Origin of the sequence: Pseudomonas graminis, from assembly GCF_013201545.1 — a bacterium.
GTDB lineage: Bacteria > Pseudomonadota > Gammaproteobacteria > Pseudomonadales > Pseudomonadaceae > Aquipseudomonas.
This window is the reverse complement of record NZ_CP053746.1, coordinates 1,155,001-1,211,846: the sequence shown is the minus strand read 5'-3', so window position 1 is coordinate 1,211,846 and position 56,846 is coordinate 1,155,001. Positions and strand designations below refer to the sequence as shown.

Below are 56,846 nucleotides of genomic sequence, written 5' to 3'. Positions count from 1 at the left end.
TTCTTCTTCCAGTGCGGTCAGCTTTTGCTGGCAACGCTGAATGTCGGCCTGAAGACGACCAATGGCTTCAGCGTATTTGCTTTTGCCTTTGGCCAGCCCATCGGTCCAGCTCTGGTCAACTTCGTTGCCCGGGAACTGGCGAAGGAAGTCGGCGCGCGGCATACGTGCATCACGAACACACAGCTGCATGATGGCACGCTCTTGTGCCCGCAGACGCTCAAGGGCACCGCGAACACGCTCAACCAGGCCTTCAAACTGTTTTGGAACCAGCTTGATCGGCATGAACAGCTCGGCCAGAGCCAGCAGTTCAGCGTTGGCCTGCTTGCTGCCACGACCGTGCTTTTTCAGCGCCTTGAGGGCAATGGCCATCTGGTCTGAAACGGCACCGAAGCGCTGGGCGGCGATGACTGGGTCCGGGCCGCTTTCGACCTCGTCCTCTTCATCGTCGGAAGCGTCTTCCTCTTCGTCGTCAGCACCTTCGACCTTCTCGGCCTTCGGATCGACTGGCGGCAGGACTTCGGCTGGCGGCGCTATGCCGTCGTCCGGGTCGATATAACCGCTCAGGACGTCGGACAGACGACCGCCTTCGGTGGTGACGCGGGTGTACTCGGAGAGAATGTGCTCAACCGTGCCAGGGAAGTGCGCGATGGCGCCCATCACTTCACGGATGCCTTCTTCGATACGCTTGGCGATTTCGATTTCGCCTTCACGTGTCAGAAGCTCGACGGTACCCATCTCACGCATGTACATGCGCACTGGGTCAGTCGTGCGACCGATGTCGGTCTCGACCGCAGCCAACGCAGCAGCGGCTTCTTCAGCGGCTGCCTCGTCGGTGTCGGCGTCGGCCAACATAAGGGCGTCCGCATCCGGAGCACTCTCGTGTACGGGGATCCCCATGTCGTTGATCATGCGGATGATGTCTTCCACCTGCTCTGGATCTGAAATATCCTCAGGCAGGTGGTCGTTGACCTCTGCGTAAGTCAGATACTTCTGCTCACGACCCAGGGTGATCAACTCTTTGATACGAGACTGCTGTTGCGCTTTTCCGGACATAACACCCTATCCACTGAAGGTCTTGGCGGGCAAAAAACAAGCCGGGGATTATACCCGAGCTATGACCTCACACGCCAGTTGAGGTCGGGGTTTGTGCAGGAACTTTGCGATTTAACAGGTTGAGCAGCTGAACTTTTTCTTCCGCGCTCAGACCTGACTGCCGTTCCTTCCTGATCAATTGCTCCAGATGTCGCTCGCGTTGGCGGGCAGACAAGCTAGTTATAGTGTCGAAAAACTGTTGTTCAAGGTTATCGGCCGAGATCAGCCATTCCTTTTCCGCCAGTTGACGCAACAATCGTCCTTGATCGGTGCCATGCCAGCGGGCAATCAACTGCATGGTGCGCAGCTTCGGGTTTTTCTGTGTGGCGTCGATAAGTGCCACCAGAAGCTGCGAATACACGTTTTCTTCATCGGCGAACGTACTGGCGTTGGCAACCTGCGCTGACAGTTCAGGGTGATGCAGCAAGGTTCTAAGTGCTGTCAGCGCCGGCGGCTCAACCGTCGCCGGTGTGCGTGGCCCACGAGGCTCAAAATCAGGACGCTTGCCGTTCTTGTCCCATTTCTTGCCTTTGTCCCACGGCTTCTTGTCCCATTTTTTCTGCTGACCGCCCGGCGCGTTCGGCGTCCATTCCTGCTGCACCTGGTAATCGGGCTGCTGATAATCACCGTAATCCGGCACGGCCTCGTAATCGAAGCCCGGATCGTAGCTGGGCTGAGCCTCCGCCGGAGCGGACTGCATCAACTGGTTGACCGCGGCGGTGTCCAGCCCGGTGATCTCTTTCAGTCGTCGGCGCATTAGCTCGCGCAAATTGGCGCCCGGCACCTTTTCGATCAGCGGCGCGGCCAGTGTCACCATGTGCGCCTTGCCTTCCAGGGAGCGCGGATCGGCCTCCTTGGTCAGTTGCTCGAAAAAATAGTCAGCCAGCGGTTGTGCGTGCTGGTTGATTCTCGCCTTGAACGCGTCAGTGCCTTCGGCGCGCACCAGGGTGTCGGGATCCTCCCCTTCGGGCAGGAACAGAAACCTCGCGCGCCGGCCGTCCTGCAAACCGGGAATCGTCGCTTCCAGTGCGCGCCAGGCAGCGTTTCGGCCAGCCTGATCACCGTCGAAGCAGAACAGAACGTTCGGCACCACACGAAACAGCCGTTTCAAATGCTCTTCGCTGGTCGCCGTACCCAGCGTCGCAACGGCATTGCGCAAGCCCTGTTGGGCCAGTGCAATGACATCCATGTAGCCTTCGACGACGATAATCTCGTCCAGGTTACGGTTAAATTTGCGAGCTTCGAATAAACCGTACAACTCCTGACCCTTATGAAACACCGGGGTTTCAGGAGAGTTCAGGTATTTGGGCTTGTCGTCGCCCAATACCCGCCCGCCAAATGCGATCACTCGGCCGCGACTGTCGCGAATGGGAAACATCACACGGTCGCGGAAGCGGTCGTAGCGTTTGCCGGTTTCGGCGTTTTCGATCAGCAAGCCGGCATCGATCATCGCCTTCTGCTGAAGGGTGTCGCTGCTAAGGTGCTTGTAGAGGTTGTCCCAGCCAGGAGGGGCGAAGCCCAGTCCGAAGTCGCGGGCAATCTCACCTGACAGGCCGCGGCCTTTCAGGTATTCCACCGCAGATTTTCGCGTTGGATGGCTCTTCAGCGCGGCCCGGTAAAAATCGGCGGCGGCTGTTAATAGGGGGTAGAGCGGCGAATCGGTAGGCTGTCGGGGCTTTTGCCCTTTGACGCCTTGTTCGCGTGGGACTTCCATCCCGGCCGCTTTGGCCAGGTCTTCGACGGCCTGGGGAAAATCCAGGTTGTCGTGGTCCATGATGAAGCCGAGGGCGTTACCACCCGCACCACAGCCGAAGCAGTAATAGAACTGTTTGTCCGGGCTGACGCTGAACGACGGTGTCTTCTCTTTATGGAAAGGACAACAGGCGCTGAAGTTCTTGCCGGTCTTTTTTAATTGAACGCGTGAGCTGACAACATCGACGATGTCGGTGCGGTTCAGGAGGTCGTCAATAAAACCTTGGGGAATCAGTCCGGCCATGGCGTTCTCATCATCAGGCGCCCCGCCAGAAAGATCGTGGCGAATCCAAACCGTAACGACGGTTGCTTGGTCAGTGTAGACGGGTCAACGCGGCCTGAATCAGGCTGGAAGAAATCGACGGGGTTTGTCTCGGTCGCATCTGCGGCGTCAACAGCCTCTGTCTTGTGTTGCTTGATCGGTGTTGCGTGAGGCTAGAACTGCAACTGCCGACAGCCCGGCTTTGAAGGCCGGGCAAGGCAGAAGCTTGCGTCAGACGTCTGTATTAATACAGACGAACGGCGCGGCGCTGTTCGCGCTGTACTTTCTTGGCGTGACGCTTAACAGCAGCTGCTGCTTTACGCTTACGCTCAGAAGTCGGCTTCTCGTAAAATTCGCGGCTACGAACTTCAGCCAGAACACCGGCTTTTTCGCAGGAGCGCTTGAAACGACGCAGAGCTACGTCGAAGGGTTCGTTCTCTTTAACTTTGACGGCTGGCATCCAGAGCTACCTTCATTCATTACCGGGGTCAACGCTTACTGCAACGCTTGCACTAAGTACGTCGGTTTTTAAGGGTTGCGGATGTTAACCCCTTGCTTCGCGGAATGCAAAGCCTCTGATCGAAAAGCACTGGTCGCAGGCATGAGCGGCGACTATTATGCGCGCCTTCGAATTCAGCCCCAACAAGGCGTACCCCATGCTAGTACTGGGAATGGAAACTTCCTGCGATGAGACCGGTGTCGCGCTGTACGACAGCGAACGCGGGCTGCTTGCCGACGCATTATTCAGCCAGATCGACCTGCACCGCGTCTATGGCGGAGTGGTCCCGGAGCTTGCCTCCCGTGACCACGTGAAACGCATGCTGCCCTTGATTCGTCAGGTGTTGGCCGAGGCAGACTGCGCCGTGACCGAGATCGATGCCATCGCTTATACCGCTGGCCCAGGACTGGTCGGAGCTCTGCTGGTGGGGGCCTCATGCGCACAGGCGTTGGCCTTTGCGTGGGACATCCCGGCTCTGGGTGTGCACCACATGGAAGGGCATTTGCTGGCCCCCATGCTGGAAGAAAATCCCCCTGAGTTTCCGTTCGTCGCTTTGTTGGTTTCCGGTGGCCATACGCAGCTTGTTCGCGTCGATGGCATTGGTCTCTACGAGTTGCTTGGCGAAACCCTGGACGACGCCGCCGGCGAAGCGTTCGACAAAACCGCGAAGATGATGGGCCTGAATTACCCGGGGGGGCCGGAGATTTCCCGTCTGGCGCAATCCGGTGTGGCCGGGCGCTTTGTCTTTCCGCGTCCGATGACGGACCGCCCCGGGCTGGATTTCAGCTTCAGCGGCTTGAAGACGTTCTCCTTGAACACCTGGCAGCAGTGCCAAAGTACCGGGGACGACAGCGAGCAAACCCGTTGCGACATCTCGCTGGCCTTCCAGCAGGCGGTGGTGGACACTTTGACCATCAAGTGCAAACGCGCGCTGAAGCAGACGGGGCTCAAGCGTCTGGTCATCGCCGGCGGCGTGAGCGCAAACAAGGCGTTACGTTTGTCGCTGGAACAGATGCTCGATGGCCTGGGCGGAAATGTTTATTACGCCCGGCCTGAGTTCTGCACCGACAACGGCGCGATGATCGCCTTTGCCGGCTGCCAGCGTTTGCAGGCAGGGCAGAGGGAAAGTCTGAGCATTACTGTGCAGGCGCGTTGGCCGATGGAGCAGTTGCCCGGTCTTTGATGGCAAATCGGTTCGAGCGCCTGGTTGGGGTTGTGGCAGGGCGTAGCTTCAGAAATGCCGTTCGCGCCCGGCAAACAGGTCGCGTAGATTGCCCCGATGGCGCCAGACGATGAGCAGCGTTAACACGCTCATCGGCAGTAACGCGTGGGGTTCCTGCCATGCGAGCAGCGGCAGCGTCAGCGGCGTGGCGATCAACGAAGCCAACGAGCTGGTGCGAGTGAGGTAGAACGTCAGCAGCCAGGCGCCGATGGCGAGCAGGGCAGCCGGCGGGTACAAGGCCAGCAACATGCCGGCGGCCGTGGCCACGCCTTTGCCGCCACGAAAACGGAAGTACAGCGGGAACAGATGCCCCAGCACTGCGCACAGTCCGATCCAGGCTTGCAGTCGTGGGTCGAGGTCCAATCCTCTGGCGATCAGCACCGGGATCATGCCTTTGCAGACGTCGCCGATCAGCGTCAGTACCGCGAGTTTCTTGCCGGCCAGGCGCAGCATATTGGTCGCGCCAGCGTTGCCCGAGCCACTGGCGCGCGGGTCCGGGCGACCGGTTATGCGGCTGATCAGGATGGCGAATGACAGTGAGCCGAGCAGGTAGGCGAGGACCGCCAGTAACCAAAACATGCTAACCATTCCGGGCGAGGTTGCCTTGATTCTAACGGCGCATCGCGCCCTTGTCGTGCAACGGAGAGACAGGCTTGGACAGAGTTTTCATTGAAGGTCTGGAGGTCGATACCGTCATCGGCGCCTACGACTGGGAACGTGGCATTCGCCAGTGCCTGCGCCTGGACCTAAGTTTTGCCTGGGACAATCGGCCTGCAGCTGCAGGCGACGACCTGAGCAAAGCGCTCGATTACGCCAGTGTGTCCGCACGGATTCAGGCATTCGCCAAAGCCTCTCAATTTCAGCTGGTCGAGACCTTTGCCGAGCGACTCGCCGAAGTTCTGATGAACGAGTTCAATATTCCCTGGCTGCACCTCAAATTGACCAAGCCGGGAGCCGTGCCAGCGGCGAAGGGCGTTGGGGTGGAGATCGAGCGCGGATGTCGCTGACACGGATTTTTTTGGGACTGGGCAGCAATGTCGAGCGGGAGCGCCATCTGTGCGCCGGCCTCGACGCTCTTGCCGACTTCCTCACCGACATGACCCTCTCGCCGGTGTTCGAAAGTCACCCGGTGGGGATCAAGAGCGGGCCGTTTTTCAACCTGGTGGTTTCGGCACTGACAGATCTGCCGCTGACCGAACTGGACCGCCGCCTCAAATTCATCGAAGCCGATAACGGTCGTTATGCTCCTGATCGCAAGGGGCTGCCGCTGGATATCGACGTCCTGCTGTATGGCGAACAGGTCGGCAACTTCGACGGCCTGATTCTGCCCCGCGCTGAAATCCTCAAAAATGCGTTCGTGCTGTGGCCGTTGTCGCTCATCGCGCCGCAGCGTCTGCACCCTGAGGCCGGTGTGGCGTTTGCCCAGCTGTGGGCTGAAGCGAAAATCGATCAGAAGCTCTGGCCGGTTGCCTTCGAATGGCGCGGCGAGCAGCTCACCCCGGCCATCCTGCTTCCTGCGGTCTAACAGGCGTCCGACATTCAGCTCGACGGCGCCGCGGCCAACTCAGCGGCTTAAAGCTGATACGACGCCTTGTACACCTTCAGCGTATCCAGCCGCTCTCGCTTGAGCGCTTCGCCTAATTGCTGGCCCTGAAAACCTTTCTCCAATAGTGGCTGAACCGCCACTTGCCGCGCCGCTTCGGCAGCACCGCGCAGATATTCGGCTTGCGGATAGGTGCGCTCCTCAAATCCTTTGCGGCCTCGGGCGTCCATTTCGCAGGCAGCGATGAATTCCTCGAAGCGTTGCGGGCGGCGATACACGTCAAAGCTCTGCAGCAGATCCAGCAATGTTGACGGCTTCAGCTCCAGCGCGCGATGGCCGTGGGTGTGATATTCGCCCACCAGCAGCGCCAGTTCCTGGCAGTCCCTCGGCACCTTGAAGCGCTGATTCATTGCCTTGATCGCCTTGAGTCCTTTGTGCTCGTGGGCGATGTGACGCGGCCATTCCTCTTGCGGCGTGAGTCCCTTGCCCAAGTCGTGCAGCAAGCAAGCCCAGCGCACGCTTAGCGGCTGGCGGTGCAGGGCGGACTGATGCAACACGCTGAGAACGTGCAAACCGGTGTCGATTTCAGGGTGATGGGCTTCCGGCTGAGGCACGCCAAACAGCGCGTCAACTTCCGGCATCAGCACCTTCAGGGCGCCGCATTCACGCAGGACCTCGATGAACACCTGCGGCTCTTTTTCCATCAGTGCCCGGGAGATTTCCTTCCAGCTGCGTTCCGGTGTCAGCGCTTCAAGTTCACCCGAGCTACTCAGCTGACGCATCAGTTCGAGGGTTTCCGGGGCGATGGTAAAACCGTCGGGGGCATAGCGCGCGGCGAAGCGGGCCACGCGCAAGACACGCAGAGGATCTTCGGCGAACGCGGGGGAAACGTGACGCAATACTCGGGCTTCCAGGTCCTGCTGGCCGTGGTAAGGATCGGTCAGTTGACCGTTCTTGTCCTCGGCAATTGCATTAATCGTCAGGTCTCGACGGATCAGATCCTGTTCAAGGGTGACATCCGGATGGGCGTGAAAAACAAAGCCGCCGTATCCTTTGCCGGTCTTGCGTTCTGTGCGAGCCAGCGCGTATTCCTCACCGGTCAGCGGATGCAAGAAAACGGGAAAATCTGTTCCCACTGGGCGATAGCCCTTGACCAGCATCTCTTCGGTCGACGCACCCACTACTACCCAGTCGATGTCAGTGACCGGTTTGCCAAGCAGGCGATCGCGTACTGCGCCGCCAACTTTATAAATCTGCATAAAAAAGCCTCCGTGAGGGCGACAGGATAAACCTTAAGTCGCGATCGCGGAGGCTGGAAACACTCAGGGTCTATAAGTGGACGACCGCCAGGTCCAGCCGGGAATATTCACTGTCAGCGTGTTCGCTTCTCGGTGGCACATGGTGGACTTTCATCACCTGGTCACCTTGCAGCGTTTCCAGATGGATATCAAAACCCCACAGCCGGTGCAGGTGCTTCAGCACTTCGTCCGTGGAATCGCCGAGGGGTTTACGGTCGTGCTGTTGATGACGCAGGGTCAGGGAGCGGTCGCCGCGACGGTCAATGCTGTAGATCTGTACGTTGGGTTCGCGGTTGCCGAGGTTGTATTGCGCGGCGAGGGTTTCACGAATCACCTTGTAGCCGGTTTCATCGTGGATGGCGGGCACGAGGAGATCATCCTTCTGATCATCGTCGAGGATGCTGAACAGCTTCAGGTCTCGGATCACCTTGGGCGACAGGTACTGCAGGATGAAGCTCTCGTCCTTGAAGCTGCTCATCGCAAATTTCACCGCCGTCAGCCAGTCAGTACCGGCCAGATCAGGAAACCACTGGCGGTCCTCTTCGGTCGGGTGCTCGCACATCCGCCGGATGTCCTGATACATGGCAAAGCCCAGGGTGTAGGGATTGATACCGCTGTAGTAGGGACTGTCGAAACCCGGCTGGTAGACAACACTGGTGTGGGAGGTCAGGAATTCCAGCATGAAGCCGTCAGTCACCAGCCCTTCGTCGTACAGATCATTCATCAGTGTGTAATGCCAGAAGGTGGCCCAACCCTCGTTCATGACCTGGGTCTGACGCTGCGGGTAGAAATACTGGGCGATCTTGCGGACGATGCGCACCACTTCACGCTGCCAAGGCTCCAGCAAGGGGGCGTGCTTTTCGATGAAGTAGAGGATGTTTTCCTGAGGCTCGGCGGGGAAGCGTGAGAAATCCTCTTTGTCGTTCTTGCTCGCGCTTTTCGGAATCGTGCGCCACAGATCGTTGATCTGCTTCTGCAGATGCTCCTCCCGATCCTTCATGCGGCGGCGTTCTTCTTCTGCCGAAATCGGGTAGGGCCGCTTGTAGCGATCGACGCCGTAATTCATCAGCGCGTGGCACGAGTCGAGCAGATCCTCGACCGCATCGATCCCGTGACGCTCTTCGCACTGCATGATGTACTGCTTGGCGAACACGAGGTAATCGATGATCGAACTGGCGTCGGTCCAGGTGCGGAACAGGTAGTTGCCCTTGAAAAAGCTGTTATGCCCGTAGCAGGCGTGGGCCACAACCAGTGCCTGCATGCAGATGGTGTTCTCTTCCATCAGATAGGCGATGCACGGGTCGGAGTTGATGACGATCTCGTAGGCCAGACCCATCTGTCCGCGCGAATAGGACTTTTCCGTACTGAGGAAGTGTTTACCGTAGGACCAATGGTGATAACCCAGCGGCATGCCGACAGACGCATAGGCGTCCATCATTTGCTCGGCGGTGATCACCTCAATCTGGTTGGGGTAAGTGTCCAGCGCATAACGTTCGGCGATGCGACTGATTTCCCGGTCATAGGCCTGGATCAGTTCGAACGTCCACTCTGAACCCGTGGAGAGGGGTTGGCGCTTCTGCTCTCTAGCGGTCATGTCACTAACCTGCGCTGGAAGAGTTCACGGAACACCGGATAGATATCACCGGCAGAGACCAGCTGCTGCTGGGCGAACGTGTCGGCGAAGGCTTCACCGATGCGCTCGTATTCGAACCACAGCGCCTGATGTTCGCGCGGGGTGATTTCGACGTAGGTGTAGTACTGCACGAAAGGCATGATCTGTTTGATCAGGATGTCGCGGCAAATAGGCGAGTCATCGTTCCAGTTGTCGCCGTCCGAGGCTTGGGCTGCGTAGATATTCCATTCGTTGGTGGGGTAGCGTTCAGCCATGATCTCCTGCATCAGCTTCAATGCGCTGGAAACGATGGTGCCGCCAGTTTCCCGTGAATAGAAAAATTCCTCTTCGTCGACCTCCCGCGCGCTGGTGTGGTGGCGGATGAAGACGACTTCGATCTTGTCGTAGTTACGCTTGAGAAACAGATACAGCAGGATGAAGAAGCGCTTGGCGATGTCCTTGGTCGCCTGGGTCATCGACCCGGAAACGTCCATCAGACAGAACATCACGGCTTTGGAACTGGGGTTCGGCTGTTTGACCAGCAGGTTGTATTTGAGGTCGAAGGTGTCCAGATACGGGACGCGACGGATCCGCGCCTGAAGTTTTGCGGCCTCGATTTCCAGTTCCTGGATGTCGCCGAAGTTGTCGGGCTCCTCGATCCTCAGGCGTTCCAGTTCAGCCTGCACCTGCCGCAGCTTGGCCCTGCTGCTGCCGGACAGTGCAATACGCCGCGCATGGGCCGAGCGCAGTGTGCGGATGATGTTGATGCGTGAAGGATTGCCTTCATTACTGATGCCTGCGCGAACGGTCTTGAACGTGTCCGTGCCGCTCAGGTTGCGCTTGACCAGGTTGGGCAGCTCCAAGTCCTCGAACATGAATTCGAGGAATTCTTCCTGGGTGATCTGGAACACGAACTCATCCATGCCTTCGCCGGAGTTGCCCGCCTTGCCAGGCCCTTTTCCACCACCGCCTCCTTGCGGACGGGCGATGTGCTCACCGGTGGTGAACTCCTTGTTACCCGGGTGAACCACCGTCTGCTTGCCGCCGCGACCATGGTGCAGGACCGGCTCGTCGATATCCCGCCCCGGAATACTGATCTGTTCGCCGTGCTCCATGTCAGTAATAGAGCGCCGGCTGACGGCTTCTTCTACTGCTTTCTTGATGTGGTCACGGTAACGGCGAAGAAAGCGCTGCCGATTTACCGTGCTCTTGTTCTTGCCATTGAGACGTCGGTCGATCACATAGCTCATAGGCCCCTCCGGGGAGCTTCAAGTTGTGAGCCGCAAGCTGCAAGTAGAAGCGGTTGACGCGCTTTCTTCCTACAGCTTGTAGCTTGACGCTTGCAGCTGCCTTACTGCGATTTCCGGACCCGTAGGTACCATTCGGAAAGAAGCCTTACCTGTTTATCGGTGTAGCCCCGCTCGACCATTCGTGTGACAAAGTCGTTGTGCTTCTGCTGATCCTCTTTGCTGGCCTTGGCGTTGAAACTGATGACCGGCAGCAAGTCCTCGGTGTTCGAGAACATTTTCTTCTCGATCACCACCCGCAGCTTCTCGTAGCTCAGCCAGGTTGGGTTCTTGCCGTTGTTATTGGCGCGGGCACGCAGCACGAAGTTGACGATCTCGTTGCGGAAGTCTTTCGGGTTGCTGATGCCAGCCGGTTTCTCGATTTTCTCCAGCTCCTCGTTCAACGCCACCCGGTTGAGGATCTCGCCGGTTTCCGGATCGCGGTACTCCTGGTCCTGAATCCAGAAGTCGGCGTACAGCACGTAGCGGTCAAAGATGTTCTGGCCGTATTCGCTGTACGACTCGAGGTAGGCGGTCTGGATTTCCTTGCCGATGAACTCGATGTAGCGCGGCGCCAGGTATTCCTTGATGAAACGCAGATACCGCTCGCGGGTTTCGGCCTGAAATTGCTCCTGCTCGATCTGCTGCTCCAGCACGTACAGCAAGTGAACCGGGTTGGCGGCGATCTCATGGGGATCGAAGTTAAAGACCTTCGACAGGATCTTGAACGCAAACCGTGTAGAGAGGCCGTTCATGCCTTCGTCGACGCCGGCGCTGTCGCGGTATTCCTGAATCGACTTGGCTTTCGGGTCTGTGTCCTTGAGGTTCTCGCCGTCGTAGACCCTCATCTTCGAATAGATGTTGGAGTTGTCCGGCTCTTTAAGCCGCGACAGGACGGTGAACTGCGCAAGCATTTTCAGGGTGTCCGGCGCGCAGTGGGCTTTGGACAGGGAGCTGTTGAACAGCAATTTGTCGTAAATCTTGATTTCGTCATTGACCCGCAGGCAGTACGGCACCTTGACGATGTAGATCCGGTCGATGAAGGCTTCGTTATTCTTGTTGTTGCGGAAGCTGTGCCATTCCGATTCGTTGGAGTGGGCCAGCAAAATACCGGTGAACGGGATCGCGCCCAGGCCTTCGGTACTGTTGTAGTTACCTTCCTGGGTGGCGGTCAGCAGCGGGTGAAGCACCTTGATCGGCGCCTTGAACATCTCGACGAATTCCATCAGGCCCTGGTTGGCCCGGCACAGCGCGCCCGAATAACTGTAAGCGTCGGCGTCGTTCTGTGGGTATTCCTCAAGCTTGCGGATATCGACCTTACCCACCAGCGCCGAAATGTCCTGGTTGTTCTCGTCACCGGGCTCGGTTTTGGCGACGGCGATCTGGTTGAGGATGGAAGGGTAAAGCTTCACGACTTTGAACTGACTGATGTCGCCACCGAACTCGGCCAGTCGTTTGGTCGCCCATGGCGACATGATGGTGTTCAGGTACCGGCGCGGAATGCCGTAGTCCTCTTCGAGGATCGTCCCGTCTTCGGTGGGTTTGAACAGGCCCAAAGGGGATTCGAAAACCGGGGACCCTTTGATGGCGTAGAACGGTACTTTTTCAACCAGCGATTTGAGTTTTTCAGCCAGGGACGATTTACCACCGCCAACAGGGCCGAGCAGGTAAAGGATCTGTTTCTTCTCTTCAAGGCCCTGGGCGGCGTGGCGGAAGTACGAGACGATTTGCTCGATGCAGTCTTCCATGCCGTGGAATTCTTCGAACGCGGGATAGCGCCGAATGACCTTGTTGGAGAAGATTCTGGACAGCCTGGAATTGGTCGACGTGTCGAACAGCTCAGGCTCACCGATGGCCATTAGCAGACGTTCTGCGGCGGAAGCGTATGCGCTGCGATCGGTTTTGCAGAGCTCGAGATACTCCTGTAGCGAGAGCTCTTCCTGCCGTGTCGATTCAAAGCGTTGTTGGAAGTGGCTAAAAATACTCATGACGTCACCTCGCTCGATACGTGGAGCCGGCGGCGGATCGTCAGTTGATGCTGGATGGAAGCCGATCACGCAGCTGCCATTACCCCCCAAACACCATAAAAGTAGCGACCGATGACCCACGCGCCGGTGTACCGGCTCTCCCCTGATTCGGATGGCCTGAGGCTAAGAGTAGTTCGGATTCGGGCACAGAAAGAAGCAATGGGGATGAACAGGGCATACCCGTTCGTCAGATGAGGGCGCGAGCCCGCGTAGGACGCGGGATAGCGGTCAGCAAAAATATTTTTCGATCAGCCTTGCGCGGTTTCGTCTGGAAATTTGGCTTTCCACAACTCGAAACCGCCATCCATGCTGTAGACCTCGGAGAAGCCCTGGCCTACAAGATAGGCCGCTGCGCTCTGGCTGGAGTTGCCGTGGTAGCAGAGAACGACCAGCGGTTTGTCTAGATCGGCCTGGCGGATGAAGTCTGCGATGGAATGGTTGTCGAGGTGATGCGATTCCGGAATGTGCTGGGTCGCGTAGGTTTGCGCGTCACGCACGTCCACCAGCACGGCGCCTTGTTCGCGCAGGGCGTGGACTTGTTCGGGTGAAATGCGTTTGAAGTCAGTCATGGCTCGGGCTCCTGGGCCGTCGGGTCCTCGAACGGTCGAGAACGTAGGGAGAGTTTACTGCTGCAGCGGCGTCGGCTCGCTGACAGGGGATGCCTCGGGGGTGGGTGCTTTTGCGTTGCCGCGCTCGTCGCATTCGCAGCGAATCAGCGCGCGGGTGTCGACGTTGAGCAGGGTCATTGCGCCGCCCCAGACACAGCCCGTATCCAGTGCATACACGCCAGGCTCATCACATCGGCCTTCAAGTGCGGCCCAGTGACCAAAAATGATACCCATGCCTTTGGTTTTGCGCTCTTTGTGCTTGAACCACGGCGCGTAACCCGCCGGCGCACTGTCGAGTCCTTCCTTGCTTTTGAGATCGAGCTTGCCGTCGCTGGTGCAAAAACGCATGCGCGTGAAGTAATTGGTGATGACCCGCAGCCGAGTGACGCCTTGCAAGTCCTTGTCCCACTTGGCAGGTTCGTTGCCATACATGCCGTCGAGAAAGGGCTCGAAGCGATTGTCATCGCGCAATGCCTCTTCTACTTCTTCAGCGCAGCGCAGCGCCTTTTTCAGCGTCCATTGCGGCGGGATTCCGGCATGCACCAGTGCAATGTCTCGTTCGGCGTCGTAATGCATCAGCTTCTGTTGGCGCAACCAGTCAAGCAGCACGACCGCGTCTGGCGCTTCGAGGATTTCCCGCAGCGTGTCGCCTTTCTTCAGGCGCTCGATGTTGCGACCGGCCGCCAGCAAGTGCAGGTCATGATTGCCCAGCACGCAGACGATGGAGTCGCGCATGGCGTAGAGATAACGCAGGGTTTCCAATGACTGCGGGCCTCGGTTGACGAGGTCGCCAACCAGCCAGAGCGTGTCTTTGCCAGGCTCGAATGCCACGCGTTCGAGCAGGCACTTCAGCGGCTCAAGGCAGCCCTGCAGGTCACCGACTGCGTAAACTGCCATCAGTGCAGCGCCCCCGGTACGGCCAGACGGAATGGTGCAATGACAGCATCAAAGCGCTTGCCGTCTTCTGCGAGCATTTGATAAGTGCCCTGCATATTGCCCACCTTGGTGGTCATCACGGTGCCGCTGGTGTAGGTGTGACTTTGCCCAGGCTGGATCAGCGGTTGCTGACCTACGACGCCGTCGCCGCGAACCTCTTCAACCTGACCGTCGCCGTCGGTGATGACCCAATGGCGCGACAGCAACTTGGCTGGCAGCTCGCCGTTGTTGTGCACGGTGATGGTGTAAGCGAAGGCGAAGCGGTTGTGCTCAGGCTGTGATTGTTCTGCTAGGAAACGGGTCTCGACGCTGACGTCGACCTGGTAACGAGAATCAGACATGCAAGAGGCCTTAAAAGCGAAAGCGGAGAAGCCGGAAGTGGTCCGGTTGAAAGTCAGTCTAGGACATGTAACGGATAAACGAGCACTGAGGCTTTGACCGGACATGTCCCCAGAAGGTCAGGCGGCGACAGGCTTTTCGCTGAGCATGTCGGCCAGGCGAACAAACGCCGCGAGGTCCAGTTGTTCCGGACGCAGGCTGCCATCGACACCGGCTTCGGTGATTTCTTCGCTGGTCAGCAGGGCTTTCAGCGTGTTGCGCAGTGTCTTGCGGCGCTGGTTGAAGGCTTCGCGGACGACGCGTTCGAGCACGCGGTGATCCTTGGCCGGGTGCGGCAGGGTTTCATGGGGCACCAGGCGAACGATGGCCGAATCCACTTTCGGCGGCGGATTGAATGCCCCCGGGCCGACGTTGAACAGGTGCTCCACGCGGCAGTGGTACTGAACCATGATCGACAGGCGACCCCAATCACCGCCGCCAGGGCCTGCCGCCAGACGCTCGACCACTTCTTTCTGCAGCATGAAGTGCATGTCGCGGATCAGGTAGGCGTTCTGCAGCAGGTGGAAAATCAGCGGCGTCGAGATGTTGTACGGCAGGTTGCCGACGACACGCAGGCTGTTGGGTGCGGCGTTCAGGCTGGTGAAGTCGAACTTCAGCGCGTCACCCTGATGCAGGCTGAAATTCGGCTTGCTGCCGAACTGATGCATGAGGATCGGCACAAGGTCTTTGTCGAGTTCCACGACGTCCAGCTGTGCGCCGCTGTTCAGCAGGCCTTGGGTCAGGGCGCCTTGCCCCGGGCCGATTTCCAGCATGCGGTCTTCGGCCTTGGCACGAATGGAGCGCAGGATCTTGTCGATCACGCCGGCATCGTGCAGGAAGTTCTGGCCAAAACGCTTGCGCGCCTTGTGTTGGAATTGCTCGTTCATGAATGGGTCTCGGCCATCTGATAGGCGGTTTCCAGAGCGACCCTGAGGCTGCCGGCGTCGATCTTGCCGGTGCCCGCCAGATCCAGCGCTGTGCCGTGATCCACGGAGGTGCGAATGATCGGCAGGCCCAGCGTGATGTTGACGGCGGCGCCGAAGCCTTTGTACTTCAGCACGGGCAGGCCTTGGTCATGGTACATCGCCAGCACCGCGTCGCAGTGCTCCAGATATTTGGGGGTAAAGAGCGTGTCGGCGGGCAGCGGGCCATATAAGTCCAGCCCCTCGCTGCGCAGACGCGCCAGAGTAGGTTCAATGATGTCGATTTCTTCGCGGCCCAGGTGGCCACTCTCGCCGGCATGCGGGTTTAGGCCACAGACCAGAATCCGCGGGCGGGCGATGCCGAATTTGTTGACCAGATCCGCGTGCAGGATGCGCGTCACACGCTCCAGCCGCTCAACAGTGATCGCGTCGGCGACGTCACGCAGGGGCAGATGAGTGGTCACCAGCGCCACGCGCAGATTACCGGTCGCAAGCATCATCACCACTTGTTCGGTATGGGTCAGCTCCGCAAGGAACTCAGTATGGCCGGAAAATGCGATGCCACTGTCGTTGATCACGCCCTTGTGCACCGGCGCTGTGATCATGCCGGCGAAATGGCCGTCCATGCAGCCCTGACCGGCTCGGGTCAGGGTTTCGAGCACGAAACTGCCATTGGCTTTATCGAGCTGGCCGGCAACTACCGGCGCGTTAACCGGCGTGTCCCAGACATACAGACTGCCAGCGGGGGCGGGGACATCAGGCCATGCGGCGGGTGTGACGGAAATCAGGCTAACGGCCACGCCCAGCTGGGCGGCCCGCTCGGTGAGCAGGTCACAGCTGGTAATGGCAATCAGGGGATGGGGCTGGGACTGTGCGGCGAGCAACAGGCAAAGGTCAGGACCAATGCCGGCGGGCTCGCCGGGTGTCAGGGCGAAACGCTGGGGTTTCACTTGGCCGCCTGATCAGCTCCGGGGAGCTTGATCTCGACGTAGGCTTCATCACGGATCTGACGCAGCCAGGTTTGCAGTTCTTCGTCGTATTTGCGGTTACGCAGTACGGTCATTGCCTGTTGTTCACGCGCCTGACTGGTGCTGTCAGTCGAACGACGGCCGAGGACTTCCAGAACGTGCCAGCCAAATTGGGTCTCGAACGGCTTGGAGACGACACCCTGAGGTGTCTCATTCATAACGTCGCGGAACTCCGGAACCAGCGAGCGCGGGTCAACCCAGTTCATCTCACCGCCGTTAAGCGCGGAACCCGGGTCTTCGGAAAAGCTCTTCGCCAGTTCGCCGAAATCTTCGCCATTCTGGATGCGGTCGTAGATACGTTGCGCGAGCAGCTTGGTCTCGGCTGGGCTACGGATTTCGCTTGGCTTGATCAGGATGTGACGAACGTGAACCTCGTCGCGCATCTGGGTCTGAGTCTCGCCGCCGCGTTTTTCCAACAGCTTGAGGATGATGAAACCGCCCGGCGTACGCGCAGGAGGGGTGACCTCGCCCGGGCGCATGGACGACAGCATGTCGCCGAACGGAGGCGGTAGCTGAGCGGCTTTACGCCAACCCATGTCACCACCGTCCAGCGCACTTTCACTGGCCGACGACGCGATCGCCATCTGCTCGAAGTTCGCACCCTGTTGCAGCTTGCCGTAGAGGTCCTTGGCTTTGGCTGCAGCAGCTTGAATTTGATCCGACGTCGCACTGTCCGGCGTCGGGATCAAAATGTTGGCCAGGTGAAATTCTTCAGAAAACTGAGCTTTGCCCAGATCGGAAGCCAGGAAGTTCTTCACTTCCTGCTCCGAGACCTGAATGCGCTCGGCAACCCGGCGCTGACGCACACGGCTGATGATCATTTCCCGGCGAATCTGCTCACGTGCGCTGGTGTAGGACAGCCCGTCGTGGGTCAGTGCAGCCTTGAACTGGTCAACACTCATGTTGTTGCGTTGAGCAATGGTGGCAACTGCCTGGTTCAGCTCTTCATCGCTGATGCGAATGCCGGAGCGTTCGCCGATCTGGATCTGCAGGTTTTCCAGGATCAGACGATCCAGAACCTGTGATTCCAGAGCGCTGGCAGGCGGAACGCCTTGCCCGCGCTTGGCGATGGTTTGCTGAACCTCACGGGTGCGCTGGTCGAGCTGGCTTTGCATGACCACGTCGTTGTCGACGATGGCAACTACCTTGTCGATGGTGCGCACTTCAGCGTGCGCAACAGAACCGATAAGCAGCGCGCCCAGCATCAGCGGGCGCAGACAATCAGAAAGCTTGGTCTTCACGTTCACGATAACCTTGGATGCCTTTGTCGAGGAAGCTTTCAACTTTTTGGCCAACGACGCCACCAAGTCCCTTCAACACGATTTGTAGGAAGACGCCGTGGTCGCCTTTTTCGTTCTGCGGTATCTCTTGGCTGGACTCGTCATAGTCGACCCAGTACCGGTTGATCAGACGTAGCTTCCAGCAGCAGTTGTCATATTCAAAACCACCAAAGGCTTCGAGGGTGCGGTCGCGGTTGTAGTCGAACTGCCAGCGGGCAATTGCGCTCCACTGCGGAACCACAGGCCAGATGACCGAGAAGTCATGTTGCTGAATTTTGTAGTAGTCCTTGATGTAGCCGGGCGTACCCGGTGTCCCGTAGTCACCTCCGCCTACGCTCCATTTACCGGTTGTCTGATCGTAACGGATCTGGTCGTTGCGATAGCGATAGCCGGCGTTGATGATCTTGCCCGGCTCGTCTTCAGGCTGGTAATGGAGCATTGCACTGCCGGAGCGAGTGCTGCGGCTGTCCGGGTCCCAGTTGAAGTCCGAGTTTGCACGCCAGTCACGGTTGAAGCGGTACTCATATTCGAGTGCATACGGCGACACGTCGGACTGAGCGTCCTTGCGGTCTTCGAAAGCAATACCTGGCAGTTGCACCTTGCGGTCGGCGAAGTACACCGCCTGGCCGATGCTCACGCGCTGACGTTCGAAACCGTTGTCTTCGATCCAGCGATTGGTCACGCCCAGCGAGAGTTTGTTTTCGTCGCCGATGCGGTCGGAGCCGACGAAGCGGTTGTCGCGGAACAGCGAGCTGTAGTTGAAGGTGGTTTCGCCACTGTCGAAGATCGGAATATCGCCCTGATCTTTCTCTGGAACATAGAGATAGTACGCACGAGGTTCCAGAGTCTGGCGGTAGTTTTTACCGAACCAGTTGGTGTTGCGATCAAAGTACAAGCCGCTGTCGACGCTGAAGATCGGCACCGCGCGGTCAACGCCGCTGTCGAAGTTCTCACGAGTTGTCGAGGTTAGATTGGCATTGGAAGCCAGATAATCTTTGCCCTTCCCATCGAGATCCAGATCGTATTTGGTGTAAACGTATTTCAGCTTTGGTGTCACAAAACCGTAGCTAGCAGTCAGAGGCAAGCTGATCGATGGAGCAAGGTTCAGGCGGTCGCCGTTTGCGCGTGCAAGCCCAGAAATATTGTTGTCGAGTCGAGTTGTACCTATGGAGCCGTCCGGATTCAACGGGCCGCCGTCTTCATCGATGTAATTGCCCGTTCTCAAATCTCGATCAAAGCGAACCAACTCTGTCTCGTAATCGAACTTCAGGCCTTCAGGACGATATGGCAACGTACCGTTCAAGGTCAGCTGGGGAAGACGAGCATATGGCGTGATCTGAGTCACGGTGGTCAGTTGATACTGCTGCGCATTCAGCGTCGCGGTGTAGCTGTCACCACGATAGTAGAGCGCACCTTGCTGGTTCAGGTAGTCGCTGGTGCTCACACCTTCCTGACCGCTTTTCAGATCCTTGAAGTAGTAAGGATCACTGACCTTGGTGTAGTCGATCTTGCTGGTCAGACGCGAGTCCAGACCACTGCGATCCTGCCAGTTGATCAACCAGCGAGTGTCTTTGTAGTCCGACTGGTCTTTGCGATCATCATCGTCGTCATTCAAGTAAGCCGCACCGAACTGACCTTCGCTGCTCTTGGTCAGGTAGCGGAACTCGCCTTCCAGCAACATGCCGCGCTTGGCCATGTAGGTCGGGTACAACGTGGCGTCGTAGTTCGGCGCCAGGTTGAAGTAGTACGGAGTGAGCAACGAGAAGCCCGTGTCGGTGCTCGTGCCGATGGTCGGTGGCAGGAAGCCGGACTGGCGACGGTCGTCGATCGGGAAATAGATGTAAGGCGTGTACAGGATCGGGATGTCATGAACGCGCAGTGTGGCGTTGGTGGCCGTACCGAAGCCGGTGGCCGGGTTCAGGGTGATGTTATTGCCCTTCACCGTCCACGCGTTGCTGTTCGGTTCACACGTGGTGTACGTGCCGTCCTTCAAGCGGATGATCGCGTTCTCGGCACGACGAGCGTACAGCGCGTTACCGCGAACGTTGCTCTTGTGCAGCACGTATTCGGCGTTGTCGACTTTGGCTTCGCCGGTGTCGAGCTGAACTTCAGCATGGTCGCCGACGATCAGGGCGCCGTTGTCGCGCAGACGGACATCGCCGTTCAGCTCGCCACGGTTCTCGGCCTGATGCAGGCTGGCTTCGTCAGCCTCTACCTGCATGCTGCCCTGACGCAGGACAACGTCACCTGCCAGGGTCGCAACCTGTTCTTCCTGCTGATAACGCGAAGCCTTGGCGCCGATGAAAGTCGGTGCGTCGCTCTTCGGCGTCTTGTCGTCCATGCCCGGACGGATCGGTTCGACATAGGCGCCCGAGCAATACGGACCGGTCTCAGCCAGTTGGGCTGCGGTCAGCTTCTCGCGCGGCACCCAGTCCAGGTGGCTGTAATCGGCGCTGCGCGACTTCAGGCCACGGCCCTTGGCCTCGGTGACCAGCATCGTTTTGGGCACGACTTCGCCATCGGAGGTGGTGGTCGTCTGAGCGCCATCTGCCGTGCTGCTGTTGGACGAAACACTGTTGGCGTCGTGCACGGGGCGCGGAGGCAACTGGGCTGCGTTGGTTTTCGGGGAGCAATCCCATGCACCTGTTGCAGACACCGAGCAGTCATACTGTTCGGCGGCAACCACGTACGGGACGGCCAAGGGTTGCATCGCCAGCAGACTGCCGGTTACGAGCAACGGAAATTTTTTACGAAACGCGGGGGATTTCAATGCCATCTTATTAGTCCGGGCTTCCTGCGCGCCATCTGCCCGCGGGGGGGCCGCACGCCTCTCGATGGGCTGAAAAAGATGTCGGATAATAAAGCATGACCCGCTTGACGGCTAGCGCCGTCGGAGACCCTTGCAATGCCAGATCAAGATGTACGCCTGCAACACCTGAAAGTTTGGCTCGATGAGCAGCTCCCGCGTTTATTCGAGGCCCAGAACTGGGGCCCGATACCCCCGGCCACGTTGACTGCTGCCAGCAGCGACGCCAGTTTCCGACGTTACTTTCGCTGGGAGGGGGAGGGCCGCACTTTTATTGTCATGGATGCTCCGCCCCCACAGGAAAACTGCAAACCCTTCGTGGATATCGCTCATTTATTGAGCGGGTCGGGCATTAATGTTCCGAAAATTTATGCCGAAGACCTGAATCAGGGCTTCCTTTTGTTGAATGACCTGGGTCGTCAGACTTATCTGGATGTGATCGACGAGCAAAATGCCGATCAGCTGTTCAGTGACGCAATCGACGCACTGCTCGCCTACCAGCAACTGCCGATGGACGCGCCGTTGCCGAGTTACGACGTGGCACTGTTGCGCCGCGAGCTGGAGCTGTTTCCCGAGTGGTACGTAAAGCGTCATCTGGGCGTGGAGTTCGATCAGGCGCAGCAGGCCAGTTGGCAGGCAGTCAGCGATCTGCTGATCGAAAGCGCGCTGGCCCAGCCGAAGGTGCTGGTGCACCGTGACTACATGCCGCGCAACCTGATGCTCAGTGAACCGAACCCTGGCGTGCTGGATTTTCAGGACGCGGTGTACGGCCCGGTCACCTACGACATCACCTGCCTGTTCAAGGATGCCTTCCTGAGTTGGCCGGAGGAGCGTGTAGCGGCCTGGCTCCAGCTGTACTGGAACAAGGCCGCTGCGGCGGGCATCCCGGTGCAGGACGAATTCGATGAATTCCGGCGTGCCAGCGATTTGATGGGCGTGCAGCGGCATTTGAAGGTGATCGGTATTTTCGCCCGCATCTGCCACCGTGATGGCAAGCCACGCTACGTCGCCGATGTGCCGCGCTTCTTCTCTTATATAGAAGCGGTGTTGGCGCGACGCCCGGAGCTGGTTGAACTGAGTAATCTGCTGACCAGCCTTGGCCATACAAAACCGACACAGGCAAAACCAGCATCTGTTGTGTAACGGAATGGACTGCAATTGAAGAGGGACTGCACGTGAAGATTGTCTTGATGAGGGCCGCATGAAAGCGATGATTCTGGCGGCGGGGAAAGGCGAACGCTTGCGCCCGTTGACCCTGCACACGCCCAAACCGCTGGTGCGAGCCGGCGGTGTTCCACTGATTGAATATCACCTGCGCGCGATCAAATCGGCAGGTTTTGAAGACGTCGTGATCAACCACGCGTGGTTGGGCCAGCAGATCGAAGATCATCTGGGCGACGGTCACCAGTGGGGTCTGAATATCTCCTACTCCCCGGAGGGCGAGCCGCTGGAGACGGGCGGCGGGATCTTTCGTGCGCTGCCGCTTCTGGGCGACGAGCCGTTTCTGGTGGTCAACGGAGACATCTGGGTCGATTTCGATTTCAGCGTGTTGATGAAGCCGCTCAAGGGGCTCGCCCATCTGGTGCTGGTGGACAACCCGCCGCATCACCCCGGCGGGGATTTTGCGCTGATCGACGGGCAGGTGCATAACGACGCAGCTCAGCCGCGCCTGACCTACAGCGGCATTGCGGTGCTGCACCCGCAACTCTTCGCGGGCTGCACCGAAGGCGCGTTCAAGCTGGCGCCCCTGTTGCGCGACGCCATGGCGAAAGGCCTGGTGACCGGCGAACGTTTCGGCGGCCGCTGGGTGGATGTCGGTACCCATGAGCGTCTGGCCGAAGTCGAGCAGATCCTTGCGGTGAAATCCTAAATGCTGTGGCCATTCACGGTGGTCGGCGGTGGCGTCGGCTATTTGATTGCCAGCATTCCCGGCGCCATGCTCGGCGCACTTCTTGGGCAGGCGCTTGATCGGCGACTGCATTTCCGCAGCTGGGCGGAGATGCGCGAGCGTGCCAATGGCCGCAGCGTGCCGCAGGATGACGAGCTTATTTTCATCATGCTGGGGCGTCTGGCGAAGAGCGATGGTCGGGTGGTCGACGGGCACATTCAGCAGGCGCGCGTTGAAATGCGCCGACTGGACCTCGGCGAGGCGGCGCAACGACGGGCAATTCAGGCGTTTAATCGGGGTAAGGACGGGCGCGACAATTTGCGTGTTCACCTCACGCGCCTTAAAACACAGCCCCACGCCGCAGAAGGTTTGTTGCGTGCCTGTTGGCGCATGGCGTGGGCGGATGGCAGGGCGTCGCGCACCGAGCGTGAACTGATTGTGCTGTGGGGCAAATGGCTGGGCTGGACGGCGGACAAGGTCGAAGGCTTGTCATCGACCGAAGACGAGCAGCGTTCGCGGGGCGCGCCCGCCAGCAGTGGCGGCGAGTTTCAGGATGCGCTCCGGTTGCTGGGCGTGAAAGCCGATGCCGAACCGGCGCAGATCAAGCGGGCCTATCGTCGCTTGCTGAGTCGGCATCACCCGGACAAGATCGCCGGCAGCGGCGCCAACCAGATACAGGTTCGTGATGCCACCGAGAAAACCCGCGAATTGCATCACGCCTACGCGGTGATTCGCGATCGACGCGGGTTTCGCTGACGCTTTTGTTTCGTTGATGCTGCCCTGAGCGCAGGCAGCATCGCAGGCGATCAGGGTTACTTCGCTGCATCCCCTTCCAACCATCCCCGAACCCGACGAAACAGTTGGTCCTGTTCCATCGCCGGGTTGCCGGGAATGGCGCTCAGTGCGACTTGGGTGAACCGCGCGTTTTTGCTTCGCTTGCTCGCGTCCAGGCGGTCTTGTGCCTGCTGACGTGGCACCGGACGATCCTTGTTGACGAAGTCGGCCGTCGGGACTTTCAGTGTGGGCAGCAACTCCATCAGCGATGGCGTTTCCTTGCCCGTGTCCACGGCCGTGACCATTACCAGGCGTTGAACAGCCGGCGAGGGCCTCTCGCTCATGTAACGCGCCGCCCAATAAGCGCCTTTGCCGTGGCCGAGGAGGACGATGCTGCGTGCCTTGTTCTGCTGGGCAAACGCCACCGCGCTGTCGATCCTGGCGAAGATTTTCTCGGCGTTTGCCTTGGCGATCTCGGCCTGGGCGGTGGCCTGTTCGGCAGCCGCTGCAGCGTCCGCTTCAGCGGTGGCCGCAGGGTCGGGGGCTTTTCCCGCTGCGTCCTTTGCTTTATCGCCGTCACTCGCCGCCGCTGGTGCATCCACCGCGCGGGCGAAAATACCGTCGTTGTGAGCGTCCGGCATGCTCAGGCTGAGGCTGGACCAACCGACGTCCGGCAACTTGCGTCGCAACGGTGCCACCGCCGTCGGCCAGTCTGCTGACTCATCGGCGCCCGGCACGATGATCACCGCACCTTTGGGCTCGTCGACGTTCGCCGGTTTCCACAGGGCCAGAAAGGTCTCGTCGCCCGCCTGCAACTGTTGTTGCTCGACTTGCGGCACCTGACGCTCCAGCGCCAGGGTGTCTTCTTCAGTGCGCGACGGCAGTGCGGCCCGCTCGACCGGCGCTTCAGCCGGCTTGGCGTCTTTATCCGGCGTCGGGTCCGCAGCCACCACCAGCGGCGAGCAAGGTAGTATCAGCGTCAGGCACAGCGCAGGAAATAGTGCGCGAAGGGTGTAGGACATCGAGTATTCCAAAGGCCGGAAACAATTCCAGCAGACTAATGGGTTGACGGCGGTTTGTCAGGCCAGGCAATCGGCTCCACAGGGAGCGCCAGACACAGCGCATGATCGGCACGGGATTCAGGGAAATGGAGACGACAGTTTGAGAATCCACGCGCGGTGCCTTCGGGTTATCGGCGATACCGGCGCGCTCTTGATCGGCCTGATGCTGATCGCGTTGCTGATGTCGCACCATGCCGCCGCCTCGCCCACGCAGGCCGACCCTTTGAGTCGCGAACAGCGGGACTGGCTGACCCACCGTGGGCAATTGCGCGTCGGGCTCGTCCTTCAGACGCCTTACGCCCAGCTTGATCGTCGTGCGCAGCAGTTGTCCGGCGCGAACGTCGACCTCATCAATCTCATGGGAAAGACCCTTCAAATGGAGCTGCTGTGGCGCAGCTATGCCGATCAGGCCGAGCTCGAAAAAGCCCTTGTCGACGGCCAGATCGACTTCGCACCCGGCCTGACCCAGACGCCCGCCGGCTTGCGCCTGTGGCTGTATTCCGATCCGTACATGCGCGTGCCGCAACTGATCGTCGGCGAACGTGATGGCACCGGTGCGGTGGATCTGGAAAAGCTCGACAGCCAGGCGCGCGTCGCCGTACGCATGCCCAGCGCCACCGCTGACTACCTGCGCAGCAACTACACCCACCTCAATCTGCAAGGCGTGCCGCTGGAGCGTCAGGCGTTGCAGCTCTTGCTCAGTCAGCAGGCGCGATACGCCGTGATCGATGAAGCGCAGCTCAGCCGTCTGTCCCGGGAAGCCGAGTTTGCCGGGCTCGCCGTGGTTGGCGACATTGGCTTCCCGCAGTTGCTGCGTGTGGCTTCCCGACGTGACACGCCACAGCTCGCCGAGATCATCAGCCAGGCATTGAGCGCCATTCCGGCCCGGGATCTCGAACAGTTACACACGCAATGGCTGCTGCCCAAATACCCGCAAATCAGTGAATCGCCGGGGCTGTGGAAGAACATCGCGCTGCTGCTGTTGGTCCTGCTCATGGCCAGCGCCGCGATCGTTTACTGGCAGCGCAAACAACAGCAGCAACTGGAGAAACAATTACTCGCCGCCCGGGATGACATCGCCAGGCGCCTGGCCGGCGAAGAGGCATTGCGGCTGGCGCAGTTCTCCATCGATCAGAGCACCGTCGGCATTCTCTGGGTCAATTGGGACAGCCATGTGCGCTACGCCAATCAGGCCGCCGAAACCATGCTGGGTTATGCGCCGGGTGGGGTGGTGGACCGGCCGCTGATTGATTTCGAGCCGGGGCTGAACATGGATCGCTGGCTCAATCTGTGGAAAACCGCGCGCTCCACCGAGGAAGGGCCGCAGAACTATGAAAGCAATTGCGTGCGCGCCGATGGCAGCATCCTGCCTGCCGATGTGTCGCTGAGCTTTCTGCGCTTTCGCGACGCCGAGTACTTGGTGGTGTTCATCACCGACGTGACCGAACGGCGTCGGTCCCTCGCTGCGCTGCAAGAAAGTGAAGCGCGCTTGCAGGTGCTCGCCGAGCAGTTGCGCGAGCTTTCGGCGCACCTGGAAACCGTGCGCGAAGAAGAAAAGGCCCGAATCGCCCGGGAAGTCCACGACGAGCTGGGTCAGATGCTGACCGTGCTCAAGCTCGAAACGTCCATGTGTGAACTGGCCTACGCCGATCTCGACCCTGGCCTGCGGGATCGCTTGAACAGCATGAAGCGCCTGATTGCCCAGTTGTTCCAGTTGGTGAGGGACGTGGCGACCGCGCTGCGACCACCGATTCTCGATGCAGGCATTGCCTCGGCCATCGAGTGGCAGGCCCGACGCTTTGAAGCGCGCACCCAGATCCCCTGCCTGGTGCAGGTGCCGGACAATCTGCCTAGCCTGCCGGACGCAACGGCCATCGGGCTGTTTCGCATTCTTCAGGAGTCGCTGACCAACGTCATGCGTCACGCCGAAGCGCATACGGTCGAGCTGAGCCTGACGCTGAGCGACCGCGTCCTGTGCATGCGCATCGCCGATGACGGCAAGGGTTTCGATCAGCGCGCCGAACGTCCTGCGTCGTTCGGGCTGGTGGGCATGCGCGAGCGGGTGCTGATCATGGGTGGGCAATTGCATCTGGACACCTTGCCCGGTGAAGGCACAACCTTGCGCATCCACATTCCGCTGGACCCGGTCGCTGAGGAGCACGTGCATTGATTCGCGTATTGGTTGCCGAAGACCACACGATTGTCCGGGAGGGCATCAAACAGCTGATCGGCCTGGCGAAAGATCTGCAAGTGGTCGGGGAGGCCAGCAATGGCGAGCAGTTGCTGGAGGCTTTGCGCCACATCCCGTGCGAGGTCGTGCTGCTGGATATTTCCATGCCGGGCGTCAACGGCCTGGAGGCGATCCCGCGAATTCGCGCGTTGAACAATCCGCCTGCGATTCTCGTGCTGTCGATGCACGATGAAGCGCAAATGGCCGCGCGGGCCTTGAAGGTCGGCGCCGCTGGGTACGCCACCAAGGACAGCGATCCTGCGTTGCTGCTGACAGCGATCCGGCGTGTGGCCGCGGGTGGGCGTTATATCGACCCGGACCTGGCCGATCGCATGGTGTTTGAAGTCGGTCTGACGGACAGCCGGCCTTTGCACTCGTTGCTGTCCGAACGCGAGTTTTCAGTGTTCGAGCGCCTGGCCCAAGGCGCGAACGTCAACGACATCGCCCAGCAACTGGCGCTGAGCAGCAAGACCATCAGCACCCACAAGGCGCGCCTGATGCAAAAGCTGAAAATCAATTCGCTGGCCGAGCTGGTGAAGTATGCGATGGAGCACAAGTTGGTTTGATTGCGTGTCTAAAAACGACTTCCTGTGGTGCTTCGTAAAACGCTATCGCGAGCAAGCTCACTCCTACAGGTTATTGCGATCCCCTGTAGGAGTGAGCTTGCTCGCGAAGACGCCAGACCAGGCCATAAATAACTTCCGGGCGACATACCTATCCCCGCCATCCCTGTAGGGCAATCCCTACCCAAAACCTTCCATCCCACCTAGGTCATTCTCTCTTACGCCCCGATTTGCGCGGCCTTCAGGCTCATCTAGGCTTGATCCCCACGGTGGATCAAACAAAGGTGTGGGCAATGAGCAACGTCGATTCAAGCGCTGGGGCAAGTGATGTTCTGGTCAGCTTTCGCGGTGTGCAAAAAAGCTACGACGGCGAAGCCCTGATCGTCAAAGACCTCAACCTGGATATCTGCAAAGGCGAATTCCTCACCCTGCTCGGGCCGTCCGGCTCCGGCAAAACCACTAGCCTGATGATGCTCGCCGGCTTCGAGACGCCTACTGCTGGCGAGATCCTGCTGGCGGGCCGTTCAATCAACAATGTGCCGCCGCACAAGCGCGACATCGGCATGGTGTTCCAAAACTACGCGCTGTTCCCGCACATGACGGTCGCCGAGAACCTCGCGTTTCCGCTGTCGGTGCGCGGCATGAGCAAGACCGACGTCGCCGAAAAGGTCAAACGCGCCCTCGACATGGTGCAGCTCGGGACCTTCGCCCATCGTTACCCTGCGCAGTTGTCGGGTGGTCAGCAACAGCGTGTGGCGCTGGCGCGCGCATTGGTGTTCGAGCCGCAGCTAGTGCTGATGGACGAACCTCTCGGTGCGCTCGACAAACAACTGCGCGAACACATGCAGATGGAAATCAAGCACCTGCATCAGCGTCTGGGCGTGACCGTTGTCTACGTCACCCACGATCAGGGCGAAGCGCTGACCATGTCTGACCGCGTCGCGGTGTTCCACCAGGGCGAGATCCAGCAGATCGCCCCACCGCGCACCCTTTATGAAGAGCCGAAAAATACCTTTGTCGCCAACTTCATCGGCGAGAACAACCGCATCAGCGGCACGTTGCTCAGCCAGAGCGGCGACCGTTGTGTGGTGGGCCTGGCGCGCGGCGAAAAAGTCGAAGCGCTGGCGATCAACGTCGGTGCGACCGGCAGCCCGGTCACGCTCTCTATTCGTCCCGAGCGCGTAAACCTCAACGGCCGCAGCGAAAGTTGCGTCAACCGCTTCTCCGGCCGTGTTGCCGAATTCATCTACCTGGGCGACCACGTGCGCGTGCGCCTGGAAGTCGCCGGCAAAACCGATTTCTTCGTCAAGCAGCCCATCGCCGAGCTGGATCCGGCCCTGAGCGTTGGCGATGTTGTGCCCATTGGATGGCAGGTCGAGCACGCGCGCGCGCTGGACCCGTTGCTGGATGCGCATTGATACGCCCGCATTACGCGTCAACCGAAGAAACCAGAGGCGAGCCAAATCGCCCCATCGCTTAACCAACATTGTTCGTGGAGAGAAAAACTGATGCTCAAGACATTGAAGCTCACCGCCTTATCGGTCGGCATGATGTGCGCTGCGCAAACCATGGCAGCGGACCTGACGGTCATTTCCTTCGGTGGCGCGAACAAGGCGGCCCAGGAAAAGGCCTTCTACGCGCCGTGGGAAAAAGCCGGCAACGGCAAAATCATCGCTGGCGAATACAACGGTGAAATGGCCAAGGTCAAAGCCATGGTCGACACCAAGAGCGTGACGTGGGATCTGGTGGAAGTGGAATCGCCCGAGCTGTCCCGTGGCTGTGACGAAGACATGTTCGAGTCGCTGGCATCGGTCGATCTCGGCAACAAGGACAACTACGTTAAAGGCGCAATCTCTGAATGCGGCGTGGGCTTTTTCGTCTGGTCGACCGTGCTGGCCTACAACGCCGACAAGCTGAAATCCGCACCGACCGGCTGGGCTGATTTCTGGGACACCGAGAACTTCCCGGGCAAGCGTGGCCTGCGCAAGGGCGCCAAATACACCCTGGAATTCGCCTTGATGGCTGACGGTGTTGCGCCGAAAGACGTCTACAAAGTGCTGGGGACCAAGGAAGGCCAGGACCGCGCCTTCAAGATGCTGGACAAGCTCAAGCCGAGCATTCAGTGGTGGGAAGCGGGCGCCCAGCCGCCGCAATATCTGCAGTCGGGCGACGTTGTGATGAGCTCCGCCTACAACGGTCGCATCGCAGCCGTGCAGAAAGAGAGCAACCTGAAAGTGGTCTGGACCGGCGGCGTGTATGACTTCGACGCGTGGGCGATTCCGAAAGGCGCGAAAAACGCCGAAGAGGCGAAGAAATTCATCGCTTATTCACTCAAGCCAGAGCAACAAAAAATCTACTCCGAAAACATCGCTTACGGTCCGGCCAACACGGGCGCAGTCCCGTTGCTGAGCGCTGAGACCCTGAAAAACATGCCGACCACCCCTGAGAACATCAAGGACCAGGTGCAGATCGACGTGAAGTTCTGGGCTGACTTCGGTGAGTCGCTGGAACAGCGCTTCAACTCGTGGGCGGCGAAATAAGATCGCAGCCCTGTAAGCGTTCCGTTGTGAGTTAGATCCGGGTGCGTCGTCTGAACTGTCTGAAGGCGGGGCAGGGGACGCACTCATTGTTGAGAGATTCTGGAGTTCACTATGGCCACCGCCGTGCCCCTGACTGAAGGCGCCAGCCCGACCCTGAAGCAACGCCTGGCCCGTGCCGAGCGCGTCAATCGCTGGAAGGCTCAGGCGTTGATCGCGCCATTGGTGATCTTCCTGCTGCTGGTGTTTCTCGTGCCGATTGCGGCGCTGCTCTACAAAAGCGTCAGCAACCCCGAAGTGGTGGGTGGCATGCCGCTCACTGTGGTGGAAGTGGCGAAATGGGACGGCAAGGGGCTGCCGCCGGAATCGGTGTACAAAGCCGCGAGCCAGGACCTGGCCGAAGCGCGCAAGAATCAGACGCTGGGCGATCTGTCCAAACGCCTGAACCAGGAGTTGGCGGGCTACCGCAGTCTGTTGGCAAAAACCGCCCGCGCCATGCCATTCAAGGAAGAGCCGGCTTCTTATAAGGAAGCGCTGGAAGCCATTGATGAACGCTGGGGCGACCCCGCGTACTGGCAGGCGATCCGCCGCAACACCTCAAGCTTCACCCCCTATTATTTACTGGCCGCTGTCGACCACCGCATCGATGACCTCGGTGAAGTGGCGCCGGCGACGCCCGATCAGGCGATTTACCTCGACATCTTCGCCCGCACCTTCTGGATGGGCCTGGTGATCACCGTGATCTGTCTGTTGCTGGCCTATCCGCTGGCGTACCTGTTGGCCAACCTGCCTGCACGGCAGAGCAATTTACTGATGATCCTGGTCCTGTTGCCCTTCTGGACGTCGATCCTGGTGCGCGTCGCTGCGTGGATCGTGTTGCTGCAATCAAGCGGCCTGATCAATGGCGCGCTGATGGCCATGGGCATTATCGATAAGCCGCTGGAGCTGGTGTTCAACCGGGTCGGCGTTTACATCTCGATGGTGCACATCATGTTGCCGTTCATGATCCTGCCCATCTACAGCGTGATGAAAGGCATCTCGCCGACCTACATGCGCGCCGCGATCTCTCTGGGTTGCAACCCGTTTGCGAGCTTCTGGCGGGTGTACTTCCCACAGACCTACGCCGGTGTGGGTGCGGGCTGTCTGTTGGTGTTCATCCTTGCCATCGGCTACTACATCACTCCGGCGCTGCTCGGCAGCCCGAACGATCAGATGGTCAGTTATTTCGTGGCGTTCTACACCAACACCAGCATCAACTGGGGCATGGCGACGGCGCTGGGCGGGTTGTTGCTGCTGGCGACCGTCGTGCTGTACCTGATCTATAACTGGCTGGTCGGCGCCAGCCGCCTGCGTCTGAGCTGAGGAGAACGACCATGTTGAGCCCTTATTCCTCGCCCATCGAGCGGGTCTGGCATTACACGCTGCGCACGCTGTGCGGGTTGATTCTGTTGTTTCTGGTGCTGCCGGTGCTGGTGATCGTGCCGCTGTCGTTCAACTCCGGCAGCTTTCTGGTCTACCCGCTGCAGGGCTTTTCGCTGCACTGGTATCAGGACTTTTTCGGTTCGGCGGAGTGGATGCGCGCGCTGAAAAACAGCCTGATCGTCGCGCCGGCTGCCACGGTGCTGGCAATGGGTTTCGGGACGTTAGCGGCAATCGGACTGACCCGCAGCAACTTCCCCGGCAAGGCGCTGGTGATGGCGCTGGTGATTTCGCCCATGGTGGTGCCGGTGGTGATTGTCGGGGTAGCGAGCTACCTGTTTTTTGCGCCGCTGGGTCTGGGCAACAGCTACATCTCGCTGATCCTGGTGCATGCCGTGTTGGGTGTGCCGTTCGTGATCATCACCGTGTCGGCCACCTTGCAGGGTTTCAACTACAACCTGGTGCGTGCAGCGGCCAGCCTGGGTGCTTCGCCGACGACGGCGTTTCGGCGTGTGACCCTGCCGCTGATTGCGCCGGGCGTGATCTCCGGGGCGCTGTTTGCGTTCGCGACCTCGTTCGATGAAGTAGTGGTCACGCTGTTCCTCGCAGGCCCGGGCCAGGCGACCTTGCCGCGGCAGATGTTCAGCGGTATCCGCGAAAACCTCAGCCCGACCATTGCCGCCGCAGCCACCTTGCTCATCGGTTTCTCGGTGGTGCTGTTGCTGGTGCTCGAATGGCTGCGCGGCCGCAGCGAGAAACTGCGCACGGCGGTGGAGTGATCAACACCCATTGGGGCACTGGCTGTAACGCGAATGGTAGGACCGGCTTTAGCCGGGAAAGCGCCAGGTGCCACACCGCAAGATTAATAGCGCACACCGAGGGCTCTTCCCGCATCACAAAACTGACGCATCCCACGATCCGGTCTATGTTTGACTCAGCGCATGCCAACCCTGCCTTGTAAAAGAGCCCCGTCTCCAACAACAACGTAAAGGACGAGCCCGATGAGTGTTTCTGCTTTCAAGATCGCCAACAAGCTGATCACCGGCCCCGCCGCCATCGAGCAGCTGTCGGCCGAGCTGACCCGGCTCAACGTTCAAAACCCGCTGATCGTCACCGACGCGATACTGGTCAAATCCGGGACCGTCGATCTCGCGCTGGCGCAATTGGGCGGTCGTCGTTATGGCCTGTTTGATCAGGTCAAACCCGAACCCGAAATTTCTATTGTTGAGGACTGCACGCGCGCCTTCCGAGAGGGGGGTCACGACGGCCTGATCGGCGTGGGCGGCGGCAGTGCCATCGACATCGCCAAGGGCGTCGCGGCGTTCGCCAATCACGAAGGGCCGCTGACCGAGTTGTTCGGGGTTGATCTGGTCAAGCGCAAAGGCCCGCCGCTGATTGCCATCCCGACCACGGCCGGTACCGGTTCAGAAGTCACCAACGTGGCGATTTTTTCAGACAAGCAGGCACAGCTGAAAAAAGGCATCGTCAGCGATTACCTGTTGCCCGACGTCGCGCTGGTCAGCCCCTTGATGACCCTGACCTGTCCGCGCAGTGTCACGGCGGCCAGCGGAGTCGACGCGCTGGTGCACGCCATCGAAGCCTATCTATCAGTGAATGCTTTGCCGATCACCGACGCCATCGCCCTGGGTGCCATCAAGCTGATCGTCAAGGCGCTGCCCAAGGCCTACGCCAATCCGTCCAGCCTGCAAGCGCGAGAAGACATGGCCACCGCCAGCCTCATGGCCGGCATGGCGTTCGGTAATGCCGGGGTTGGGGCGGTGCATGCACTGGCGTATCCGCTGGGAGGGCGTTTCAACATTGCCCACGGCGTCAGCAACGCGCTGTTGCTGCCGTATGTGATGGAGTGGAACAAGCTGGCTTGCGTCGAACGGATGCGCGACGTTGCCGACGCGATGGGCGTCCGCGTCGCACATTTGAGCGACAAGGACGCCGCCGACCTGGCGGTGAAAGCCATGGCCGACTTGTGCGCCGCGGTGGAAATCCCGTCCGGCCTGCGCAGCTTCAACGTGCCTGAAGACGCCATTCCCGCGATGGCCGAGGAGGCCAGCAAGATCGAGCGCCTGATGCGCAACAATCCACGGAAACTGACCGCCGCCGACATCGAGAAAATCTACCGCGCGGCGTATTGATCAGGCTGGTCAGGCCATGAACCTCAGCCGCGACGACGGGCCAGCAACCAGCCCACGGTCAGCGTGAGGCCGGCAAGCACCATTAACGTGGTGCGCGGGCGTTGCTGGGTGAAGGTTGCGACTTCGTCCAGCAGATCACCGTAACGCTCCTGCAATTCACCCGCCGCCTGACGTGCCTTGCCTTCCATTTGCGTGCGCTCGTCACCGGTCAGGTTGCCGAAGACGTCTTGGGCCTTGCCAGCTGCCTGTGCCAGTACGCCCTTCACTTGTTCGCTTTTCATATCTTGGCTCCAGAAAATGAGTTTCAGTGATGGATGTCTCGCTGACCCAACTGCGTCAGCCACACCCATAGCGTAGGGTCCGGACAGCACCCCCTGAAGGTGACTATGCACCAGACGCATTAGCGCATTTGCATCACTCAGCGTTTGCCTTTGCCCTGATTGGCGAACAGATTTCGCTCCCTCGCCCAAACGATGGCTTCCGCCCGGCTGTGCACGTCCAGCTTGGAATACACCGTCGCGACGTGGTTGCGAATGGTGTTGAGCGCCAGGTTCAACCGTGCAGCGATCTCTTTGTCCGCCAGCCCCTCACAGATCAAACTCAGCACATCTCGCTCGCGAGCGGTCAGGTCGGTGAATGAAGCGCTGGGCAACTGCCGGGTGTTGACGCGCTTGGCATTGGCCAGCTTTTCGATCAACGTCTGGCTGAACCACGAGGCGTCTTGCATCACCGTTTCGATGGCCTCGACCAGCTCAAGCTCGGATCGCTTGCGCTCGGTAATGTCCATCAGTACGAAGAGGTAGCAAGCGTTGTCCTGAATCGTCACGGTGTCAGCGGCCAGTACGCAGTCCAGCGACTCGCTGCCTTTCTTGCGGACTTTCAGGTCGAGCCCGTCGACGCGGCCGGTGGTTTCCAGGACGTTGAACAGCCCGTCCATCACAGCGCCGTCTTCGATGAAGCCCAGCTCGGCGACGGTCCGGCCGATCAGCTCCTGCGGGGTGTAACCCAGGGTGCTGACAAACGCCTCGTTGGCTTCGACGATCTGTTGTCGATCCGCCGTACACACCAGTGTCGGCACCGGCGTTAGCTTGAACGCCTTGGCAAAACGCTCTTCGCTCTGGCGCAGCGCGGTTTCGGCTTTGCGTCTCGGCTCAAGGTCGGTGAACGAAAACAGCATGCAATCTTCTTCGTTCATGTCCAGCGGCTGCCCGGCGACGATGACCAATTTGGTACCGCCCTCCGGCAGCTTCAGCTCTGCCTGCATCTGCGGGATGGTCGCGCCCTGATTCAGACGCTCGATGGCGAGGTCCTTGCGTTCGGCGTTTTCCAGCACGTCCACTTCGTACACCGAGCGGCCAATCACGCTCTCTCTCGAATGCCCGGTCATCTCCAGAAAGCCCTGATTGACCTTGATGAAGCGCAGATCGCTCAGGCGGCAGATCACCGCAGGGGCGGGGTTGGCGTTGAAGGTCTTCTCGAAGCGCTGCTCGGCACCGGCCCACTCCGTTGCGTCGGCGAGGATCAGCACCAGCGATTCGGGCGTGCCGGTGCTGTCTTCAAGCACCATGCTGCGAACGCGATGGACCCAGCTGCGCTCCTCTTCTTCACCGATCTTGCTGACCTCGATGAGCACGTCGCTGAACACTTCGCCTGCCGCCACGCGGCTGATCGGATATTGATCGACGTCCAAAGGATGGTTGTTGCGATAGCGCAGGGAGAACTTATCGCGATAGGCCTCGCCGTTGGCGCCCAGTTCGCTGATCTCTTCGACGCCATGCATCAGCAGCGCCGCTTCGTTGGCCCAGATGATGGTCTGATCGACCTCCACCAGCATCACCCCGTCCGACAGACCCGAGATGATCTGCTGCAACTGGCGGCGGTTGGTTTCTCTGGCGAGGATGGCCTCTGACATGCTTGCTCTCCTGACGTCTCAATGCGGTCGGGCTTCGGTCAGCCGGGCGCTCCACGCTATCCGACCGGCTGGCAAAGCCTTAGTGCTGAAGCTTAGTGCAGCCGTGTCCGCGAGGGTCGGTGCGAATGCACCAGACGAAGCGGTGCAAATGCGCCATCACATCCCTCAACGCGCTGATCAAACTGGTTTCACGTCTTACAAGACGCGGTGAGTCCGCCCTCGCAGGCTCGCCCATATCAACGCAGGGGGTGCATTTGCACTGACACGTCGGTTGCACGAGTGATGTGCACCCCCTGCACCGGAGGAAATTTTCATGGCTTCGACCTACGCAACATCTGCCGTTCTGGGCAACGCTTCGCCATTCCGTGTGTCATGGGGATCGGTGTTTGCCGGTGCGGCAATCACGTTGGTGACCTACCTGGTGCTCAGCGTGCTTGGCACGGCGATCGGCGCAGGCGCGCTTGATCCGATGGCCCAGGGCAACCCACTCAGCGGTTTCGGCAAGGGCGCCGGCGCCTGGTTGTTCATCAGTACCCTGGTGGCCATTGCCGCCGGTGCCTGGGTGTCGGGCCGTACCGCGCCGGACCGTGGTGGTCTGCATGGTTTGCTCAGCTGGACGGTCAGCACGTTGCTGACCACCTGGCTCCTCGCGTCGCTGGCCGGCTCGCTCGTCGGCACTGCCGGCAACATCGCCGGCAAGGGCATCTCCCTGGCGGCCGACGGCGTTGCCGCTGCCGCACCGGGTGTGGGCCAGAGCATCAAGCAACAGCTGGATAAGAACGGCATCAGCCTGGATTGGGACAGCCTGAAATCACAGCTGGACACCACCCTGAAGCAGTCCGGCAAGCCAGAGCTCGACCCTTCGAAGCTGGATCAGAAAGCTGACGTGGCTGGCGCCGATGCCAAGCAGACAGCAGAACAGGCGTCTACCGATCCAGCCCAGGCGGGCGATCAGTTGAAGCAGTGGTTTGATCGCGTTCAGAAAGCCGGCGAACCGGCCTTGAACGCCGCCGACAAAGACGCGCTGGTCAACATCGTTGCGGCCCGCACCGGCAAGAGCAAAGCGGAGGCGCAGCAGATCGTCGACAACTATGCGCAGGCGTATCAGCAAGCGGCCGCGAAAGTCGCAGAGCTGAAGGCGCAGGCCGAGCAACAGGCCCGTGAAGCGGCAGATGTCGCGGCCAAGCAAGTCTCCAAAGCAGCATGGGGCACGTTCTTCATGCTGATCATCGGCGCTGCGTTGAGCTTTGGTCTGGCCCGTTACGCCCTGAGCTCACGTCCTCGTCTGCTGGTCGAGACCGTGTAAGGTTTCAGTCGTCATCTGTTGACTCTGAATCCTGAATCAAGCCTGGGCCCGGTGCGCACTTCTGTTGCACTGGGCCTAGTGCCGTTCACGCCGCCTGCATCAAGCCTCTTGACTCACTCGCTTGCGTCCCCAACGCACGTTTCAAACTCTTGGAGTACAATGCGCGCCACCGTGATTTCGCTCATAAAAGGTGCGTCATGCAGCCCTTCGCTATTGCTCCTTCGATTCTGTCCGCCGATTTCGCCCGTCTGGGAGAGGAAGTCGACAACGTGCTGGCCGCTGGCGCCGACATCGTCCACTTCGACGTCATGGACAACCACTACGTCCCCAACCTGACGATCGGACCGATGGTCTGCGCGGCCTTGCGCAAATACGGCATCACCGCGCCCATCGACGTTCATCTGATGGTCAGCCCGGTGGATCGCATCATCGGCGACTTCATCGAAGCCGGGGCAACCTTCATCACCTTCCACCCGGAAGCGACCCAGCACATCGATCGCTCCCTGCAACTGATCCGCGAAGGCGGCTGCAAGGCGGGTCTGGTGTTCAACCCGGCGACCCCGCTGAACCTGCTCGAATACGTCATGGACAAGGTCGACATGATTCTGCTCATGAGCGTCAACCCGGGCTTCGGCGGTCAGAAATTCATCCCCGGCACGATCAACAAGCTGCGTGAGGCGCGTGCGCTCATTGACGCGTCCGGTCGCGACATCCGTCTGGAGATCGACGGCGGCGTCAACGTCAATAACATCCGTGAGATCGCCGCAGCCGGTGCCGACACGTTCGTCGCAGGCTCGGCTATTTTCAACGCGCCTGATTACCGCGAAGTCATTGCGAAGATGCACGCAGAACTGGCGTTGGCCCGTTGACCAGCGGCTTCGAGCAGCTGTTTCCGGGCCGTCTGCCCAAGCTGATCATGTTCGACCTCGACGGCACACTGGTCGACTCGGTGCCGGATCTGGCTGCAGCTGTGGATAAAACCCTGATCCAGCTTGGCCGGTCGCCGGCAGGCATCGAACGGGTGCGTGACTGGATTGGCAACGGCGTGCGCGTGCTGGTACGCCGCGCGTTGGCGAACGGCATGGACCACACCGCCGTGGATGAAGAGTCTACGGAGGCTGCGCTGGCGATTTTCATGGAGGCCTACAGCGGCAGCCACGCGTTGACCAAGGTCTACCCTGGTGTGCGCGAAACCCTGAAATGGCTGCAGAAGATGGGCGTCGAAATGGCGCTGATCACCAACAAGCCTGAGCGGTTCGTTGCGCCCTTGCTGGATGATCTCAAACTCGGCCGGTTCTTTCGCTGGATCGTGGGTGGCGACACGCTGCCGCAGCAGAAGCCCGACCCGGCGGCGCTGTTCTTTGTCATGAAAATGGCCGGCGTACCGGGGTCACAGTCGCTGTTCGTGGGTGACTCGCGCAACGACGTGCTGGCGGCGAAAGCGGCGGGTGTCACCTGTGTGGCATTGAGTTACGGCTACAACCACGGCCGCCCGATCGCGGAAGAGTCACCGGCACTGGTGATCGACGATTTGCGCAGGCTGATTCCGGGCAGTTCTGCCGGTTGCTTAGCGCAGGGCGCTGAGATAACGTTGCCCGACCTCAAGTCCCCCTCCTTTAGAGAATCCATCGTGGTGGTCACTCGCAAACTCTGGATGAAAGTCATCAAGGCCCTGGCCCGCTGGCGTTGGCGCGCCTGACTTGAATCTGGCCGGAGCCCCGGCGCGTTTGCATCCCTGACCGTTTTCCCTCACACCACGAGGCTGATATGACCCGCGAAGAATTCCTGCGTTTGGCCGCTGAAGGCTACAACCGCATTCCCCTTGCCTACGAAACCCTGGCCGATTTCGACACCCCGCTGTCGATCTATCTGAAACTCGCTGACGAGCCCAACTCCTACCTGCTTGAGTCGGTCCAGGGCGGGGAGAAGTGGGGGCGTTATTCGATCATCGGGCTGCCATGCCGCACGGTCATGCGCGTGCATGACCACACCGTCCGCGTGACCCACGACGGTGCCGAGATCGAGCGCCTCGAAGTCGAAGACCCGCTGGACTTCGTCGAGACTTTCAAGGCCCGCTACAACGTTCCGACCATCGCCGGTCTGCCGCGCTTCAACGGCGGCCTGGTGGGCTATTTCGGTTATGACTGCGTGCGCTATGTCGAGCCGCGTCTGGGCAAGTGCCCAAATCCTGACCCGCTGGGCGTGCCGGATATTCTGCTGATGGTGTCCGATGCCGTCGTGGTGTTCGATAACCTGGCTGGCAAGATGCACGCGATCGTCCTCGTTGATCCGGCCCAGCCTGACGCCTATGAAGGCGGCCTGGCGCGACTCGAAGCGCTGATGGAGAAACTGCGTCAGCCGATCACGCCTCGCCGTGGGCTGGACCTGACCCGTCCACAGGCGGCGGACCCGGTGTTCCGCTCCAGCTTCACCCAGTCGGATTATGAAAAAGCCGTCGACACCATCAAGGAATACATCCTCGCGGGCGACTGCATGCAGGTCGTGCCGTCCCAGCGCATGTCCATCGACTTCTCGGCCGCGCCGATCGACCTGTACCGCGCGCTGCGTTGCTTCAATCCAACGCCTTACATGTACTTCTTCAACTTCGGTGACTTCCACGTCGTCGGCAGTTCGCCGGAAGTGCTGGTGCGGGTCGAGGACAACCTGATCACCGTGCGCCCGATTGCCGGGACGCGTCCCCGTGGCGCCACCGAAGAAGAAGATCACGCGCTGGAAGTCGACTTGCTGTCTGACGACAAAGAGATCGCCGAGCACCTGATGCTCATTGATCTGGGGCGCAACGACACCGGGCGGGTTTCGGAAGTCGGTTCGGTGAAACTCACCGAGAAGATGGTCATCGAGCGTTATTCGAACGTCATGCACATCGTGTCCAACGTCACGGGTCAGCTGAAAAACGGCCTGACGGCGATGGATGCGCTGCGGGCCATCTTGCCGGCGGGAACCTTGTCGGGCGCGCCGAAGATTCGCGCGATGGAAATCATCGACGAGCTGGAGCCGGTCAAGCGTGGTGTGTACGGCGGCGCAGTGGGTTACTTCGCCTGGAACGGCAACATGGACACCGCAATTGCCATTCGTACCGCGGTAATCAAGAACGGCGAGCTGCATGTGCAGGCCGGTGGCGGCATTGTCGCCGATTCTGTCCCGGCGCTGGAGTGGGAAGAAACCCTCAACAAGCGCCGCGCGATGTTCCGCGCGGTGGCGCTGGCGCAGCAAACGCCCGAGGCTTGAAGGTAGTCTGCACATGAAAACGGCGCCAAGGCGCCGTTTTTTATGCCGAACACAAATCCCCACTAGGGGCTTCAGATAGGGGCTTCAGAAATCCAGACTCACCGCCAGATTTATCCCTTGCTGCGTCACGTCATCATTCTTGCGCCAGTTATAACCGGCACGCAGTGTGAGGTCGGGCGCCAGCTTCTGGCTCATGCCTAGGCTTGCGCGATTCAAGCTGCGCTGTGGGTCATAGCCTTTCAGATCGAAGTCCACCCCCGGCACGCTGTTCAGCGCGATGGTCACGTCCTGCTGATCGGTGTCGAACTCGCGTTCATGGGCCACTTCACCAAACACTTGAGTCTGCGGTGTGACGTCGAATTTGCCTTGCAGCCCCGCGCCCAGCCGCTTCGACTTGCGTGTCTGGTCGTCGTAATTAAGTGCCGTCGCGCGAGCACTGTTCTCCGAGTAACCATCAACGTTGACGTGTGAATAGTCGGCGCTGATGAACGGCGAGAAATGCCAGCGACTGCTCTGCTCGGCCAGATCGAAGCCCACGCGCCCACTCACTGCCCACAGATCGCCTTTGGTGTCGCCTTTCTCTGCGCCTTCACTGATGCCCAGCGCGAACTTGCGCTTGAGGTTGTCGTAGTCGAGTTTGCCGCCCGAGGCCGCCAGGTCTGCCCACCAGTGTTGCGCCTGGTACTGCACGAATGCGGTCGCGATATAGCTGTTGAGTTTGTAGTCCGAATCTTTGGCACCGGCTTCAAGGGTTTGCCGATAAGCGCCCGCCACCAGGCCTGCTCTCCAGTCGTCAGCGAAACGATAGCTGCCGCCCACCGTGAGGTTGTAGCCATGACCGTCTCCGCTTGCTGAATTGCCTTGCGCGTCGAAATCCATCTTCTGACCGCCACCGGCGACGATGGCGCGCCATTCACCGACGTTCTGCCAGTTGCCCCAGTCCGCCAGCCACTGACTGCGCAGTTCATCCTGCTGCGCGCGCAACGTGCCGTTGGCCATTTCCGGCAGCAGGGTGATCTCCCACGGTGCGGACAGAATCGAATACCCGTAGTCGGCAATCAATCGCTGGCCCGCAACGGTCGGGTGCACGCCGTCGTTGAACAGCAGCTTGGTCGGATCCGGCGTCAGGCCGCCAATCCCGAAAACGCTGTTGGCGGTGCAGTTGTTACCGTTGAAACAGGTGCCGACCAGGTTCTGATCGGCTGCCAACCCGTAGCGCGCCGGATCGCTCAGAACATCACGTATGAGCCCCGGCACATTGAGCGGAATGACCTCGGCATCGATTTGCCCCAGACGGTTGACCAACTGCTGGTTGAACACCCCGCTCAGCAACGTCGACGCCACCTGCAATGGCGTGCCGAATACCGCTGGTGTACGGCCGATGTCCGGCAGCAGCCAGACCATGATGTAACGCGCGCCGGCCTGGGACAGGATTTGTGCGCCGTTGGCCAGGTTGTTTGCCGCGTTGACGGCCTGTCCCGGGCTCAGCACTCGGCCCTGAAGGAAGTCGTTGCCGCCCCCGGTCAGGTAATAGAGCGCGTTCGGGTCAGCCCGGGAGCTGTTTTCAACCAGATAACCGGGTCGCGTCCGGAACACCGTGGTGACGCCCGTCGCCGCGTCGGTATTGGCAACCTGTGATTGGGTGGTGATCGCCGCGAGAATCTGATCGGTCCGGTCGCCGCCCACGGCCCAGTTGTTGCCGTCCGCCAGCCCTTGCGCCGCGCGAACGGGGGAGGTCGACGCCTGCAGATCCCCGGGCGCCACGCCTAGCATTCCGCCCAGCAACGTCGATGAGTTCAGACCGAATGTCTCGCCGCTGCCGTTCAGGTACGTCGGGCCGGTGCGGTTGGTGAAGCGCAAGGTGGCGCCCGGTGGTCCGCCCGCATCGGGAAACTGCCCGGCGTCGGCGAGGCTGTCGCCGAACACAATCATCGTGGAGTAGGGGGAAGAGGCGGCCAGGGCCGAGGAGCAGGCGAGCGAGAGCAGGCAAGCCGCGAACGGCCAGCGCAGTGTGGCTTTGAGCATGGGGGCATCCCTTATTGTTTTCAGTGCAGTACGAGAAGGTAGCAGCCGCGACACAAATCGCCCACGATGCAGTGGCATTCACGGCGAATATTCTGTACTGGTCTTCAAGCTGCGATCTGCATCTTGCAGGCGCCCGGTTCCTGCCAATCGGCCGCCGGGCCGGGCCATACGGGCACTGCGATATTGCGCGCCCTGCGGCGGTACGCTACTGTGCGGCAACGTATGAACGAGACCTTTCCTGTGTCGATTGTCAGCAGCTTCTTGATGCGCGTTATCAAGGGCCACGCCCGTTGGCGTTGGCGCGCCTGACTATTTCCCCCGCCGGCCCTGCCGGATCTGTATTGATATGCCTTCTGATGCCTCGGTTTTGCAGTGCCTCGCCGGAACCCGTCCTGCGACCTCTCTGCGTGCAACTGCGGTCAGAAAACAGAAGGCCACGTTAGAAGTCAGTAATTCAAAAGGTTAAGCACCATGCTGCTGATGATCGATAACTACGACTCCTTCACCTACAACGTCGTGCAGTACCTGGGCGAGCTGGGTGCCGACGTCAAAGTGATTCGCAATGACGAAATGACCGTCGCCGAGATCGAAGCCCTGAATCCCGAACGCATTGTCGTCTCCCCCGGGCCGTGCACGCCCAATGAAGCGGGCGTGTCCATTGACGTGATCAAACACTTCGCGGGCAAGCTGCCCGTGCTCGGCGTCTGCCTGGGCCATCAGTCGATTGGTCAGGCGTTTGGCGGTGACGTGGTGCGTGCGCGCCAAGTCATGCACGGCAAGACCAGCGAGCTGGTTCACGAAGACAAAGGCGTTTTCGAAGGTCTCAAGCATCCGCTGACCGTGACCCGCTATCACTCGCTGGTGGTCAAGCGCGAGACGCTCCCCGACTGTCTCGAGCTGACCGCCTGGACCCGGCACGAAGACGGCTCCGTTGATGAAATCATGGGCTTGCGTCACAAAACCCTGAACGTTGAGGGCGTACAGTTTCACCCTGAATCGATTCTTTCCGAGCAGGGCCACGAGCTGTTCGCCAACTTCCTCAAGCAGACCGGCGGCACCCGTCAGGGTTAAGGACTTCGACATGGCAATGGATATCAAAACGGCGCTGAGCCGGGTTGTGAATCAACTGGACCTGAGCACCGATGAAATGCGCGACGTCATGCGCGAGATCATGACCGGCCAGTGCACCCAGGCGCAGATCGGCGCATTTCTGATGGGCATGCGCATGAAGAGTGAAAGCATCGACGAGATTGTCGGTGCGGTGTCGGTCATGCGCGAGCTGGCGGATCAGGTCCAACTCAAAACCCTCGAAGGCGTGGTCGACATCGTCGGCACAGGCGGCGATGGCGCGAACATCTTCAACGTATCGACCGCTGCCTCGTTCGTGATCGCGGCGGCGGGTTGCACAGTCGCCAAGCACGGCAATCGCGCGGTCTCCGGCAAGAGTGGCAGCGCTGACTTACTGGAAGCCGCAGGCGTTTACCTGAACCTGACCCCGGTGCAAGTGGCGCGCTGCATCGACAGCGTCGGCATTGGTTTCATGTTCGCCCAAACCCATCACGGCGCGATGAAACACGCCGCCGGACCACGCAAGGAACTGGGCCTGCGCACACTGTTCAACATGCTCGGTCCACTGACCAACCCGGCCGGCGTCAAGCATCAGGTGGTCGGCGTGTTCAGTCAGGCGCTGTGCAGGCCATTGGCCGAAGTGCTGCTGCGCATGGGCAGCAAACATGTGTTGGTCGTGCACTCCCAGGATGGCCTGGACGAATTCAGCCTTGCCGCACCGACGTTCGTCGCGGAACTGAGGAACGGCGAAGTGACGGAGTACTGGGTACAGCCGGAAGACTTGGGCATGAAGAGCCAGAGCCTGTTCGGCCTAGTGGTCGACAGCCCGGCGCAATCGCTGGAATTGATCCGCGACGCGCTGGGTCGGCGCAAATCCGAACACGGTCAGAAAGCCGCTGAAATGATCGTGCTCAATGCCGGCGCTGCGCTTTACGCAGCTGACCATGCTTCGTCATTGAAGGAAGGCGTGGCGCTGGCACACGACGCACTGCACACGGGCCTGGCCCGCGAAAAGCTGGAAGAACTGGGTGCCTTTACCGCGGTATTCAAGCAGGAGAATGAAGAATGAGTGTGCCGACGGTGTTGGAAAAGATTCTGGCCCGAAAGGTCGAGGAAGTCGCTGCACGCCGTGCCAGCGTCAGCCTCGCCGAGTTGGAAACTCTGGCGAAAGCAGCCGATGCACCGCGTGGATTTGCTGCCGCGATGATTGCTCAGGCCAAGCGCAAGCAGCCGGCCGTCATTGCAGAAATCAAGAAGGCTTCGCCGAGCAAAGGCGTGATCCGCGAAAACTTCCAGCCGGCGGAAATCGCCAAGAGTTACGAAGCGGGCGGGGCTACCTGTCTTTCTGTGCTGACCGATATCGATTTCTTCCAGGGCGCTGACGAGTATCTGAAGCAAGCCCGGGCGGCGTGTTCGCTGCCGGTGATCCGCAAGGACTTCATGATCGACCCTTACCAGATCGTCGAAGCGCGGGCATTGGGCGCCGATTGCATTCTGCTGATTGTTTCGGCACTGGATGACGTGAAGATGGCCGAACTGGCCTCGGTTGCCAAAGGTGTCGGCCTCGACGTGCTGGTTGAAGTCCACGATGGCGACGAGCTGGAGCGAGCACTAAAAACTCTCGACACCCCGCTGGTGGGCGTCAACAACCGCAACCTGCACACGTTCGATGTCAGTCTGGAAACCACGCTTGATCTGCTGCCACGTATTCCCCGTGATCGTCTGGTCATCACTGAAAGCGGGATCCTCAACCGCGCCGATGTCGAGCTGATGGAGATCAACGACGTCTATTCCTTCCTCGTTGGCGAGGCGTTCATGCGCGCCGAGAAGCCGGGCGTGGAACTGCAGCGGCTGTTTTTCCCGGAGAAAGGCACGGCGATCAAGTCCGGCGGGCTGGACTGATCTATCGTTCTAGGCCAGAAAGCCATCGCCACTTGCGTCAGGAGGCAGCATGACCCTTCAGCTTTTGGACACCTGCGTTGAAGCCGGCCTCAAGGCTGAGCAGGATCTGCTGGCATCGGTGTGTGATGGGCACGCCGATAGTGGTTTGCTGTTCTGGCGGCCTAAGGATCGCGCGTTGGTCATGCCGCGGCGGTTGAGCCGTCTTCCCGGCTTCACTGAGGCCAGCGAAACGCTCGCCGACAGTGGCTGGCCTGTGCTGTTGCGTGAAAGTGGCGGCGAGCCCGTGCCGCAATCGCCCTCGACGGTGAATGTGGCGCTTGTGTATGTGCAGCCGGACACCGACCTGGATCGCGACCGCATCGAAAACGCTTACATGCGCCTGTGTCAGCCGATCCTCGATACGCTGATTGAATTGGGTGGCAATGCATCCTTGGGCGAAGTCGAAGGTGCCTTCTGCGATGGCCGTTTCAACGTCAACCTCAACGCTCGCAAGATGGTCGGTACGGCGCAGCGCTGGCGGCAGAGTCAGGGTGGCAAGCGGCCGGTGGTGTTGGCTCATGCTGCGATGCTGCTGGATGACGAACGCGTGGCAATGGTGAATGCGGTCAATCGTTTTAACGAGACGTGCGAGCTGGATCAGCGCTGCAAAGCAGAGAGCCATATCGCTTTGCACGAACTGTTCGAAGTGCCGGATTTTCTCCACCGCTTAAGCGAACGCTACACGCGACTGCTCGCCGGGATCTGATTCAGCTGCGGGCATCGGTCACGTCGTTAGCGAGTACCGAACACAACCATGGTTTTGCCCCGAACATGAACCAGGTTCTGCTCTTCGAGCGCCTTGAGCACGCGACCGACCATCTCCCGCGAACACCCCACGATACGGCCAATCTCCTGGCGAGTGATCTTGATCTGCATGCCATCGGGGTGAGTCATCGCGTCAGGCTGCTTGCACAGATCGAGCAGGCTGCGGGCAACGCGGCCAGTGACGTCCAGAAACGCAAGATCGCCGACCTTGCGCGTGGTATTGCGCAGCCGCTCGGCGATCTGCGCACCGATGGCGTACATCAATTCGGGATCATGCTGACTGAGCTCGCGGAACTTGGCGTAGCTGATCTCGGCCACTTCGCATTCGGTTTTGGCGCGCACCCAGGCGCTGCGCTGTGCACCGGCGGCCGTCTGCTGAAAAAGCCCTAGTTCGCCAAAGAAATCCCCGGTATTGAGGTAGGCCACTATCATCTCGCGGCCTTCGTTATCTTCGATCAGGATCGTCACCGAGCCCTTTATGATCAAGTACAGCGAATCCGATTCCTCGCCTGCGCAAATGATGTTGCTCTTCGCCGGGCATTTTCGCCGCTGGGAATGGGGCAGCAGTTTGTCGGCGATTTTCATCTTGTTCGGAGGCGGCACGGCGAGCATGGCTGTATCCCGTAAAAAACTGCGCCCTGAGGCATTCTTAGAGGTATCGGCAGTATTTCCGATTTGATGCAGTTCAAGACCGGCAATTAGCCATTTTTTCAGATATTTCCTACATTTCCGTCGTTTTCGGGCATGCCCGGTCTACTCAGCGACAGTAAAACCCTGTGCTAAGCTGGCCGCCATTTTTCAAGCATTGGAGTCCGGTGATGAAGGCGCGTATTCAATGGGCGGGTGAGGCAATGTTCCTCGGTGAGTCCGGCAGCGGCCACGTGGTCGTGATGGACGGCCCGCCAGAAAGCGGCGGTCGCAACCTGGGTGTTCGCCCGATGGAAATGGTGCTGATCGGTTTGGGTGGCTGCAGCAACTACGACGTGGTCAGCATCCTCAAGAAAGCCCGCCAGCCTATCGAGAGCTGCGAGGCGTTTCTGGAAGCCGAGCGCGCCAACGAGGATCCCAAGGTCTTCACCAAGATCCATCTGCACTTCGTGGTTAAAGGGCGCGGTCTGAAAGAAACGCAGGTCAAGCGAGCGATCGAGCTGTCGGCCGAGAAATACTGCTCGGCGTCGATCATGCTGGGTAACGCCGGCGTCGAAATCACCCACGATTACGAGATCATCGAACTGGGCTGAGCAACGCTCAATTTTCACAAAAGCGGTGCAGGCTATGGCATGCGACTTCTGACGTCTGCATAATGCGCCCCTTTTTCAGGGCGCGACCGCCGGATAGCCGGCTCGCCTCCGACCAGACAACCAAAATCGCCAACGCGAAGAGGTGTTAACCGTCCTACGCAGCTGAGCCGGGCTCAGTTGACGGGCATGCTTGATCACGCGGCCAGCGCCGCACCCATATAGAGAGTTTTTAACGGTGAAAAGCAAACTCAAGCTCCACGGGTTCAATAACCTGACCAAGACCTTGAGCTTCAACATCTATGACATCTGCTATGCGGAAACCCCGCAGGACCAGCAGGCCTACGTCGAGTACATCAACAGCGTGTACGACGCCGAACGCCTGACGCGGATTCTCACCGATGTCGTCGATATCATTGGCGCGAACATCCTGAACATTGCGCGTCAGGACTACGACCCACAAGGCGCCAGTGTGACCATTCTGATCTCCGAGCAGCCGGTTACGCCGACTGACAGCCAGATCGAAGAATCGCCGGGTCCGCTGCCGGAAACCATCCTTGCGCACCTGGACAAGAGCCACATCACGGTTCACACCTATCCGGAAATTCACCCTGTTGACGGCATCGCCACCTTCCGTGTGGATATCGACGTGTCGACCTGTGGCGTGATCTCGCCGTTGAAAGCGCTGAACTACCTGATCCACAAGTTCGAGTCCGACATCGTGACCGTCGATTATCGCGTGCGCGGTTTCACCCGTGACGTCGAAGGCAAGAAGCACTTCATCGACCACGAGATCAACTCGATCCAGAATTACCTTTCCGACGACACGCGCGACAGCTATCAGATGACTGACGTCAACGTGTACCAGGAGAACCTGTTCCATACCAAAATGCTGCTCAAGCAATTCGAACTGGACAACTACCTGTTCGGCGACGCCACCAGCAATCTCTCCGCTGAGCAGCGCGAGCAGGTCACTGGCCGCGTGAAGCACGAGATGCTCGAAATCTTCTACGGCCGCAACATGCCGGTCTAAGGTTTCAGCGATAAAAAAAGGCGCCCCTTCAGGCGCCTTTCTTGTTTCCAGCCTCCAGCGATTACCTTGCCCCGTAAGTGAAGCCGGTCGCCGCAGATCCGATCAGATCCTGTAGGTGGTCTTGGTCATGACTTTGGCGATCAGGCTCATGCCGAATTTCACTGGCGCCGGGAAGCGGAAACCGCCTGCCTCGATCGCGCTCTCTGCGTGATGCTCCTCGTCGGCGCGCATCTGTTCGAGAATCGCCCGGGACTTCTCGTCCTCGACCGGCAATTGCTCCAGATGCTCATTCAAATGCTTGCACACCTGATCTTCCGTCGCGGCAACGAAGCCCAGGCTGATTCGATCGCTGATCAGGCCAGCCACCGCGCCAATACCAAACGAAGCTCCGTAGAACAGCGGGTTGAGCACACTGGTGTGACTGCCCAACTGGTGAATGCGTTGCTCGCACCACACAAGGTGGTCGATCTCTTCCTCGGCGGCGTGCTCCATGGCTTTGCGTACCTGAGGCAGTTTCGCAGTAAGCGCCTGCCCCTGGTACAACGCCTGAGCACAGACTTCGCCAGTGTGGTTGATGCGCATGAGCCCGGCTACATGCCGGGTGTCGGACTCATTCATCTTGACGTCGGGTTGAACGATGGCAGGCGAGGGACGGTGTGCGTGCGCGCTGACGGGCAGCAGCGTCTTCATCGCAGCGTCGGCCTGAAGCAGAAAGCGGTCGATAGGGGAATAGTGACGTTCGGTAGCCATGGGCGCCTCCGGGTAAATCCACGGTGGCCAGTCTACCTCAAACGACGTAACCGGGCTTGTCCGGCATCAGCCCGCCGAGGCGCAGAGCACGCCTGCGACGGGGCGACGAAGCATGAATGGAATGACTCAGCCCGGCGGCCAGTTCATCTGGCGCTGACCCAGCACGTGCATATGAATGTGATAAACGGTCTGCCCGCCTTTTTCGTTGGTGTTCATGACCACGCGGAAGCCATCCTCGCAACCCAGCTCTTTCGCCAGGCGCTGCGCCGTGAACAGGATATGGCCCAGCAGGGCCTTATCATCTTCAGTCACGTCGTTAAGGGTGGCGATCTGCTTCTTCGGAATGACCAGAAAATGCACTGGCGCCTGTGGGGCGATGTCGTGAAAAGCCAGTACCTGATCATCTTCATAGATGATCTTCGCCGGAATTTCCCGGTTGATGATCTTGGTGAACAAAGTATCCACAGCCTTCTTGCTCCGTTTCGAGGGGGATGAAGGCAGTGTACTGAGCGTCCCGTGTCACGCCCAGACGTTTGTTGCGATGTGCTGCTTCAGACTGACGTACGAGATTTGAGAATCGAGCCCCAGAGTTTTCGCGTCATCCAGCGACTGGCAAAGCGCGGAAGGCGTGTCAGCAGCCTGTTACGCCAACCGGGAATGATCACCGCACGGTTCTTGTCCAGCGCGCGAACCGTGTACAGCGCAACTTCCTCGGCGGTCATGTGTCTGTCGTGGGTGAACTTGCCGGCGTCCAGCTGTGCGGTGCGGAAAAACGCCGTTCGCGTCGGCCCGGGGCACAACACCGAAATCTTCACGCCGGTTTTGTGCAGTTCCTCGCGAAGCCCTTCGGAAAAATGCAGTACATACGCTTTGCTCGCGGCGTAGGTGCTCATCCACGGCCCGGGTTGAAAGCCCATGATCGACGCAACGTTGAGGATCTGGCCACCGCCTTGCACCGCCATCAGGTTGCCAACTGTGTGACAGAGGCGCGTCAACGCGAGCACATTAAGGTCGAGCAGGTCCTGCTCCTGCGCCCACTCTTGGGCTAGAAACGGCCCGCTGTTGCCAATACCCGCGCAGTTGACCAGCAAATCGATACTTCGCGAGCCTTCCTCAAGTTCAAGCAGAAAGCCCGAGAGGCGCAGTGGCTCACCCAGATCGCAGGCGCGGAACAGCACCTCTACACCAAAGCGTTGGGTGAACTCGATTGCGATGCTCTCGAGCATCTCCCGGTGCCTGGCCACCAGAATAAGGTTTCGACCCCGGCGGGCGAGGGCTTCGGCCATCGCCAGGCCAATACCGCTGGATGCCCCTGTGACCATGGCGTAACGGGTCATGCAATTCTCCAGTGTTTGCAGCTCGTATTTAGACAGCGTCCTTGCTGCCAGATAGTTATTGGTCGTCGTTGCTGTCGGACGAGTCACCAATATCTACAGGATCAACGGGAACGACCGGTTGTTCCGTGTCATCGTCGTACGGCAGCGCTTCCTCGTATTCGCTGGTGGTGGCTTCGACCTGCTCTTGAACAGTCTCCATGCCACCCATCATCGCGACGATAAACACCAGCGCAAGCACCGCAAGCCACAGGATGGCGAGGACCTTGACGCGCGGTGTGTTACCTGGCGGCGGCGGACCATACCTATTCGGGCCCGTGCTGCCGGGGACGGCCATCATCACGATCGGAAAGAAGCTGCCCACTACCGGTACCAGATTCAGCAACAGCAACCAGGCTGACCAACCGGCATCGTGCAACCGCTGGGCGCCGATCTGGATGCTGACAACCACGAACGCGACGAGGGCAACGGTGCCGAGCAGTCCGCCTGCCACCAGCGAAACGCTTAGAACGCCGACGCACAGGGCGGCGACCAGCAGGCCAACTGCCACCAGCGCCAGACTCCACGCCAGATAGCGCAAGCGGCCGATTCGCCCCTGAATGGAGAACACCTTCAATTCGCCCACGGCGGGCCAGTCTTGTGCGACCGGTGTGCGCGGCGGTGCGTAGGGCGATGCTGCAGGTTCGAATGCCGGACGCTGGGGAACGTCTTCCACCACTTCATCAAGGCTCAGTGACACTGGCTCCTCAAGCTCGATACGGCCTTCGACGCCTGCATCGTTCAGCGCGGCGAGATAGCGCTGCGCGTCGTCCCGCGTCAGGCTGCGCTTGATGGTCACGGGTTTCCCGGTGAAGAGACGATCAACGCCGGACACGTCGGTCTTGAACAGCTGCGCCAGGTTCAGACGTGCAGTTTCCAGCTCAACCCCTGTTCGCAACTGTCCCTCGAAAACGATCTTGAAGTGCTCCGCCATGCCGGCTTCCTTGTCTTGAGTTCATATGATGTGAGCGATGCGCGTCAGAACGGTTTGACGACAACCAGAATGACCACCGCCAGCAAGATCAACACGGGTACTTCGTTGAACCAGCGATAAAACACATGGCTGCGACCTGGTTCTCCACGGGCGAAGCGTTTGACCTGCGCGCCGCAGACGTGGTGATAGCCAATCAGCAGGACGACGAGGGTGAGCTTGGCGTGCAACCAGCCTTGCTGCAGGAAACCCGGTGCGAGGACGATTAGCCAGATCCCGAAAATCAGGGTAGCGATCATCGCGGGCATCATGATGCCCCGGTACAACTTGCGCTCCATGGTGCAGAAACGCTCGCGGCTTACGGCGTCTTCGCTCATGGCGTGATAGACGAACAATCGCGGCAGATAGAACAGGGCGGCGAACCAGCACACCATCGCGACGATATGCAGCGCTTTGATCCAGAGATAGAGCATTTTGGTTTTTTTCCAGGGACACGGTGCCAAATAGTAGTGGCATCGGCGCCCGTACGTCACGTTCGCGGTTGTCCCATTGGCGATCGGCCCATATGATCAGCGGCTTTCCAGTGGTTTCGTTGAGGGGCAGGTTATGGTCAAGGTCGGTATCGTCGGCGGCACGGGTTACACCGGCGTCGAGTTGCTGCGTCTTCTGGCGCAACATCCGGAGGCTGAAGTGGTTGCGATCACCTCGCGCTCCGAGGCAGGTCTGCCTGTCGCTGACATGTATCCGAACCTGCGCGGTCACTATGACGGTCTGGCATTCAGCGTGCCGGATGTCAAAGTGCTCGGCGCATGCGACGTGGTGTTCTTCGCCACGCCTCACGGAGTCGCACATGCGCTGGCGGGCGAACTCCTCGCCGCTGGCACCAAGGTCATCGACCTCTCCGCCGACTTCCGTCTGCAGAATCCGGTCGAGTGGGCCAAGTGGTACAACCAGCCCCACGGCGCGCCGGAACTGCTCGACGAGGCGGTCTACGGCCTGCCGGAAGTTAATCGCGAGCACATCAAGGGCGCACGTCTGATTGCGGTACCGGGTTGCTATCCGACCGCAACCCAGCTGGGGTTTCTTCCACTGCTCGAAGCGGGCCTGGCCGATCCGTCGAGTTTGATCGCCGACTGTAAGTCGGGCGTCAGTGGTGCAGGACGCGGCGCCAGTGTGGGCTCGCTGTATTCCGAAACCAGCGAGAGCTTCAAGGCCTATGCCGTAAAAGGGCATCGCCATCTTCCCGAAATCACCCAAGGGCTGCGTCGTGCTGCAGGCGGCGATGTCGGGCTAACGTTCGTACCGCACCTGACGCCGATGATTCGTGGCATTCACGCCACCTTGTACGCGACCGTCGTTGACAGATCGGTCGATCTGCAGGCGTTGTTCGAAAAGCGTTATGCCAATGAGCCGTTCGTCGACGTGATGCCGGTCGGCAGCCATCCGGAAACCCGGAGCGTACGCGGCGCGAACGTATGTCGTATGGCCGTGCATCGTCCGCAGGATGGCGATCTGGTGGTGGTGCTGTCGGTCATCGATAACCTGGTCAAAGGCGCTTCGGGCCAGGCCGTGCAGAACATGAACATCATGTTTGGCCTGGATGAACGCCTGGGTCTGTCCCACGCGGGGATGTTGCCTTAACGGCGTCAAGTTGCGCGCCTCAAGTTGTAAGCCGATAGCAGGCTGTTTCTTGCAGCTTGTCGCTTGCGGCTTGTGGCTGCCGTGACAATAGTTGACCAATTTTCTAGGAGAAGCGGATAATGCGCGACGTTACGCATTATGACGGCTTAGCGCCGGGAGATTTTGAGCATGAGCGTTGAATCCTTTACCCCTGTGGCTTTGGAATTCACCCACGGTGCCGCGCACAAGGTGAAAACCCTGGTCGACGAAGAGGGCAATGATCGCCTGAAGCTCCGCGTCTTCGTGACCGGTGGCGGTTGTTCGGGTTTCCAGTACGGCTTCACCTTTGATGAAGACGTTGCCGAAGATGACACGATCGTCGAGCGCGAGGGCGTCAGCCTGGTGGTCGACCCTATGAGCTTCCAGTACCTGGCAGGTGCGGAGGTGGATTATCAGGAGGGTCTGGAAGGCTCTCGCTTCGTGATCAAGAACCCAAACGCCGCGACTACTTGTGGCTGTGGCTCTTCGTTTTCGATCTGATCCAGCCGGTACACACAAAAACGCCGCGCATTTGCGCGGCGTTTTGCATTTCGGGCGTTGCGCTTAAGCCGGGTAGATGGCACCCAGAACACGCAAGCCTTTGGCCCCCGTCACGCTCGGACGGTTGGCGGGTACGCTCTCAAGTGCGCAGTGGGCGAGCCAGGCGAACGCCATCGCTTCGACCCAATCAGGATCAACGCCGAACTCCGCCGTGCTCGAGACCTTTGTTGCCGGCAGCAGCGCTGCCAGTCGATCCATCAAGGCCTTGTTGTGAGCGCCGCCACCGCAGATCAGCAGTTCTTTGGTCTGCGCCTGTGCCGATTGCAGCGACTCAGTAATGCTCAATGCAGTGACCTCGAGCAGTGTCGCCTGCACATCTTCGGGTCTCAGCGTCGGCATCTGAAACAGATGGTGGTGAACCCAGCCGAGATTGAACACTTCACGACCCGTGCTCTTAGGGCCCTTGGTTTGAAAAAACTGATCGCTGAGCATGGACTTCAGCAACGCATCATTGACGGTCCCGCTCGCGCCCCATGCGCCATCGCGGTCGTAGCTCACGCCGCGCTGTGCCTGAATCCAGGCGTCGAGCAACACATTGCCTGGCCCCGAGTCGAAGCCGGAAACCGGTTTGTCGATCTCGATCAGGCTGAGGTTGCTGAACCCACCCACGTTGAGCACGGCGCGGTAGTCCTTGTTATCGTCGAACAGCGCTTCGTGGAATGCCGGAACCAGCGGCGCGCCTTGGCCACCTGCCGCGATATCGCGCTTGCGAAAGTCGCTGACCACGGTGATTCCCGTCAGCTCGGCCAGGAGGGCAGGGTTGCCAATCTGGATGGTGAAGCCGCGAGCCGGCTCGTGACGAATCGTCTGACCGTGACTGCCGATAGCGCGGATCTCACCGGCTGAAACATTCTGCTGATCCAGCAGGGCCAGCACGCCTTGAGCCGCGAGGTGAACCCATTTTTGCTCGGCGATGCCCGCACGCGCCAATTCGTCCGGGCCGCTGGCGCAGAGCCCTAGCAGTTCGGCGCGAAGATCGTCGGGCATGGGAATGTAGTAGGTGCCGAGCAGACGTGGTCGGTCATCCTGTTCTACCAGCGCGAAGTCGAGTCCATCCAGACTGCTTCCGGACATTACACCTACATATAAAGTCATGGGTCAGCGCTTACTCGAGGCCAGCATGGTGGCCTTTTCCTGGTCCATGCGAGCCATCAAAGGTTGGCTCTCCTGCATAAACCGCTGTTTTTCGGACTTGGCGATCGGATCAGCCATCGGCAGCTTCTGCCCCAATGGATCGACATGAACGCCGTTTACCTGGAACTCGTAATGGACATGAGGACCCGTCGACAGGCCGGTGGTTCCAATATAGCCAATGACTTGACCCTGCTTGACGCTGGATCCGGACTGGATGCCCTTGGCAAAACCTTGCATGTGGCCGTACAGCGTTCGGTAGGTTTCACCGTGCTGAATGATCACGGTATTGCCATAGCCGCCGCGCCGCCCGGCAAGAATGACTTTGCCATCGCCGGTCGCCTTGATGGGGGTGCCACGAGGTGCAGCGTAGTCGATGCCTTGGTGGGCGCGAATCTTGTTCAGGATCGGGTGTTTGCGACCGGATGAGAACAGCGAGCTGATGCGGGCGAATTCGACTGGCGTGCGGATGAATGCCTTACGCATGCTGTTGCCGTCTGCGGTGTAATAATTGGTATTGCCCTGCTTGTTCGTATAACGCACAGCGGTGTAAGTCTTGCCGCGGTTTACGAAGCGCGCCGAAAGAATATTGCCCGTACTGACCGTCTTGCCATTGACGACCTTCTGCTCGTAGATCACATCGAATTCGTCACCCTTGCGGATGTCTTGGGTGAAGTCGACGTCGTAGCCGAAGATGTTTGCCATCTCCATGGTCATGGTATGGCTGAGGCCTGCACGCTGGGCGGATTGCGACAGCGAGTTGTTGATCATGCCATGCACATAGGCAGTGCGGACGTTGGGTTTACTCACATCACGGGTAAACGTGTAGCCCTTGTCTGTACGAGACAGGCTGATGCTTTCTGTCTCGCTCAGCTTGCTGTGCAGTTGCTTGAGGTTGCCTTCAGGCGACAGTTCGAACTGCAGCACCTGGCCATTTTTCAACTGGCTGAACTGCTTGGCTTGCTTGTCGCTGGCAATCACATCGTGCACTGCCGTCGCGGGCAGACCGACTTTGCCGAACAATGTCGACAGCGTATCGCCCTTCGATACCACCACTTCCCGGTGCGTCGGGACCTTGGCAGTAGCAATCTCTTTGGGCGCGGCCTTGCTGTCGTTCGAGGTCTTGGCTGTTTCGACCGGCTCAGCCGCATCACCTTCGATCTGAGCGAACGGAGAATCTACGGGCGCGTCTGTGGCTTGAGTCTGTTCTTGAGCGTCTTGTTCTTGCTCGATCTGATCGGCAGGTGTGTCGAGTTCCAGCGTAAGGTTTGTTCGTTTGGCTTCGACGTCGCTGGATGGAAATACAAGGAGAGCCAGGCTAAGCAGCGCGGCGATACCGCTGGCTGCGAGCAGGTGGCTCTTCGGATAAAGCGGTGGCGCTTTAGGCGGAGTGTCGGTCATAGGTAATTTTGACTTTGAAAAAGATGAAATGGAAAAGATGAATGACATGATGAAGATGAAATAACTGTATAAAATATAACCAAATCTCGCCTGAGGCAAGCTTGTGATCGGCTCGCTCCGCGATTCGTCATGCTCCTATTGTCAGAACTTGTATTTGGGCGCTGATCTTGTATGGTTGTTTCCCTTTGAAATAAGGCATTACGGGGCGGTTATGAAGTCGGTTGAAGAGCAGCTAGCGCTGATCAAGCGTGGTGCAGATGAACTCCTGGTCGAGGCCGAGCTGATCACAAAGCTCAAGCGTGGGCAGCCGCTTCGCATCAAGGCCGGTTTTGATCCAACCGCGCCCGACCTGCACCTTGGACACACGGTGCTCATTAACAAGCTGCGTCAATTCCAGGATCTCGGGCATCAGGTAATTTTCCTGATCGGCGACTTCACCGGGATGATTGGCGATCCGAGCGGCAAGAGCGCGACCCGTCCCCCGCTTACGCGCGAGCAAGTGCTCGACTATGCAGAGACCTACAAGGCTCAGGTATTCAAGATTCTGGATCCGGCCAAAACCGAGGTGGCCTTCAATTCCACCTGGATGGATCAACTCAGTCCTGCAGATTTCATCCGGCTTTCTTCCCAATACACCGTGGCGCGCATGCTGGAACGCGATGACTTCGACAAGCGCTACAAGTCGAACCAGTCGATCGCCATCCACGAATTCCTCTATCCGCTGGTGCAGGGTTACGACTCGGTAGCTTTGCGCGCAGACGTCGAGCTGGGCGGCACCGATCAAAAGTTCAACTTGCTGATGGGGCGTGAGCTGCAGCGTGCCTATGGTCAGGAAGCTCAGTGTGTTCTGACGATGCCGTTGTTGGAAGGGTTGGACGGGGTCAAGAAGATGTCCAAGTCGCTGGGTAACTACGTAGGTATCCAGGAAGCGCCCGGCATTATGTACAGCAAGCTCGTCTCTATCCCCGATGCGCTGATGTGGCGTTACTTTGAGCTGCTGAGCTTCCGATCCATGGAAGAGATCGCTGCCTTTAAGGCGGATTGCGAAGCCGGGGCGAATCCGCGCGATATCAAGATCAAGCTGGCCGAAGAGATTGTCGCGCGCTTCCATGGTGAAGACGCTGCGGCTTCTGCCCATCGTTCTGCTGGCAATCGTATGAAGGATGGGGAGCTCCCGGAAGATCTTCCGGAGATCGACGTGGCTGCAGCCGAAGACATGCCGATTGCTGCTGTACTCAATAAGGCGGGGCTGGTTAAGAACTCTGCGGTCGCTCGCGACCTGCTGGCATCCGGCGGCGTGCGTATAGATGGTGAAGTGGTGGATCGCGG

53 protein-coding genes (2 of these 53 only partly in view) are annotated in these 56,846 nt (G+C 59.6%); 26 read left to right on the top strand and 27 right to left on the bottom strand.

From position 1 onward, the window contains the following. From rpoD to rpsU, 3 genes are all read right to left on the bottom strand, one after another. Window positions 1-1,053, bottom strand: partial view of an RNA polymerase sigma factor RpoD gene (gene rpoD / locus FX982_RS05560; protein WP_172609913.1) — the 5' portion only. It extends 792 nt beyond the left edge of the window; 1,053 of the gene's 1,845 nt are visible here — the first part of the coding sequence; it begins with the start codon at window positions 1,051-1,053; its stop codon lies off the left edge, out of view. Between the two features lie 67 nt (window positions 1,054-1,120). Next, window positions 1,121-3,088: a DNA primase gene (dnaG, locus tag FX982_RS05555; protein ID WP_172609912.1), complete on the bottom strand. Its 1,968-nt coding sequence runs from the start codon at window positions 3,086-3,088 to the stop codon at window positions 1,121-1,123. A gap of 262 nt (window positions 3,089-3,350) precedes the next feature. Further along, window positions 3,351-3,566 (bottom strand): 30S ribosomal protein S21, encoded by a 216-nt coding sequence (gene rpsU, locus FX982_RS05550; protein WP_002551877.1) that lies wholly within the window; start codon window positions 3,564-3,566, stop codon window positions 3,351-3,353. Between the two features lie 196 nt (window positions 3,567-3,762). Here rpsU and tsaD point away from each other — a divergent pair, with 196 nt between their 5' ends. Further along, entirely contained in the window at window positions 3,763-4,788 is a 1,026-nt protein-coding gene (tsaD, locus tag FX982_RS05545) for a tRNA (adenosine(37)-N6)-threonylcarbamoyltransferase complex transferase subunit TsaD (protein ID WP_172609911.1), read from the top strand. A gap of 48 nt (window positions 4,789-4,836) precedes the next feature. Here tsaD and plsY read toward each other — a convergent pair whose 3' ends face one another. Further along, on the bottom strand, window positions 4,837-5,406 hold the full coding sequence (plsY, locus tag FX982_RS05540) for a glycerol-3-phosphate 1-O-acyltransferase PlsY (RefSeq protein ID WP_074886952.1): 570 nt from the start codon (window positions 5,404-5,406) through the stop codon (window positions 4,837-4,839). A gap of 74 nt (window positions 5,407-5,480) precedes the next feature. Between plsY and folB the strand changes: the two genes are divergently transcribed. Continuing rightward, a complete protein-coding gene (gene folB, locus FX982_RS05535) occupies window positions 5,481-5,834 on the top strand; it encodes a dihydroneopterin aldolase (RefSeq protein WP_172609910.1) in 354 nt (117 codons plus the stop codon). After that, window positions 5,825-6,352 carry a 2-amino-4-hydroxy-6-hydroxymethyldihydropteridine diphosphokinase gene (gene folK, locus FX982_RS05530; RefSeq protein WP_172609909.1) on the top strand — a complete coding sequence of 176 codons (528 nt, stop codon included), beginning with the start codon at window positions 5,825-5,827 and terminating at the stop codon, window positions 6,350-6,352. The genes folB and folK overlap by 10 nt, the downstream gene beginning before the upstream one ends. Before the next feature lie 47 nt (window positions 6,353-6,399). On the opposite strand, the gene FX982_RS05525 is transcribed toward folK, so the two are convergent. The 11 genes from FX982_RS05525 to FX982_RS05475 all read right to left on the bottom strand — a co-directional run bounded on the left by FX982_RS05525 (window position 6,400) and on the right by FX982_RS05475 (window position 20,522). Next, the gene (locus tag FX982_RS05525) at window positions 6,400-7,629 is read right to left on the bottom strand and encodes a multifunctional CCA addition/repair protein (RefSeq protein ID WP_172609908.1); all 1,230 of its coding nucleotides are present in this window, start codon (window positions 7,627-7,629) and stop codon (window positions 6,400-6,402) included. A 70-nt stretch (window positions 7,630-7,699) separates the two neighbouring features. Then, a complete protein-coding gene (locus tag FX982_RS05520) occupies window positions 7,700-9,262 on the bottom strand; it encodes a SpoVR family protein (protein WP_172609907.1) in 1,563 nt (520 codons plus the stop codon). After that, window positions 9,259-10,530 (bottom strand): YeaH/YhbH family protein, encoded by a 1,272-nt coding sequence (locus FX982_RS05515; RefSeq protein WP_074886967.1) that lies wholly within the window; start codon window positions 10,528-10,530, stop codon window positions 9,259-9,261. Before FX982_RS05515 ends, FX982_RS05520 begins: the two co-directional genes overlap by 4 nt. Window positions 10,531-10,631: 101 nt before the next feature. Beyond that, the gene (locus tag FX982_RS05510; protein WP_122536560.1) at window positions 10,632-12,554 is read right to left on the bottom strand and encodes a PrkA family serine protein kinase; all 1,923 of its coding nucleotides are present in this window, start codon (window positions 12,552-12,554) and stop codon (window positions 10,632-10,634) included. A gap of 287 nt (window positions 12,555-12,841) precedes the next feature. After that, window positions 12,842-13,162 carry a thiosulfate sulfurtransferase GlpE gene (gene glpE, locus FX982_RS05505; protein ID WP_172609906.1) on the bottom strand — a complete coding sequence of 107 codons (321 nt, stop codon included), beginning with the start codon at window positions 13,160-13,162 and terminating at the stop codon, window positions 12,842-12,844. A 54-nt stretch (window positions 13,163-13,216) separates the two neighbouring features. After that, a complete protein-coding gene (locus FX982_RS05500) occupies window positions 13,217-14,098 on the bottom strand; it encodes a symmetrical bis(5'-nucleosyl)-tetraphosphatase (protein ID WP_172609905.1) in 882 nt (293 codons plus the stop codon). Further along, window positions 14,098-14,478, bottom strand: coding sequence for a Co2+/Mg2+ efflux protein ApaG (gene apaG, locus FX982_RS05495; RefSeq protein ID WP_172609904.1), 381 nt, complete (start codon window positions 14,476-14,478; stop codon window positions 14,098-14,100). The genes FX982_RS05500 and apaG overlap by 1 nt, the downstream gene beginning before the upstream one ends. A gap of 117 nt (window positions 14,479-14,595) precedes the next feature. Then, window positions 14,596-15,402 carry a 16S rRNA (adenine(1518)-N(6)/adenine(1519)-N(6))-dimethyltransferase RsmA gene (gene rsmA, locus FX982_RS05490; RefSeq protein ID WP_172609903.1) on the bottom strand — a complete coding sequence of 269 codons (807 nt, stop codon included), beginning with the start codon at window positions 15,400-15,402 and terminating at the stop codon, window positions 14,596-14,598. Next, window positions 15,399-16,388, bottom strand: a complete 990-nt coding sequence (pdxA, locus tag FX982_RS05485; RefSeq protein ID WP_172609902.1) for a 4-hydroxythreonine-4-phosphate dehydrogenase PdxA — start codon at window positions 16,386-16,388, stop codon at window positions 15,399-15,401. The genes rsmA and pdxA overlap by 4 nt, the downstream gene beginning before the upstream one ends. Then, complete coding sequence (locus FX982_RS05480; protein ID WP_172609901.1) at window positions 16,385-17,707, bottom strand: peptidylprolyl isomerase; 1,323 nt, start codon at window positions 17,705-17,707, stop codon at window positions 16,385-16,387. Before FX982_RS05480 ends, pdxA begins: the two co-directional genes overlap by 4 nt. Beyond that, complete coding sequence (locus FX982_RS05475) at window positions 17,688-20,522, bottom strand: LPS-assembly protein LptD (protein WP_172609900.1); 2,835 nt, start codon at window positions 20,520-20,522, stop codon at window positions 17,688-17,690. Before FX982_RS05475 ends, FX982_RS05480 begins: the two co-directional genes overlap by 20 nt. A 129-nt stretch (window positions 20,523-20,651) precedes the next feature. Between FX982_RS05475 and FX982_RS05470 the strand changes: the two genes are divergently transcribed. The 3 genes from FX982_RS05470 to FX982_RS05460 are packed head-to-tail and all read left to right on the top strand — an operon-like array spanning window position 20,652 to window position 23,196. Further along, complete coding sequence (locus FX982_RS05470) at window positions 20,652-21,695, top strand: aminoglycoside phosphotransferase family protein (protein ID WP_172609899.1); 1,044 nt, start codon at window positions 20,652-20,654, stop codon at window positions 21,693-21,695. 58 nt (window positions 21,696-21,753) lie between these two features. Next, window positions 21,754-22,422 (top strand): N-acetylmuramate alpha-1-phosphate uridylyltransferase MurU, encoded by a 669-nt coding sequence (gene murU / locus FX982_RS05465; protein WP_172609898.1) that lies wholly within the window; start codon window positions 21,754-21,756, stop codon window positions 22,420-22,422. Then, a complete protein-coding gene (locus FX982_RS05460; RefSeq protein WP_122624528.1) occupies window positions 22,423-23,196 on the top strand; it encodes a DnaJ domain-containing protein in 774 nt (257 codons plus the stop codon). A gap of 56 nt (window positions 23,197-23,252) precedes the next feature. Here the strand turns inward: FX982_RS05460 and FX982_RS05455 are convergent, their stop codons facing one another. Further along, entirely contained in the window at window positions 23,253-24,236 is a 984-nt protein-coding gene (locus FX982_RS05455) for an alpha/beta hydrolase family protein (RefSeq protein ID WP_172609897.1), read from the bottom strand. A gap of 202 nt (window positions 24,237-24,438) precedes the next feature. Between FX982_RS05455 and FX982_RS05450 the strand changes: the two genes are divergently transcribed. The 7 genes from FX982_RS05450 (at window position 24,439) to FX982_RS05420 (ending at window position 33,174) form a co-directional block, all read left to right on the top strand. Beyond that, window positions 24,439-26,445, top strand: coding sequence for a PAS domain-containing sensor histidine kinase (locus tag FX982_RS05450; protein WP_172609896.1), 2,007 nt, complete (start codon window positions 24,439-24,441; stop codon window positions 26,443-26,445). After that, on the top strand, window positions 26,442-27,071 hold the full coding sequence (locus FX982_RS05445; RefSeq protein WP_122536572.1) for a response regulator: 630 nt from the start codon (window positions 26,442-26,444) through the stop codon (window positions 27,069-27,071). The genes FX982_RS05450 and FX982_RS05445 overlap by 4 nt, the downstream gene beginning before the upstream one ends. Window positions 27,072-27,361: 290 nt before the next feature. Then, the gene (locus FX982_RS05440) at window positions 27,362-28,486 is read left to right on the top strand and encodes an ABC transporter ATP-binding protein (RefSeq protein WP_065991345.1); all 1,125 of its coding nucleotides are present in this window, start codon (window positions 27,362-27,364) and stop codon (window positions 28,484-28,486) included. A gap of 90 nt (window positions 28,487-28,576) precedes the next feature. Beyond that, entirely contained in the window at window positions 28,577-29,608 is a 1,032-nt protein-coding gene (locus FX982_RS05435; RefSeq protein WP_172609895.1) for a polyamine ABC transporter substrate-binding protein, read from the top strand. Between the two features lie 111 nt (window positions 29,609-29,719). After that, window positions 29,720-30,967 carry an ABC transporter permease gene (locus FX982_RS05430; RefSeq protein ID WP_172609894.1) on the top strand — a complete coding sequence of 416 codons (1,248 nt, stop codon included), beginning with the start codon at window positions 29,720-29,722 and terminating at the stop codon, window positions 30,965-30,967. A gap of 11 nt (window positions 30,968-30,978) precedes the next feature. After that, window positions 30,979-31,803 carry an ABC transporter permease gene (locus tag FX982_RS05425; protein ID WP_065991348.1) on the top strand — a complete coding sequence of 275 codons (825 nt, stop codon included), beginning with the start codon at window positions 30,979-30,981 and terminating at the stop codon, window positions 31,801-31,803. 222 nt (window positions 31,804-32,025) lie between these two features. Next, entirely contained in the window at window positions 32,026-33,174 is a 1,149-nt protein-coding gene (locus tag FX982_RS05420; RefSeq protein WP_172609893.1) for an iron-containing alcohol dehydrogenase, read from the top strand. A gap of 23 nt (window positions 33,175-33,197) precedes the next feature. On the opposite strand, the gene FX982_RS05415 is transcribed toward FX982_RS05420, so the two are convergent. Together FX982_RS05415 and FX982_RS05410 are read right to left on the bottom strand one after the other, a co-directional pair. Continuing rightward, window positions 33,198-33,455, bottom strand: coding sequence for a CsbD family protein (locus tag FX982_RS05415; RefSeq protein ID WP_172609892.1), 258 nt, complete (start codon window positions 33,453-33,455; stop codon window positions 33,198-33,200). 137 nt (window positions 33,456-33,592) lie between these two features. After that, window positions 33,593-35,086 (bottom strand): helix-turn-helix transcriptional regulator, encoded by a 1,494-nt coding sequence (locus tag FX982_RS05410; RefSeq protein ID WP_172609891.1) that lies wholly within the window; start codon window positions 35,084-35,086, stop codon window positions 33,593-33,595. 313 nt (window positions 35,087-35,399) lie between these two features. Here FX982_RS05410 and FX982_RS05405 point away from each other — a divergent pair, with 313 nt between their 5' ends. The 4 genes from FX982_RS05405 (at window position 35,400) to trpE (ending at window position 39,641) form a co-directional block, all read left to right on the top strand. Then, entirely contained in the window at window positions 35,400-36,392 is a 993-nt protein-coding gene (locus FX982_RS05405; RefSeq protein WP_172609890.1) for a hypothetical protein, read from the top strand. A gap of 197 nt (window positions 36,393-36,589) precedes the next feature. Then, window positions 36,590-37,261, top strand: a complete 672-nt coding sequence (gene rpe, locus FX982_RS05400; RefSeq protein WP_122536580.1) for a ribulose-phosphate 3-epimerase — start codon at window positions 36,590-36,592, stop codon at window positions 37,259-37,261. 47 nt (window positions 37,262-37,308) lie between these two features. After that, window positions 37,309-38,091: a phosphoglycolate phosphatase gene (locus FX982_RS05395; protein ID WP_172612990.1), complete on the top strand. Its 783-nt coding sequence runs from the start codon at window positions 37,309-37,311 to the stop codon at window positions 38,089-38,091. Window positions 38,092-38,159: 68 nt separating this feature from the next. After that, window positions 38,160-39,641: an anthranilate synthase component I gene (gene trpE, locus FX982_RS05390; RefSeq protein ID WP_172609889.1), complete on the top strand. Its 1,482-nt coding sequence runs from the start codon at window positions 38,160-38,162 to the stop codon at window positions 39,639-39,641. 84 nt (window positions 39,642-39,725) lie between these two features. Here trpE and estP read toward each other — a convergent pair whose 3' ends face one another. Further along, window positions 39,726-41,666: an esterase EstP gene (estP, locus tag FX982_RS05385; RefSeq protein WP_172609888.1), complete on the bottom strand. Its 1,941-nt coding sequence runs from the start codon at window positions 41,664-41,666 to the stop codon at window positions 39,726-39,728. 471 nt (window positions 41,667-42,137) lie between these two features. Between estP and FX982_RS05380 the strand changes: the two genes are divergently transcribed. The 4 genes from FX982_RS05380 to FX982_RS05365 are packed head-to-tail and all read left to right on the top strand — an operon-like array spanning window position 42,138 to window position 45,381. Continuing rightward, on the top strand, window positions 42,138-42,737 hold the full coding sequence (locus tag FX982_RS05380; RefSeq protein ID WP_172609887.1) for an aminodeoxychorismate/anthranilate synthase component II: 600 nt from the start codon (window positions 42,138-42,140) through the stop codon (window positions 42,735-42,737). A gap of 16 nt (window positions 42,738-42,753) precedes the next feature. Continuing rightward, entirely contained in the window at window positions 42,754-43,803 is a 1,050-nt protein-coding gene (gene trpD / locus FX982_RS05375) for an anthranilate phosphoribosyltransferase (RefSeq protein WP_172612989.1), read from the top strand. Next, a complete protein-coding gene (gene trpC / locus FX982_RS05370) occupies window positions 43,800-44,636 on the top strand; it encodes an indole-3-glycerol phosphate synthase TrpC (protein WP_172609886.1) in 837 nt (278 codons plus the stop codon). The genes trpD and trpC overlap by 4 nt, the downstream gene beginning before the upstream one ends. A gap of 49 nt (window positions 44,637-44,685) precedes the next feature. Further along, the gene (locus FX982_RS05365) at window positions 44,686-45,381 is read left to right on the top strand and encodes a lipoate--protein ligase family protein (protein WP_172609885.1); all 696 of its coding nucleotides are present in this window, start codon (window positions 44,686-44,688) and stop codon (window positions 45,379-45,381) included. A 26-nt stretch (window positions 45,382-45,407) separates the two neighbouring features. On the opposite strand, the gene crp is transcribed toward FX982_RS05365, so the two are convergent. Continuing rightward, window positions 45,408-46,052, bottom strand: a complete 645-nt coding sequence (gene crp, locus FX982_RS05360) for a cAMP-activated global transcriptional regulator CRP (RefSeq protein ID WP_172609884.1) — start codon at window positions 46,050-46,052, stop codon at window positions 45,408-45,410. A gap of 206 nt (window positions 46,053-46,258) precedes the next feature. On the opposite strand from crp, the gene FX982_RS05355 reads away from it, so the two are divergent. Beyond that, entirely contained in the window at window positions 46,259-46,681 is a 423-nt protein-coding gene (locus tag FX982_RS05355) for an OsmC family protein (protein ID WP_037019202.1), read from the top strand. 235 nt (window positions 46,682-46,916) lie between these two features. After that, window positions 46,917-47,711: an adenosylmethionine decarboxylase gene (gene speD / locus FX982_RS05350; RefSeq protein WP_037019204.1), complete on the top strand. Its 795-nt coding sequence runs from the start codon at window positions 46,917-46,919 to the stop codon at window positions 47,709-47,711. A 102-nt stretch (window positions 47,712-47,813) separates the two neighbouring features. On the opposite strand, the gene coq7 is transcribed toward speD, so the two are convergent. The 5 genes from coq7 to hemJ all read right to left on the bottom strand — a co-directional run bounded on the left by coq7 (window position 47,814) and on the right by hemJ (window position 51,238). After that, a complete protein-coding gene (gene coq7, locus FX982_RS05345) occupies window positions 47,814-48,461 on the bottom strand; it encodes a 2-polyprenyl-3-methyl-6-methoxy-1,4-benzoquinone monooxygenase (protein WP_122624544.1) in 648 nt (215 codons plus the stop codon). A 126-nt stretch (window positions 48,462-48,587) separates the two neighbouring features. Continuing rightward, window positions 48,588-48,926 carry a histidine triad nucleotide-binding protein gene (locus FX982_RS05340; RefSeq protein WP_172609883.1) on the bottom strand — a complete coding sequence of 113 codons (339 nt, stop codon included), beginning with the start codon at window positions 48,924-48,926 and terminating at the stop codon, window positions 48,588-48,590. 86 nt (window positions 48,927-49,012) lie between these two features. Further along, window positions 49,013-49,798, bottom strand: a complete 786-nt coding sequence (locus FX982_RS05335) for an SDR family NAD(P)-dependent oxidoreductase (RefSeq protein WP_172609882.1) — start codon at window positions 49,796-49,798, stop codon at window positions 49,013-49,015. Between the two features lie 55 nt (window positions 49,799-49,853). After that, window positions 49,854-50,768, bottom strand: coding sequence for a DUF805 domain-containing protein (locus FX982_RS05330; RefSeq protein WP_172609881.1), 915 nt, complete (start codon window positions 50,766-50,768; stop codon window positions 49,854-49,856). Window positions 50,769-50,812: 44 nt separating this feature from the next. Further along, the gene (gene hemJ, locus FX982_RS05325) at window positions 50,813-51,238 is read right to left on the bottom strand and encodes a protoporphyrinogen oxidase HemJ (protein WP_122536592.1); all 426 of its coding nucleotides are present in this window, start codon (window positions 51,236-51,238) and stop codon (window positions 50,813-50,815) included. 133 nt (window positions 51,239-51,371) lie between these two features. On the opposite strand from hemJ, the gene argC reads away from it, so the two are divergent. Next, window positions 51,372-52,406, top strand: coding sequence for an N-acetyl-gamma-glutamyl-phosphate reductase (gene argC, locus FX982_RS05320; protein ID WP_172609880.1), 1,035 nt, complete (start codon window positions 51,372-51,374; stop codon window positions 52,404-52,406). 168 nt (window positions 52,407-52,574) lie between these two features. Continuing rightward, window positions 52,575-52,925, top strand: coding sequence for an iron-sulfur cluster insertion protein ErpA (gene erpA, locus FX982_RS05315; RefSeq protein WP_122536594.1), 351 nt, complete (start codon window positions 52,575-52,577; stop codon window positions 52,923-52,925). A gap of 63 nt (window positions 52,926-52,988) precedes the next feature. Here erpA and FX982_RS05310 read toward each other — a convergent pair whose 3' ends face one another. Together FX982_RS05310 and FX982_RS05305 are read right to left on the bottom strand one after the other, a co-directional pair. After that, on the bottom strand, window positions 52,989-54,080 hold the full coding sequence (locus FX982_RS05310) for an anhydro-N-acetylmuramic acid kinase (protein WP_122536595.1): 1,092 nt from the start codon (window positions 54,078-54,080) through the stop codon (window positions 52,989-52,991). 3 nt (window positions 54,081-54,083) lie between these two features. After that, window positions 54,084-55,517, bottom strand: a complete 1,434-nt coding sequence (locus FX982_RS05305) for a peptidoglycan DD-metalloendopeptidase family protein (protein ID WP_172609879.1) — start codon at window positions 55,515-55,517, stop codon at window positions 54,084-54,086. Between the two features lie 211 nt (window positions 55,518-55,728). On the opposite strand from FX982_RS05305, the gene tyrS reads away from it, so the two are divergent. Next, window positions 55,729-56,846: the 5' portion of a tyrosine--tRNA ligase gene (gene tyrS / locus FX982_RS05300; RefSeq protein WP_172609878.1), read on the top strand. It continues 82 nt past the right edge of the window; only the first 1,118 of its 1,200 coding nucleotides appear in the window; the start codon lies at window positions 55,729-55,731; the stop codon falls past the right edge of the window.

Bases quoted from the DNA above. Each gene is read 5' to 3' on its own strand.
- FX982_RS05525 (WP_172609908.1), bottom strand. From the start codon at position 7,629: ATGCAGATTTATAAAGTTGGCGGCGCAGTACGCGATCGCCTGCTTGGC.
- FX982_RS05395 (WP_172612990.1), top strand. From the start codon at position 37,309: ATGTTCGACCTCGACGGCACACTGGTCGACTCGGTGCCGGATCTGGCT.
- FX982_RS05455 (WP_172609897.1), bottom strand. From the start codon at position 24,236: ATGTCCTACACCCTTCGCGCACTATTTCCTGCGCTGTGCCTGACGCTG.
- murU (WP_172609898.1), top strand. From the start codon at position 21,754: ATGAAAGCGATGATTCTGGCGGCGGGGAAAGGCGAACGCTTGCGCCCG.
- FX982_RS05365 (WP_172609885.1), top strand. From the start codon at position 44,686: ATGACCCTTCAGCTTTTGGACACCTGCGTTGAAGCCGGCCTCAAGGCT.
- FX982_RS05425 (WP_065991348.1), top strand. From the start codon at position 30,979: ATGTTGAGCCCTTATTCCTCGCCCATCGAGCGGGTCTGGCATTACACG.
- coq7 (WP_122624544.1), bottom strand. From the start codon at position 48,461: ATGGCTACCGAACGTCACTATTCCCCTATCGACCGCTTTCTGCTTCAG.
- FX982_RS05430 (WP_172609894.1), top strand. From the start codon at position 29,720: ATGGCCACCGCCGTGCCCCTGACTGAAGGCGCCAGCCCGACCCTGAAG.
- trpC (WP_172609886.1), top strand. From the start codon at position 43,800: ATGAGTGTGCCGACGGTGTTGGAAAAGATTCTGGCCCGAAAGGTCGAG.
- FX982_RS05310 (WP_122536595.1), bottom strand. From the start codon at position 54,080: ATGACTTTATATGTAGGTGTAATGTCCGGAAGCAGTCTGGATGGACTC.
- argC (WP_172609880.1), top strand. From the start codon at position 51,372: ATGGTCAAGGTCGGTATCGTCGGCGGCACGGGTTACACCGGCGTCGAG.
- FX982_RS05405 (WP_172609890.1), top strand. From the start codon at position 35,400: ATGGCTTCGACCTACGCAACATCTGCCGTTCTGGGCAACGCTTCGCCA.
- folK (WP_172609909.1), top strand. From the start codon at position 5,825: ATGTCGCTGACACGGATTTTTTTGGGACTGGGCAGCAATGTCGAGCGG.
- rpe (WP_122536580.1), top strand. From the start codon at position 36,590: ATGCAGCCCTTCGCTATTGCTCCTTCGATTCTGTCCGCCGATTTCGCC.
- tsaD (WP_172609911.1), top strand. From the start codon at position 3,763: ATGCTAGTACTGGGAATGGAAACTTCCTGCGATGAGACCGGTGTCGCG.
- FX982_RS05435 (WP_172609895.1), top strand. From the start codon at position 28,577: ATGCTCAAGACATTGAAGCTCACCGCCTTATCGGTCGGCATGATGTGC.
- FX982_RS05520 (WP_172609907.1), bottom strand. From the start codon at position 9,262: ATGACCGCTAGAGAGCAGAAGCGCCAACCCCTCTCCACGGGTTCAGAG.
- FX982_RS05440 (WP_065991345.1), top strand. From the start codon at position 27,362: ATGAGCAACGTCGATTCAAGCGCTGGGGCAAGTGATGTTCTGGTCAGC.
- FX982_RS05305 (WP_172609879.1), bottom strand. From the start codon at position 55,517: ATGACCGACACTCCGCCTAAAGCGCCACCGCTTTATCCGAAGAGCCAC.
- FX982_RS05330 (WP_172609881.1), bottom strand. From the start codon at position 50,768: ATGGCGGAGCACTTCAAGATCGTTTTCGAGGGACAGTTGCGAACAGGG.
- FX982_RS05460 (WP_122624528.1), top strand. From the start codon at position 22,423: ATGCTGTGGCCATTCACGGTGGTCGGCGGTGGCGTCGGCTATTTGATT.
- FX982_RS05420 (WP_172609893.1), top strand. From the start codon at position 32,026: ATGAGTGTTTCTGCTTTCAAGATCGCCAACAAGCTGATCACCGGCCCC.
- crp (WP_172609884.1), bottom strand. From the start codon at position 46,052: ATGCTCGCCGTGCCGCCTCCGAACAAGATGAAAATCGCCGACAAACTG.
- erpA (WP_122536594.1), top strand. From the start codon at position 52,575: ATGAGCGTTGAATCCTTTACCCCTGTGGCTTTGGAATTCACCCACGGT.
- trpE (WP_172609889.1), top strand. From the start codon at position 38,160: ATGACCCGCGAAGAATTCCTGCGTTTGGCCGCTGAAGGCTACAACCGC.
- FX982_RS05415 (WP_172609892.1), bottom strand. From the start codon at position 33,455: ATGAAAAGCGAACAAGTGAAGGGCGTACTGGCACAGGCAGCTGGCAAG.
- FX982_RS05510 (WP_122536560.1), bottom strand. From the start codon at position 12,554: ATGAGTATTTTTAGCCACTTCCAACAACGCTTTGAATCGACACGGCAG.
- apaG (WP_172609904.1), bottom strand. From the start codon at position 14,478: ATGTCTGATTCTCGTTACCAGGTCGACGTCAGCGTCGAGACCCGTTTC.
- FX982_RS05470 (WP_172609899.1), top strand. From the start codon at position 20,652: ATGCCAGATCAAGATGTACGCCTGCAACACCTGAAAGTTTGGCTCGAT.
- FX982_RS05335 (WP_172609882.1), bottom strand. From the start codon at position 49,798: ATGACCCGTTACGCCATGGTCACAGGGGCATCCAGCGGTATTGGCCTG.
- glpE (WP_172609906.1), bottom strand. From the start codon at position 13,162: ATGACTGACTTCAAACGCATTTCACCCGAACAAGTCCACGCCCTGCGC.
- FX982_RS05515 (WP_074886967.1), bottom strand. From the start codon at position 10,530: ATGAGCTATGTGATCGACCGACGTCTCAATGGCAAGAACAAGAGCACG.
- FX982_RS05450 (WP_172609896.1), top strand. From the start codon at position 24,439: ATGCTGATCGCGTTGCTGATGTCGCACCATGCCGCCGCCTCGCCCACG.
- FX982_RS05410 (WP_172609891.1), bottom strand. From the start codon at position 35,086: ATGTCAGAGGCCATCCTCGCCAGAGAAACCAACCGCCGCCAGTTGCAG.
- plsY (WP_074886952.1), bottom strand. From the start codon at position 5,406: ATGTTTTGGTTACTGGCGGTCCTCGCCTACCTGCTCGGCTCACTGTCA.
- FX982_RS05475 (WP_172609900.1), bottom strand. From the start codon at position 20,522: ATGGCATTGAAATCCCCCGCGTTTCGTAAAAAATTTCCGTTGCTCGTA.
- FX982_RS05380 (WP_172609887.1), top strand. From the start codon at position 42,138: ATGCTGCTGATGATCGATAACTACGACTCCTTCACCTACAACGTCGTG.
- FX982_RS05500 (WP_172609905.1), bottom strand. From the start codon at position 14,098: ATGGCAGTTTACGCAGTCGGTGACCTGCAGGGCTGCCTTGAGCCGCTG.
- rsmA (WP_172609903.1), bottom strand. From the start codon at position 15,402: ATGAACGAGCAATTCCAACACAAGGCGCGCAAGCGTTTTGGCCAGAAC.
- estP (WP_172609888.1), bottom strand. From the start codon at position 41,666: ATGCTCAAAGCCACACTGCGCTGGCCGTTCGCGGCTTGCCTGCTCTCG.
- dnaG (WP_172609912.1), bottom strand. From the start codon at position 3,088: ATGGCCGGACTGATTCCCCAAGGTTTTATTGACGACCTCCTGAACCGC.
- trpD (WP_172612989.1), top strand. From the start codon at position 42,754: ATGGATATCAAAACGGCGCTGAGCCGGGTTGTGAATCAACTGGACCTG.
- hemJ (WP_122536592.1), bottom strand. From the start codon at position 51,238: ATGCTCTATCTCTGGATCAAAGCGCTGCATATCGTCGCGATGGTGTGC.
- rpsU (WP_002551877.1), bottom strand. From the start codon at position 3,566: ATGCCAGCCGTCAAAGTTAAAGAGAACGAACCCTTCGACGTAGCTCTG.
- FX982_RS05355 (WP_037019202.1), top strand. From the start codon at position 46,259: ATGAAGGCGCGTATTCAATGGGCGGGTGAGGCAATGTTCCTCGGTGAG.